Origin of the sequence: Methanosphaera sp. WGK6, assembly GCF_001729965.1 — an archaeon.
Lineage (GTDB): Archaea > Methanobacteriota > Methanobacteria > Methanobacteriales > Methanobacteriaceae > Methanosphaera.
The window spans coordinates 57672-113813 of record NZ_JRWK01000006.1 but is presented as its reverse complement, the minus strand read 5'-3'; the positions used below and the strand labels follow the sequence as shown (position 1 = coordinate 113813).

Annotated in this window: 50 protein-coding genes, 1 tRNA gene, 1 other RNA gene and 2 pseudogenes (1 of these 54 cut by a window edge); 33 read left to right on the top strand and 21 right to left on the bottom strand. The window is 26.3% G+C overall.

Going from position 1 to position 56142, the window contains the following annotated elements; all coding sequences use genetic code 11:
* The 4 genes from NL43_RS04665 to NL43_RS04650 all read left to right on the top strand — a co-directional run.
* On the top strand, nucleotides 1-1405 hold a 1405-nt coding region (locus NL43_RS04665; RefSeq protein ID WP_371325643.1), incomplete at its 5' end, for an MATE family efflux transporter.
* Nucleotides 1406-1470: 65 nt separating this feature from the next.
* The gene (locus NL43_RS04660; protein ID WP_069592880.1) at nucleotides 1471-1938 is read left to right on the top strand and encodes a MarR family winged helix-turn-helix transcriptional regulator; all 468 of its coding nucleotides are present in this window, start codon (nucleotides 1471-1473) and stop codon (nucleotides 1936-1938) included.
* Between the two features lie 132 nt (nucleotides 1939-2070).
* Nucleotides 2071-3630: a radical SAM protein gene (locus tag NL43_RS04655; RefSeq protein WP_069592879.1), complete on the top strand. Its 1560-nt coding sequence runs from the start codon at nucleotides 2071-2073 to the stop codon at nucleotides 3628-3630.
* A 24-nt stretch (nucleotides 3631-3654) separates the two neighbouring features.
* Nucleotides 3655-4767, top strand: coding sequence for a pyridoxal phosphate-dependent aminotransferase (locus NL43_RS04650; RefSeq protein WP_069592878.1), 1113 nt, complete (start codon nucleotides 3655-3657; stop codon nucleotides 4765-4767).
* A 29-nt stretch (nucleotides 4768-4796) separates the two neighbouring features.
* Here NL43_RS04650 and NL43_RS04645 read toward each other — a convergent pair whose 3' ends face one another.
* From NL43_RS04645 to ffs, 3 genes are all read right to left on the bottom strand, one after another.
* Nucleotides 4797-5315, bottom strand: a complete 519-nt coding sequence (locus tag NL43_RS04645; protein WP_069592877.1) for a hypothetical protein — start codon at nucleotides 5313-5315, stop codon at nucleotides 4797-4799.
* 142 nt (nucleotides 5316-5457) lie between these two features.
* Nucleotides 5458-5541: transfer RNA gene (locus NL43_RS04640), tRNA-Ser, on the bottom strand.
* A 68-nt stretch (nucleotides 5542-5609) separates the two neighbouring features.
* Nucleotides 5610-5924: signal recognition particle sRNA (gene ffs / locus NL43_RS04635), an RNA gene on the bottom strand.
* Nucleotides 5925-6150: 226 nt separating this feature from the next.
* Here ffs and NL43_RS04630 point away from each other — a divergent pair.
* From NL43_RS04630 to NL43_RS04620, 3 genes are all read left to right on the top strand, one after another.
* Nucleotides 6151-6474, top strand: a complete 324-nt coding sequence (locus NL43_RS04630) for a hypothetical protein (RefSeq protein ID WP_069592876.1) — start codon at nucleotides 6151-6153, stop codon at nucleotides 6472-6474.
* Between the two features lie 18 nt (nucleotides 6475-6492).
* Nucleotides 6493-7035, top strand: coding sequence for a hypothetical protein (locus tag NL43_RS04625; protein WP_069592875.1), 543 nt, complete (start codon nucleotides 6493-6495; stop codon nucleotides 7033-7035).
* Between the two features lie 211 nt (nucleotides 7036-7246).
* Entirely contained in the window at nucleotides 7247-9574 is a 2328-nt protein-coding gene (locus NL43_RS04620) for a glycosyltransferase family 2 protein (protein WP_069592874.1), read from the top strand.
* A gap of 22 nt (nucleotides 9575-9596) precedes the next feature.
* Here the strand turns inward: NL43_RS04620 and NL43_RS08230 are convergent, their stop codons facing one another.
* The 4 genes from NL43_RS08230 to NL43_RS04600 all read right to left on the bottom strand — a co-directional run bounded on the left by NL43_RS08230 (nucleotide 9597) and on the right by NL43_RS04600 (nucleotide 11944).
* Complete coding sequence (locus tag NL43_RS08230; protein WP_143741319.1) at nucleotides 9597-10043, bottom strand: hypothetical protein; 447 nt, start codon at nucleotides 10041-10043, stop codon at nucleotides 9597-9599.
* Between the two features lie 67 nt (nucleotides 10044-10110).
* Entirely contained in the window at nucleotides 10111-10707 is a 597-nt protein-coding gene (locus NL43_RS08225; RefSeq protein ID WP_069592872.1) for a glycosyltransferase family 2 protein, read from the bottom strand.
* 6 nt (nucleotides 10708-10713) lie between these two features.
* The gene (locus NL43_RS04605; protein ID WP_069592871.1) at nucleotides 10714-11277 is read right to left on the bottom strand and encodes a hypothetical protein; all 564 of its coding nucleotides are present in this window, start codon (nucleotides 11275-11277) and stop codon (nucleotides 10714-10716) included.
* Nucleotides 11252-11944, bottom strand: coding sequence for a glycosyltransferase family 2 protein (locus NL43_RS04600; protein ID WP_069592870.1), 693 nt, complete (start codon nucleotides 11942-11944; stop codon nucleotides 11252-11254). Before NL43_RS04600 ends, NL43_RS04605 begins: the two co-directional genes overlap by 26 nt.
* A 259-nt stretch (nucleotides 11945-12203) precedes the next feature.
* Here NL43_RS04600 and NL43_RS04595 point away from each other — a divergent pair, with 259 nt between their 5' ends.
* On the top strand, nucleotides 12204-12701 hold the full coding sequence (locus NL43_RS04595; protein ID WP_069592869.1) for a hypothetical protein: 498 nt from the start codon (nucleotides 12204-12206) through the stop codon (nucleotides 12699-12701).
* Between the two features lie 57 nt (nucleotides 12702-12758).
* Nucleotides 12759-14666 (top strand): DHH family phosphoesterase, encoded by a 1908-nt coding sequence (locus NL43_RS04590; protein ID WP_069592868.1) that lies wholly within the window; start codon nucleotides 12759-12761, stop codon nucleotides 14664-14666.
* Nucleotides 14667-14936: 270 nt separating this feature from the next.
* Here the strand turns inward: NL43_RS04590 and NL43_RS04585 are convergent, their stop codons facing one another.
* The 5 genes from NL43_RS04585 to NL43_RS04565 form a co-directional block, all read right to left on the bottom strand.
* Nucleotides 14937-15434, bottom strand: a complete 498-nt coding sequence (locus NL43_RS04585; protein WP_158005554.1) for a transglutaminase domain-containing protein — start codon at nucleotides 15432-15434, stop codon at nucleotides 14937-14939.
* Nucleotides 15373-15612: a peptidoglycan-binding protein gene (locus tag NL43_RS04580; protein ID WP_069592866.1), complete on the bottom strand. Its 240-nt coding sequence runs from the start codon at nucleotides 15610-15612 to the stop codon at nucleotides 15373-15375. The genes NL43_RS04585 and NL43_RS04580 overlap by 62 nt, the downstream gene beginning before the upstream one ends.
* A gap of 281 nt (nucleotides 15613-15893) precedes the next feature.
* Complete coding sequence (nth, locus tag NL43_RS04575) at nucleotides 15894-16553, bottom strand: endonuclease III (protein ID WP_069592865.1); 660 nt, start codon at nucleotides 16551-16553, stop codon at nucleotides 15894-15896.
* 8 nt (nucleotides 16554-16561) lie between these two features.
* Entirely contained in the window at nucleotides 16562-17839 is a 1278-nt protein-coding gene (aroA, locus tag NL43_RS04570) for a 3-phosphoshikimate 1-carboxyvinyltransferase (protein WP_069592864.1), read from the bottom strand.
* A gap of 62 nt (nucleotides 17840-17901) precedes the next feature.
* The gene (locus tag NL43_RS04565) at nucleotides 17902-20538 is read right to left on the bottom strand and encodes a valine--tRNA ligase (protein WP_069592863.1); all 2637 of its coding nucleotides are present in this window, start codon (nucleotides 20536-20538) and stop codon (nucleotides 17902-17904) included.
* Between the two features lie 520 nt (nucleotides 20539-21058).
* Here NL43_RS04565 and NL43_RS04560 point away from each other — a divergent pair.
* A complete protein-coding gene (locus NL43_RS04560) occupies nucleotides 21059-22993 on the top strand; it encodes a glycosyltransferase family 2 protein (protein ID WP_069592862.1) in 1935 nt (644 codons plus the stop codon).
* A gap of 60 nt (nucleotides 22994-23053) precedes the next feature.
* On the opposite strand, the gene NL43_RS04555 is transcribed toward NL43_RS04560, so the two are convergent.
* The 3 genes from NL43_RS04555 to NL43_RS04545 all read right to left on the bottom strand — a co-directional run bounded on the left by NL43_RS04555 (nucleotide 23054) and on the right by NL43_RS04545 (nucleotide 26830).
* Nucleotides 23054-23539, bottom strand: coding sequence for a hypothetical protein (locus NL43_RS04555; RefSeq protein ID WP_069592861.1), 486 nt, complete (start codon nucleotides 23537-23539; stop codon nucleotides 23054-23056).
* Between the two features lie 29 nt (nucleotides 23540-23568).
* Entirely contained in the window at nucleotides 23569-25104 is a 1536-nt protein-coding gene (locus tag NL43_RS04550; RefSeq protein ID WP_069592860.1) for a glycosyltransferase family 2 protein, read from the bottom strand.
* Nucleotides 25105-25321: 217 nt separating this feature from the next.
* Nucleotides 25322-26830, bottom strand: coding sequence for a glycosyltransferase family 2 protein (locus NL43_RS04545; RefSeq protein ID WP_069592859.1), 1509 nt, complete (start codon nucleotides 26828-26830; stop codon nucleotides 25322-25324).
* A 165-nt stretch (nucleotides 26831-26995) separates the two neighbouring features.
* On the opposite strand from NL43_RS04545, the gene glf reads away from it, so the two are divergent.
* From glf to NL43_RS04520, 5 genes and pseudogenes are all read left to right on the top strand, one after another.
* Entirely contained in the window at nucleotides 26996-28099 is a 1104-nt protein-coding gene (gene glf, locus NL43_RS04540) for a UDP-galactopyranose mutase (RefSeq protein ID WP_069592858.1), read from the top strand.
* 31 nt (nucleotides 28100-28130) lie between these two features.
* Nucleotides 28131-30521, top strand: coding sequence for a glycosyltransferase family 2 protein (locus tag NL43_RS04535; RefSeq protein WP_069592857.1), 2391 nt, complete (start codon nucleotides 28131-28133; stop codon nucleotides 30519-30521).
* A 113-nt stretch (nucleotides 30522-30634) separates the two neighbouring features.
* Nucleotides 30635-32616, top strand: a pseudogene (gene tgtA, locus NL43_RS04530) (tRNA guanosine(15) transglycosylase TgtA).
* Nucleotides 32617-32625: 9 nt separating this feature from the next.
* A complete protein-coding gene (gene pyrI, locus NL43_RS04525) occupies nucleotides 32626-33087 on the top strand; it encodes an aspartate carbamoyltransferase regulatory subunit (protein ID WP_069592856.1) in 462 nt (153 codons plus the stop codon).
* Between the two features lie 15 nt (nucleotides 33088-33102).
* Nucleotides 33103-33513, top strand: coding sequence for a secondary thiamine-phosphate synthase enzyme YjbQ (locus tag NL43_RS04520; protein ID WP_069592855.1), 411 nt, complete (start codon nucleotides 33103-33105; stop codon nucleotides 33511-33513).
* A 39-nt stretch (nucleotides 33514-33552) separates the two neighbouring features.
* Here the strand turns inward: NL43_RS04520 and NL43_RS04515 are convergent, their stop codons facing one another.
* The 4 genes from NL43_RS04515 to NL43_RS04500 form a co-directional block, all read right to left on the bottom strand.
* The gene (locus NL43_RS04515; protein WP_084790408.1) at nucleotides 33553-33816 is read right to left on the bottom strand and encodes a hypothetical protein; all 264 of its coding nucleotides are present in this window, start codon (nucleotides 33814-33816) and stop codon (nucleotides 33553-33555) included.
* A 2-nt stretch (nucleotides 33817-33818) separates the two neighbouring features.
* Nucleotides 33819-34961 (bottom strand): aldo/keto reductase, encoded by a 1143-nt coding sequence (locus NL43_RS04510; RefSeq protein WP_158005553.1) that lies wholly within the window; start codon nucleotides 34959-34961, stop codon nucleotides 33819-33821.
* Between the two features lie 129 nt (nucleotides 34962-35090).
* Complete coding sequence (gene pheT, locus NL43_RS04505) at nucleotides 35091-36770, bottom strand: phenylalanine--tRNA ligase subunit beta (protein WP_069592852.1); 1680 nt, start codon at nucleotides 36768-36770, stop codon at nucleotides 35091-35093.
* Between the two features lie 70 nt (nucleotides 36771-36840).
* Nucleotides 36841-37194: a hypothetical protein gene (locus NL43_RS04500; protein ID WP_069592851.1), complete on the bottom strand. Its 354-nt coding sequence runs from the start codon at nucleotides 37192-37194 to the stop codon at nucleotides 36841-36843.
* A gap of 334 nt (nucleotides 37195-37528) precedes the next feature.
* Here NL43_RS04500 and NL43_RS04495 point away from each other — a divergent pair, with 334 nt between their 5' ends.
* Nucleotides 37529-37924 carry a transcriptional regulator gene (locus NL43_RS04495; protein WP_069592850.1) on the top strand — a complete coding sequence of 132 codons (396 nt, stop codon included), beginning with the start codon at nucleotides 37529-37531 and terminating at the stop codon, nucleotides 37922-37924.
* A 24-nt stretch (nucleotides 37925-37948) separates the two neighbouring features.
* On the opposite strand, the pseudogene NL43_RS08440 reads toward NL43_RS04495, so the two are convergent.
* Nucleotides 37949-38886, bottom strand: a pseudogene (locus NL43_RS08440) (DUF1848 domain-containing protein).
* Nucleotides 38887-39287: 401 nt separating this feature from the next.
* On the opposite strand from NL43_RS08440, the gene NL43_RS04485 reads away from it, so the two are divergent.
* The 3 genes from NL43_RS04485 (at nucleotide 39288) to NL43_RS04475 (ending at nucleotide 42855) form a co-directional block, all read left to right on the top strand.
* On the top strand, nucleotides 39288-40502 hold the full coding sequence (locus NL43_RS04485; protein WP_084790407.1) for a glycosyltransferase family 4 protein: 1215 nt from the start codon (nucleotides 39288-39290) through the stop codon (nucleotides 40500-40502).
* Nucleotides 40503-40809: 307 nt separating this feature from the next.
* On the top strand, nucleotides 40810-42225 hold the full coding sequence (gene gshAB, locus NL43_RS04480) for a bifunctional glutamate--cysteine ligase GshA/glutathione synthetase GshB (protein WP_069592849.1): 1416 nt from the start codon (nucleotides 40810-40812) through the stop codon (nucleotides 42223-42225).
* 144 nt (nucleotides 42226-42369) lie between these two features.
* Nucleotides 42370-42855 (top strand): flavin reductase family protein, encoded by a 486-nt coding sequence (locus NL43_RS04475; protein WP_069592848.1) that lies wholly within the window; start codon nucleotides 42370-42372, stop codon nucleotides 42853-42855.
* A 109-nt stretch (nucleotides 42856-42964) separates the two neighbouring features.
* Here the strand turns inward: NL43_RS04475 and rfbC are convergent, their stop codons facing one another.
* On the bottom strand, nucleotides 42965-43522 hold the full coding sequence (gene rfbC, locus NL43_RS04470; protein ID WP_069592847.1) for a dTDP-4-dehydrorhamnose 3,5-epimerase: 558 nt from the start codon (nucleotides 43520-43522) through the stop codon (nucleotides 42965-42967).
* A gap of 662 nt (nucleotides 43523-44184) precedes the next feature.
* Here rfbC and NL43_RS04465 point away from each other — a divergent pair.
* From NL43_RS04465 to NL43_RS04400, 14 genes are all read left to right on the top strand, one after another.
* Complete coding sequence (locus NL43_RS04465) at nucleotides 44185-45333, top strand: glycosyltransferase family 4 protein (RefSeq protein ID WP_069592846.1); 1149 nt, start codon at nucleotides 44185-44187, stop codon at nucleotides 45331-45333.
* A gap of 15 nt (nucleotides 45334-45348) precedes the next feature.
* Nucleotides 45349-45918 (top strand): flavodoxin family protein, encoded by a 570-nt coding sequence (locus tag NL43_RS04460; RefSeq protein ID WP_069592845.1) that lies wholly within the window; start codon nucleotides 45349-45351, stop codon nucleotides 45916-45918.
* 301 nt (nucleotides 45919-46219) lie between these two features.
* Nucleotides 46220-46927 (top strand): glycosyltransferase family 2 protein, encoded by a 708-nt coding sequence (locus NL43_RS04455; RefSeq protein ID WP_069592844.1) that lies wholly within the window; start codon nucleotides 46220-46222, stop codon nucleotides 46925-46927.
* A 15-nt stretch (nucleotides 46928-46942) separates the two neighbouring features.
* Nucleotides 46943-47281, top strand: a complete 339-nt coding sequence (locus NL43_RS04450) for a DUF2304 domain-containing protein (protein ID WP_069592843.1) — start codon at nucleotides 46943-46945, stop codon at nucleotides 47279-47281.
* A 215-nt stretch (nucleotides 47282-47496) separates the two neighbouring features.
* The gene (locus tag NL43_RS04445) at nucleotides 47497-47865 is read left to right on the top strand and encodes a nascent polypeptide-associated complex protein (protein WP_069592842.1); all 369 of its coding nucleotides are present in this window, start codon (nucleotides 47497-47499) and stop codon (nucleotides 47863-47865) included.
* A complete protein-coding gene (locus NL43_RS04440; RefSeq protein ID WP_069592841.1) occupies nucleotides 47866-48597 on the top strand; it encodes a metallophosphoesterase in 732 nt (243 codons plus the stop codon).
* 127 nt (nucleotides 48598-48724) lie between these two features.
* On the top strand, nucleotides 48725-49765 hold the full coding sequence (locus NL43_RS04435; protein WP_069592840.1) for a Zc3h12a-like ribonuclease: 1041 nt from the start codon (nucleotides 48725-48727) through the stop codon (nucleotides 49763-49765).
* On the top strand, nucleotides 49766-50983 hold the full coding sequence (locus tag NL43_RS04430; protein ID WP_069592839.1) for a hypothetical protein: 1218 nt from the start codon (nucleotides 49766-49768) through the stop codon (nucleotides 50981-50983).
* Nucleotides 50984-51020: 37 nt separating this feature from the next.
* Nucleotides 51021-51326, top strand: coding sequence for a hypothetical protein (locus tag NL43_RS04425; RefSeq protein WP_069592838.1), 306 nt, complete (start codon nucleotides 51021-51023; stop codon nucleotides 51324-51326).
* Between the two features lie 126 nt (nucleotides 51327-51452).
* Nucleotides 51453-52649, top strand: coding sequence for a bifunctional ornithine acetyltransferase/N-acetylglutamate synthase (gene argJ / locus NL43_RS04420; protein ID WP_069592837.1), 1197 nt, complete (start codon nucleotides 51453-51455; stop codon nucleotides 52647-52649).
* Between the two features lie 33 nt (nucleotides 52650-52682).
* Nucleotides 52683-53579, top strand: coding sequence for an acetylglutamate kinase (gene argB / locus NL43_RS04415; protein ID WP_069592836.1), 897 nt, complete (start codon nucleotides 52683-52685; stop codon nucleotides 53577-53579).
* A gap of 73 nt (nucleotides 53580-53652) precedes the next feature.
* Nucleotides 53653-54540, top strand: coding sequence for a ribonuclease HIII (locus NL43_RS04410; RefSeq protein ID WP_069592835.1), 888 nt, complete (start codon nucleotides 53653-53655; stop codon nucleotides 54538-54540).
* 297 nt (nucleotides 54541-54837) lie between these two features.
* Nucleotides 54838-55866 carry an N-acetyl-gamma-glutamyl-phosphate reductase gene (gene argC, locus NL43_RS04405; protein ID WP_069592834.1) on the top strand — a complete coding sequence of 343 codons (1029 nt, stop codon included), beginning with the start codon at nucleotides 54838-54840 and terminating at the stop codon, nucleotides 55864-55866.
* A gap of 53 nt (nucleotides 55867-55919) precedes the next feature.
* Nucleotides 55920-56142: the 5' end (the start) of a flavodoxin gene (locus tag NL43_RS04400; RefSeq protein ID WP_069592833.1), read on the top strand. 239 nt of this gene lie beyond the right edge of the window; the window shows 223 of its 462 coding nt (coding positions 1-223); the start codon lies at nucleotides 55920-55922; its stop codon lies off the right edge, out of view.

Genomic DNA, 56142 nt, shown 5'->3' with positions numbered 1-56142 from the left:
AATAGGTGACAAATTGAATCAAGAACGAGAATTAAAAGATGAAGCCCATACGAATGAAAAAATAGATTTAATTAGAGGCGATCCAAAAGTAGCTATTCGGGCAATAGCTTGGCCAATGATTTTAACACTAGTATTAAATATGATTTACAATATGGTTGATCGTATTTGGGTTGCAGGATTAGGTTCAGATCCATTAGCAGCTCTTGGATTTGTAACACCTCTTTTTATAATTATTGGTGGATTAGCAAATGGATTTGGTGCAGGAGCTAACTCATTAATTTCAAGATATATTGGAGCAAAAAATACTCCTGAAGCTAGTAATAGTGCATTACATGGTGTATTAATAGCATTAGTGCTGTCCATACTTATTCCTATCATATTATTACCAAGTCTTAATGGATTACTAAATATTATGGGTGCAAGCAGTGTATTAAGTTATGCTAAACCATATGCAACAATTATTATCATAGGTTCATTTACAATAATATTCAATGGTATATTATCTAGTGAATTAAGAGCAGAAGGTGATGTTAAAAGAGCAACCATTGCTTTAGCTTTCACAGGTATATTAAATATGATTATAGATCCAATATTTATATATACATTAGGATTAGGAGTAAATGGGGCTGCAATAGCAACAATCATATCTGCATTTGTAGCAACCGCACTTATGATTTATTGGATGTTTATTAAAAAAGACACATATGTTACTTTAACCAAACAAGCATTTACATATAGTAACAAAATTATGAAACAATTAATCGCAGTAGCATTACCTGCAAGTCTTGAACAATTAATCATATCATTAATATCAATAATATTAAATGCATTAATTGCAATGGTTGCAAGTACTGTAATAGTAGCTGGATTTACAGCAGCATTCAGTATTGTACAAGTAGGAATGATGACTTCTGTAGGTATTGGTACAGCTGCAATTACAGTTGCAGGAGTAGCTTATGGTGCACGTGACTTTGATAAAGTTAAAACAGCATGTCACTATTCAATAAAACTATCCATGATTGTAGCTATACTAATTGTAATAATAATGGAAATATTTGCTCCACAGCTTGCATTACTCTTTAGTTATTCATCAACAAGTGCAAATCTGGGACCAATAATTTCAGAAATATTAAGAATTGTTGCGTTATTCTTAGTAGCTATACCTATAGGTTTATGTTGTGCAAATGTATTCCAAGGAATAGGAAAAGGAACAATTTCATTAGTATTAACATTATTTAGAGAATTAATATTAGTCATAGTATTTGCAGTATTATTCATCTTTGTATTAGGTATGGGCCATTATGGTGTATATTGGGGTATGGTTCTTGGTTCAGCAATTGGATCTATCCTAGGAATAATAGTATTTGAAAGTTATTTAAAAAGAATAATTAAATTAAATAATTAATTTATTTATTAACTATTCTTTTTTTTGAATAAAAATTAATAATAACATTCAATAAATGTGGTACTATGCGTCTTCCAACTGATTTTACAATGGAAAATATTGATAATTTTCCTGTGAGTTTTATATTTTCAACAATAAGTAGACAACATTCAATATATTTAAAACATGAATTAGAACCATATACAATCGCTGTAGGAGAATATCCTATTATAATGAGTTTATATCATGAAGATAAGAAAACACAAAAAGAACTTGCAGATGCATTTCATATAACAGAAGGAACTATTGCTAGAACAGTTCGACATTTAGAAGATAAAAAATTAATTGAAAGAGAAATCAATGATAGAAATAGACGTCAAAACTTTGTTTATCTTACAGAAAAAGGTACTCTTATAGCACAGCACATTGAAAATATGGAGAATGAATGGCAAGAGAAATTATGTGATTTCTTAAATAATGAAGAAATCATGAAATTTAAGCAAATACTTTATCAACTTACAATAAATTCTATTGAAATTAATGAAAAATATTAGAATTATTCTTAATCCTCTTTTTATTTTTATAAAAACAAGCACTACTTCTTATTTTTGAATTATTATAAAAAAATAATATAACTTAAAAAAAACAAATCATATAATTAATAATGGATAAAAAGGAATAGTTCTATGATTGAAGAATATAATACAGTTATAAAGAATCCAAGAAAAGTTATTACTCGTTTTGCATCATGTTATCCTAATATATATCGTGTGGCTATGTCTTCAATGGGTTATCATATAATCTATGATTATCTTAATGCTCGTGAAGATATATACTGTGAAAGAGTAATTTATCCTCAAACGAAAAGTATAGAAACAAGATCAGACTTATCTGATTTTGATATTGTTAGTTTTACTCTTCAATTTGAACAAGATTTCTTTAACATGATAGATATGTTAAAACGTAGTAATATTCCATTAGAAAGTAAAAATAGAAAAGGTAGTGATCCATTAGTTATAGCTGGAGGACCTTGTGCTTCATCTAATCCATTACCAATATCCAAATTTATAGATTTGTTTATTATTGGAGATGCAGAAGTTATTTTAGATCAAGTTATTGATGTTAGAAGTGATACAAATAATCCTCGTGAAGACATATATGATTTTTTAGATATTCCAGGGGTTTACAGACCTGGTGAACCAGTTAAAATGCAACAAGTAAAGAGTATGAAAGATGCATGGAGACCTATTTATCAAATAGTTACAAAAACAGATGATAAAAAATTTGAACCTGCCTTTGGTAGTGATGCATTTCTTTTAGAAGTTTCTCGTGGTTGTACTAGAGGTTGTAGATTCTGTATGAGTGGATGTATGTATAGACCTCGTAGAGAAGTACCTTTAAATACTTTAATAGAAACTGCTATTAAAACAAGACAAGTTACAGGTCATAACAAAGTTGCTCTTTTAGGTGAAGCTGTTAGTGATTATAGTAAAATTGAAGAATTATGTTGGGAACTTACACAAGAAGGTTTTCAAATAGCAACACCATCTCTTAGAGTTGAATCTATTTCAGATGAACTTCTTGAAATACTTAAAAGTAGTGGTCTTAAAACAATAACTATTGCACCAGAAACTATAGAAAAACAACGCTGGAAACTAAATAAACCTATGACTGATTCACAAGTATTAAATACAATTGATAGGGCTATATCACTTAAACTAAAAGTTAAAATGTATCTTCTTTTAGGAACTCCTGGTGAAACTACTGAAGATGTAATGAATTTAATAAACTTTATTCGTAATATCACATCTAAAGGAGTGCGATACAATACACTAACAACAAGTGTAAATCCACTTATACCCAAACCACACACGCCTCTACAATACATGAACTTTGACTATGATGATTTACATCAAAAATTCAAGAAATACAGTCCTAGATTAAAATACAGACACAAACAAGAAAACCTTAAAAAAGCAACAATACAATATGTTCTAACAAATAGTGGAGCAGAATTAAATAATCTACTAAAAATAGGAAATAAAATAGCTTTTAAAGATTGGTATAAATTAGCAGGCCAACTAAATAAAATAAAACAAAAAGAAAATTATACACTACCCTGGCATGAAATTGATGTGGGAATTAAAAATTCATTCCTTAAAAAAGAATATGAAAAAGTAAACAACAGTGAAATAACACCATGGTGTGAAAGTGATGGATGTTATAATTGTGGCTCATGTAACTAGTAAAAAAATGGAGATGACAAAAAAATGCAATATGGAGCAAATAGAGTAAAAGATATTAACTTATCCCAAGTACGTAAAATGTTTGAACAAGCTAGTCCAACAGCAATTAATTTAGCTCTTGGAGAACCTGATTTTGATACACCAAAACATATTATAGATTCACTTAAAGATGCATTAGATACAAAATATACTCATTACTCTCAAAATAAAGGAGAACCTGAATTAAGAGAAGCAATATCTAAAAAATTAGCTAAAGATAATGATATTAATGTATCTGATGATGATATAATAGTTACAGTTGGTGCAAGTGAAGCATTGTACACAAGTATTCAAGCACTGATAAATCCAAATGATGATGTACTCATACCTGATCCTGGTTTTTTATCCTACAAAGAATGTGTTACATTATCTGGAGCAAATAGTATTCCTGTAAAATCAAGTGCAGAAAATGGATTTAAAACAACTATAGAAGATGTTGAAAATAGTTTAACTGAAAATACAAAGGCAATTATTATTAATTCACCATGTAATCCAACAGGTGCTGTAATGGATAAAGAAAATATTAAAGCAATATCTGATCTTGCTAGTGATAAAGAATTTATCATATTTTCTGATGAAATATATGAAAAAATAATTTATGGTAAAAAACATTATAGTTTCCAAAAATACACAGATAATGCTGTTACAATAAATGGTTTTTCAAAATCTTATGCTATGACAGGCCTACGTATTGGTTATTGTGCAAGTAATCATGAAATAATTGATGAAATACTTAAAGTACATCAATATAATGTAGCATGTATTGATACACCTACACAAAGAGCATGTATCACGGCATTAAATAGTTCACAACAATGTGTAACAGATATGACTAATGAATTTAGAAAAAGACGTGACTTAGTTGTTGAATCATTGAATAATATGGGATTAGATTGTATTATGCCTGATGGTGCATTTTATGTATTTTTCAAACATGACACACCTGAAGCATTTGTAAAAAAAGCTGTTAAAGAAGATGTTATTCTTGTTCCAGGTGCTGCATTTGGTAGTATGGGTGAAAAATATATTAGATTATCTTATGCTCAAAGTTATGAAAACTTAGAAGAAGCTATGAGAAGATTAGAAAAAATAGTATAATTATACTATTTTTTAAAAAATATTTTTCTTTAATTCCAATCACTGAGTTTATTAGCTATTTTTCTTAATTTTTCTATTATATTATGAGTCATTTCCTGATTTTCTTTATATAAATCAATTTTTTCTTGATATATTGTAACTAAAGGTAAACATTCCTCGAAAAAATCACTATCTAAGTATTGTGATCTATAGAATTTAAGTGAACGTTTATTAGTTCCAATATTTCTTTTACAATTATCAATATATTTTTTTAGAGTTTCTTCTTCTTCAAAAGCATCTTGTTTTATTTGAACATAGTTTTGATATACTTCGTTGATATTACTTTTAAAATATTTTGGAAGGTTTTCTTCTGTTACTGAGAAATCTTGCATACTATCTGTGATAAAATGTTCTAATTCATGATAAAATGCATCATAACCATTAGAAGCTCTTATTAATTCTTCATGTTCTTCTCTTATTTTTTCAATTTCTTTTGTTTCTGTTTTAATTTTTCCTTCGATTTCTTTTTTAATTTTGGATAAAAATGCTTTTTTTGCTTCTTCAGACATGATAATCACTCATTAATTAAAGTCATGTGAAAATAGATTTTTCTAATTACTTATTTATGTATATGAATTAAATATTAAAAAAAATTTATCAAAAAAAATAATTATTAAAATTAGTTTAAAATTGAATTAAAAGTTTATAAAGCGCCGAGGCCGGGATTCGAACCCGGGTGGGCATCTGCCCAGTGGCTTAGCAGGCCACCGCCGTACCAGGCTGGGCCACCTCGACATACATAACAAGTTATTTTATAGTTTATATTTCATTACATTTATAATTAACTGTTAATATTTTTTTAATAACGGCATGTGATTGGATGGACATACCTCATAAAAATAGGTTATCTAAATCCATAACTCCACCCCGCTAATCCATAAACATCAGTTGTCTAAAACAGAGCTGCTTCTTTCCAGACCTGACCCATTCAAATAGTTAAGATAGTTTAATTTAACCCTACAGTTAAACTTCTACCACCGCTAATCCTACGGGACGAGACTTCTACATTACAGAAATAGGCCTATTAGTATTTAATATGCCTCTCCAAAAACTTCGGTTGCTCCATATAGAGGATTTGAGCTTACAAGAGACCACTAGCCTCCCAACCTAGCCTAACATTAATTATATATGTTAAACTTAATAAAGTTTTTCATAATTATGAATGATTAATCAAAAAAAATTGTAGGGAGAAATACCTAAACAATACAATATACTAAATAATAAATAGTTTATTAGACTGCTATAAGATAATAGTATTAAATTAATGTATTATGAATATCTATAGAAAATAGTAATAATCTTAAATGTAATATAATATATTAATGAAAAATGGATGTTTATAATATGAGAAATATAACTTTGATTTGTATAACTGTAGTTATTCTAGTTATAATGATTTGTGGAACAATAGTAATTATATCAAATAATACATCCAATAACACAACACAGGACAAATTAACTACTAATAATACATCAAGTATGTATACTAATTCTAGTTCTAATTCTAAACAACAAGTTAATAATAAAATTGTAGGTAATACTATTCATAATGGTCCTAAAAACTATACTCATCTTGGTTGTGGAGGTCATATAATTTATAATGGTGAAGATGGTGTTTGTTCTAAGTGTAGAGCAGAATTTGAAGGAGATTATGTGGTTTCCTATTAAAAGAAATAAAGTGATTAAATGAAAAATAAGAGTTTAATAATTATATGTATTACAGTTATTTTATGTGCAGCAATTATATCTATAACAGCAATAATGATAACTGATAATAATCAAAATAATGTAAATACTAGTACTGAAAAACAAGTTTCATCTAATTCTACTAATTCTGAAGGTAGTGTTGGATCTTCAGAGAGTAGTATTTCATCAGAATCCACATCAACAAGTCAAACAACTGCTGCTTTTAGAATAAAATCTGCAAAATTTTATTCAGATGGTAATCCAAATACTGGGGAAAAAGCAACAATTAATGTTGGCTCAGAACATGCTGGGGAAACAATTGATGTGATGACTTACTATTATAGGGGAAATTCACGATTAAATTATCCTACGAGTTACACAACATTAGTAGTAAATTCTAATGGAGAAGTTTCACTTACAGATACAACACCCATGCCAAAATACCCTAGTAAATGTCATATTGATATAATGTATCGTGGCTCAACATATACTGCAGATGCTTCTATTGGAACATATAAAGGAACTCAAACAATTACTTTTTAAATAAATGATTGAAAAATCATTTTTACTTTTAAACTTTTTAAAAAAGAGATATACTTTTTAATACGGCTTATTTTGAAAAATAAATTAATTTTTATGAATTATTTTAAAGATTGAATATAATTAATTAACTAAATTTTATATGTTAAGATAAATAAATATTATTGTAATACAGTTATAAAAGAATATTATAAAAAAAATGAGGAAAATAATAATGAATCATGCACAGTTTAAAAAAGAAAAGGATTTAACATATAATAAAGTACCAGTACATGAATTAATTAATTTTAATAAAAATCCTGAAAACTCTGTTAAAGTTTCTGTTGTAGTTCCTGTATGTAATACTGAAACATACTTAAGACAATGTCTTGATAGTGCTATTAATCAGACCATGAAAGAAATTGAAATTATATGTGTTAATGATGGATCAACAGATAATTCATTAAATATTCTCAAAGAATATGCTCAGAAAGATAGTCGTGTGAAAATAATTGATAAAGATAATGCTGGTTATGGTCATGTAATGAATATTGGAATGGATATGGCTAGTGGTGACTACTTAGCAATTCTTGAAAGTGATGATTATATATTACCTGAAATGTTTGAAAGATTATATGAAGTATCTGTTAAACATGATTTAGATTTTGTTAAAAGTGATTTTTATCGTTTTTATGGTAAGAATGATTCTATTGTAACAGAATATGAAAAAATAGCTCGTGATGATAAGAATTATAATGTTATTATAAATCCTTCTGAAAATCAGGATGTTTTTAAGTTTATTATGAATACATGGTGTGGAATTTATAAAACTAGTTTTATTCGAGAAAATTTAATTAGACATAATGAAACACCCGGTGCATCATTTCAGGATAATGGTTTCTGGTTTAAAGCAAATGTGTTTGGAAAAAGAACAATGTATCTACCTGAAACATTTTATATGAATCGTAGAGATAATCCTAACTCTTCTGTGCATAATCCTGAAAAAGTATACTGTGGAAATACTGAATATAATTTAATTTATGATTTTCTTGTTTCAGAAAATAAAAAAGATGAGTTTTTAGAAGTATATAATTACAAAAAATATCACACTTACCTAAATTTCACATTAAAAAGAATTGCTCCTGAATACAAAAAAGAATATATAAATAATATTTCAAAAGAATTTAAAGAATTTAATAAAAGAAATGAATTAAAATTTAAATTCTTATCACCTATTGAAATAAATAATGTTAAATGGATTATGAGAGATCCTGATGAATTTTATTATGAATTTGTGAAAAAAAGCATAGCAGTTTCTGTTATTCTACCTGTATATAATGTAGAAAAATATTTAGAGAAATGTTTAGATTCATTAATAAATCAAACATTGAAAAATATTGAAATTATATGTATAAATGATGGATCAACAGATAATTCATTAGAAATACTAGAAAAATATCAAGCAATAGATCATCGTATAAAAATATTTAATCAAGAAAATAAAGGAGCAGGTGTTGCTCGAAACTTAGGTATTATGTTAGCTCAAGGAGAATATTTATCATTTTTAGATTCAGATGACTTCTTTGATAAAGATATGTTACGACTAGCTTATAATCAAGCAAAAAATTACAATACAGATATATGTATTTATGAATCATTTTTATATGATAATCTCTCTAAAAAAGAAGAAAAATGTACATATTCTATTAAAAAGAATCAACTCCCTAAAAAACATGTTTTTAATAGAAGAGATATTAATACAAATATCTTTAAAAATATTATGGGATGGCCTTGGGATAAATTATATAAAACAAGTTTTATTTTAAATAATAATCTTAAATTCCAAGAACAAAGAACAACTAATGATATGTACTTTGTATATGCATCATTACTTAAAGCAGGACGTATATCCATACTTAAAAAACCATTATATTATCATAGAAAAAATGATAATAACTCTTTATCAAATACTAGGGAAAAATCATGGGATTGTTTCTATTATGCATTGATGAAGTTAAAACAAGAATTAAAAGATATGAATTTATATGAAGAATATTATCAATTTTTCATAAACTATGCATTACATAGTTGTTTATGGAATATTAATACATTAGATGAAACTATTGGTGAAAAATTATTTTATAAACTACGTGACGAATGGTTTGATTCATTAGAGATTAATGGGCATGATGAAGATTTCTTTGAAAATAAGTATGAATATAATCAGTATTTAGAAATTATTTCATCACCTGTAAATATAAGTGAAGATTATTCAGCATATCTTTTATATCACTGGAAAAAAAAGTATAGTTCAATACATTTAGATAACATTGATGAAATACTTATTGAACTTAATGATAAAGAAACTTTAACAATTAAAGAACTTAAAGAGGAATTAAAATCAAATAAAAAGAATGTTGTAACTCCTAAAGAGTTAAAAAATGTTAAAAATCTAGAACATTCTCAAGAAGTATTATATGAAATTAGAGATTCAAAATCATATAAACTAGCTAGGGCTATGTCCCTGATTCCTAGAAAAATAAGAGAAAGGATAAGAAAATAATTCTTCTTACATACTAATTTTTTTACCTCAAAAATTTAGTTAATTTCCAACTATTGGATGTTAATATATCTTGTCTAATTTTTGTTGAATGTATTTTTTCTGAGTTTAACTTTTTAAGATTATTTTTTAAATTAATATTTTCTCGTTTTAATTCCATGTAATCAAATTCTTCATGTGTTTCAGAAATTAATACCTCTAAAAATATTTGTTTAAATGGATTTTTTATATTATTTATGAAATCATGATATAATTGAGTATTATTAAATATTTTCATAAAGTCCTTTTTCATTTCATTGAAAAATAATTCTTTGTATTCTTTTTTTATATTATTATATCTAAATAGATATATACTCATCTTTTTTTTATATAATATTTTTTTATATTTTTCAAATAAATTAAATTCTTTAAATACATCCCATACAAGATTATATATTTTAATAGAATTTAAATATCTTTCATCTCCATTCATTGTCGATGAATTAGAATACCATCTTCTTTTGAATAAGAATTCATTATGGAAATAGATTTTTTTTGAATTAAATAAGACTTTCCAAAAAAAATACATTATCATCAAATATTAATCCTTCAGGAAATTTTATGTCATATTTATTAATTAATTCTCGTTTATATAATTTATTCCATGGAGTAACAGGTATTGTGAATATTAAATCATCAATATCATTATAGTTGAATATATTATCTTTAACTTTTTGATGTAATTCCAACATATTATAATTTTTTGATTCATAATATATTCCTTTTTCATCATCATAGTTTATTGCTTTAAATAAAACAAAATCAACATTCTTTTCTTCAGCTAAATTATATGTATCTTCAAGAGCATTTAATTCTAACATATCATCAGAATCCATTAAGAACAAGTATTTCCCATTTGCCATGGAAATTCCTTTATTGGTTGCTACAGCATGTCCCTGATTTTCTTGAGATATGACTTGTATACGTTTATCATTTTTACTGAAGTCATTTAAAATATTTAATGAATTATCTGTTGATCCATCATTTATACATATAATTTCAATATCTTTAAATGTTTGATTAATAATTGTATTTAAACAGGATTCTAAGTACATTTCAACATTGTATACTGGAATAATTACTGAAATTTCAACCATGATATTTCACCTTTGTAATTTTTTTAGTTTTCTTAGAGGTTTTGTAATTTTCCAACTAATAGATGACATTAATTCATCATTTTCTTCTTTTAAATTAGATACTTCTCTTGTTAATTTATCTATTTTATTGGATAATTGATTATTTTCATTAGTTAAATTTTTAATTTTTTTAGTAAAATCTTCATTTTTTGAATCAAAATTATTTTCTGAAATTATTTGGAAATATTGTTTTAAAATATTATAATTAATATTATTTTTCTCAGTATTACTAGCTAATATTTCTTCTTTTATTTTATGTTTATTTTTTGAAAATATTGTTGTATCATTTAAATTAATTAATTTTAATCTTAAAAATAATATTTCTTCATCAATTGTATTAAAAAGACTTATATTATAATTAAAAACGTTTCTTATTATTTCTAAAAAATCAGAATCATTTTTTTTATCAAGTTCTTTGATAAATGCGTATAATTTTTCTTTATAATTATCAGAAATTACATTAAATTGATTATTTTCAAGTATAGTGAATGTTTCTTTGAAATGTTTAAAATAATCTACTTTTTTTTTCATAGGAGTTTATTTTTGCATTAGCTCCTCCATTATTTGAATAATTATAACCATATAAATCTATTGGAACTGTATAAATTTTACTTATTTTAGTTAAAATTTCTGCTAGAAAAACAGGATCTTGGCCTCGTTTTAAATCTGGAAATAATATTTTATTTTCATATAATAATTCTTTTTTAAAAATATTTTTATAAAATGCCCATGGAATTCCATAATCTTCAGGTAAAATAAATCCATATTTATCAAAATAGGTGTAATTTTTATGTTTATAATTAAAATTATCTTCAAGAGTACCATCATCAGCAACTCTTTTAAGATTACCTCCAACCATATCTGCATTATTTTCAGTACCATATTTATACATTAATTCTAATGCATTTTCATCTACAAATATATCATCAGCATCCAAAAATGCAATATATTCACCAGTTGCCTCTTTAATTCCATTATTTCGAGCTTTACCGGAACCTTGGTTTTCTTGATTAAATATTTTTATAAAATCATACTTTTTAGATAATTCATGTAATTTATCTAAAGTATTATCTGTTGATCCATCATTAACACAAATTAATTCAATATCATTTAGTGTTTGATTATATAAACTTTGGCATGATGTATCTAGAAAGTTTACTCCATTGAAAACGGGCATTATAACTGAAACTTTAACCATGACTTTTTTTTCTCCAATAATTTTTTAATATATGTATAGTATTTATAATTATTCTGATAAAAAAAACTTTTTAAAAAAAAATAGGATAAAATTTTAAAAAAATAATCTATTTATAATTAATTTATTATTTGAATATTACTTAAAGCAATAATAAAAAATCAAACAATTCATTTAAAAATAAGACTAGTATGGAATATTATTTTAATTAAAAAAAACAAAAATATTAAATGTTTTAACTAATAGTTATGGATATAATAATATGAATAGAAAAATCATATTTAGTTGTTTAATTTTGATAATATTGGTTATAATAGGATTATTCTATATTAGTAATAATTATAAAGCAAGTAGTGATATTCCAAGTATAAATTCAAATTTACAAAAGGGAAATGAACATTATAATACAATAGTTAATAGTATAAACGAACAAAAATATTCTGAAGCTAAAAAAGAGAGTGATACAACTTTAGAATATTATAGTAAAGCTAAAAATAATACTCAAAAAGCGCTGAATAAGGCAATGAAACAAAACAATTCAATTCAAATTAAATACTTAAATTACACACTTGATGAAATAAATATGAAAATAAATGCTACTTATGAAATAAGAAGTGGAATTAACTTAATTAATCCAGATAATCTCTCAATATCTGAAAATCATTTTCAGACATCAAACCAATTAATGCAAAATGCAACACAATATACTGATAAACGTAACCAGTTAGAAAAACAATATCCTGATAAATTCATAGATTGAACTTATCAAACAAGAATAAAAATTATATTTTTTATTCAAAAAGTAGGAGAACCATATATGAAAAATAATAAAAATGCATCTACTAGTGGAAAACCAATAGTACATGTATTAAATCCTTCATGCCAAATAGAAGATTTAGAAATTGGAAATGACTATGAAGGAGTTATTACCAGAGTTGAAAAATATGGGTTCTTTGTAAGTCTAAGTAAAAGTGTTTATGGACTTTTAAGAACACGTAATCCTAAAGAAAAAGTAGGAGACAAAGTAGTAGTAAAAATTGCAGAAATTAAACCACATAAAGGTAAAATGGATGTTGATTTAAGCTATTCTAAAATAAAATATGGTAATGATTACGAAATAATAACAGTAAAACGTAATGTAAAAAGAACAAAAATTGCAGACTTATCTGAAGATAACATAGGTCGTAATGTAGCAATTCAAGGAGAAATTATTCAAATCCAACAAACAAGTGGACCTACAATATTCACAATACGTGATGAAACTAATATCACATGGGTAGCAGCTTTCAGCGAACCAGGAGTAAGAATGTATCCTGAATTAGATGTAGAAGATATTGTAGAAATACTTGGTGAAGTATCAGTCCACAGTGGAAAAATTCAAATTGAATCAGAAACCATAGAGAAACTCGATGAAGAAGAAGAAAATAAGCTTAAAGAATTAATCGAAGAAGCTATGGATAAAAAAGCAGCACCTGATGATACATCTGTAATGATAGAAGAAAGTGAAATTCTTCAAAAACTACGTCCAAAACTCGCAGAAGCTGCAAAAGCAATTAGAAGAGCAATACTTGATGGAAGATCAATACTTGTACGTCATCATGCAGATGCGGATGGTATTTGTGCTGGAATTGCAGTAGAACAAGCAGTACTTCCAATACTTAGAGAAGAAAGTAATGATGCTGATGCAGAATGGCATTTCTTTAAAAGATCACCAAGTAAAGCCCCATTCTATGAATTAGAAGATGTAGTTAAAGACTTATCCTTTGCATTAGAAGATATGGAACGTCATGGACAAAAACTCCCATTATTAGTATTACTAGATAATGGATCTACAGAAGAAGATGTAGCTGCACTAAGACATTCAAGAGTTTATGGAATTGAATCTATTGTAGTTGACCATCACTATCCAGGAGAAGTTGAAAATGGTCGTTCATTAATTGATGATTATGTAGATATACATGTAAATCCATATCTTGTAGGTGGAGACTCACAACTTACAGCAGGAGCACTAGCAGTAGAATTAGCAGGAATGATAAACCCTGATGTACGTAATCAAATAAGACACTTCCCAGGAATTGCTGCAGTAGGAGATCATGCAGAATGTATGGAAGTAGATAAATATCTTGAAATTGCAGAAGAAGAAGGATATTCACGGGAAGATCTTGATAAAGTAGCAACATGTATTGATTTTGAAGCATACTTCTTAAGGTTTATGAATGGACGAGGAGTAATGAACACCATCCTTGGATTAGAAGATAAAGAACGTCAAGAAGAATTACTAGATGTGTTAATAAGTGAATCTGATAAAAGAGTGGAAACACAACTTAAAGCAGCAATGCCTAATGTTGAAACAGTGTACTTTGAAAATGGTATACAATTTAATAGATTAGATGTTGAAAAATATGCACATAAATTCACATATCCAGCACCTGGTAAAACAACAGGATATGTTCATGATAAACTTGTACAAGAAAAAGGTGAAGATCAACCAATAATGACCTTGGCAAATGGTCCTGACTTTGCAGTATTACGAGCAACTGAAGTTATTAAAAATGATTTTAACTTTAATTTAAACTCTGTAATTACAAAAATACAAGAAGAACTTCCTCAAGCTGGAGCTGATGGTGGAGGTCATGAAGTTGCAGGATCATTGAAATTTGTAGAAGGATTACAAGAAGAAGTTTTAAACTTATTCATAGAAGAGGTTAAAAATCTTAAACTATAATAAATAACCTTCTAATTAAATTTCTCTTTTTAAAAGAGAATTAATTACTCTTTTTTTATAATAGTATTAAATAACTATTTTTGAATTTAAATTACATGTCTTATCTTTTTAAAATAAATAAAAACCTATAATTTTAGTAATTTACAATTAATAAAATAGTGAAACTTATTAGTTTTGATAATTATTTTTAAATTTCAATTACAATTATCTTTTAAAAAAAATAAAAATAAAAAAACTTTTTTAAGTTCTTTTTGATTGGTATTAGTTATTTCATGTTTTTCCATCATCAGAAAGTGCCCAATTTGGATTAATATTTGTTATTGTATATCCATTTGTACATATTAATGTACCATATGAATAACCATGAGCAGCTGCAGCAGATGGGTCAACATTAATCCATTTACCATCATCTTTTACTCTACACCATACATGCCCAAATGTTTTTCCACTTTTACATGTTACTGTTCCTCGAACAATTTGTATTTCATTAGTAAATCCCATTTCTTTATAAGCAGTGTAATAAAGTTGTGCTAAGTCTGTGCAATTCAATCCTTGATTATTTGCTATTCTTTTAAGTTCAGTTGATAATGGATATATGTCATTATAGTAATAATCATATTTGAATTTCTTAAAGTTATTATATAAGGATACAGGTCCTGTTACGGTTATGCCACCATATTTTTCAATTGTTTTTATTACTTCATCTTTACTTGTTGAAGTGTTTTCTTGATTCATTTTTTTTGCATGTTTTTGGTCCAAACCATCCATCAGGACTATTTCCCTGATTTTCTTGTAATTCTTTAACTGCTTGTTCTGTATATTCCCCATAATCACCATCCACTTCTCGTTTGTAGTATCCCTTGTATTTGAGAATTTCTTGTAGCTCTTTTACTTCACTACCCTTACTACCTAATTTGAGATCTATTGTTTCACAATTTAAAGTCATTGTTTTCAACTCCTTTATTTATTTTTTATTCATCCTATTTATTAATATTTTAGTAGATTATATTTATTTTTAAAAAAGGAATAATTAATCTAATTTTTTAATTAGTAATATTTCAATATAATATTCATTATATTAATCATTGCTCTTTTCTTCAGAGTTTTATAATTTTAAAATTTTATATAATTCTTTTTTTGAAAAATAGTGTTTCGATTAAGTTTATAATAATAAAGTTATTTTTGGAGGATAATTATTAATTTTTAAAAAGAAATAAAGAAAATTTGTTAAATACTTTCTTCAGAATTATATAATTCACAAATATTAGTAAATGGACATTCCATGTGTTGAGGATTAATTGGTTTGCATATATTTTGACCAAATTGTACCATTAAATCATTAAGAGGCAGCCAATATTCTTTAGGTAGTATTTCTCTAAGAACTTCTTCTGTTTCTTCAGGTTCTTTAGTATGAACTAAGCCTAATCTATTTGAAATTCTATGAACATGAACATCTACAGGTATAGCATCTTCTTGAAAACCAAATACTAAAACACAGTTTGCTGTTTTTCTTCCAACTCCAGGTAATTTAATTAATTCTTCAATAGTATCTGGTACAATACCATCATATTCATCTAATAATATATTAGATACTTCTTTTATTCTACCTGCTTTTACATTGTAAAAACCTGCCTGTTTAACTAGTTCTGCAATTTTTTCTACAGGAGCTTCAGCAACTTCGTCCATGGTTTTATAAACACTGAAAAGTTTTTCTGTTGCTTTATCTGTATTTTCATCACGTGTACGTTGTGAGAGAATTGTTCTAATAAGTACTTCGTATGGTGTTTGATCTTCAAAGGTTCTTCTTACAAATATTTTTTCAAGTTCATCTATAATAAACTTCATTTCTTCTTCTGTAAAATTACCTTTCATACTTTCTTTAACCATATCATCACCTATTCTGTGATTTTATTCATTACTTCTAAGAAATTAGGGAAAGAAATATCGTAACATGCAGCATCTTTTATAGTTATATGTCCTATTTTAAGTCCAAGTACATAAAATGCCATTACCATTCTATGATCCATGTGAGAATCCACATGTCCTCCAGTTGGATTTCCTTTAATGATTAATCCATCACGTAATTCTTCAACATCAACCCCAACATTTTTTAATTCAATTGCACAGTTATGTACACGGTCTGTTTCCTTAAAACGTGCATGTTCCACACCTGTTATTTTAGATGTTCCTTCTGCTTGTGCCATGAGAACTGCTACTGTTGGTAATAAATCTGGAGCATTTTCTAGATTTATATCAAAAGATTTTAAGTTACCATCACTTTCAATATGAACTTCACCCTCATCAATTTCTACTTTTGCACCCATTTTTTGGATAATATCCACAATTATTTTATCACCCTGCATAGATTCCTTGTATAAGTTTTTAATTGTTATGTTGGATGGTATCATTGCTGCTGCTGCAAGTATGTATGAAGCAGAAGAATAATCCCCTTCAATAGTGTAGTCTACACATTCATATGTTTGTGGTTCAATATAATATGAGGAGTATTCTGGTATATTAGTTGTATCATATTCAAATTCTATTCCAAATTTACTCATTACATCTAATGTCATGTTTACATAAGGTTTAGATACAAATGTTCCTTTAACATTTAATGTTACTGGACGTTTAGAATAAGGTGATGCCATTAGTATTGATGAAATAAATTGACTACTTACATTTCCTTTAATATCTGTTTCTCCACCATCAAATCCTCCCTTTACTATTATTGGAGGTGTTCCATTACTTTGTGATGAGTGTATTTCTACACCTAAGTTTTTAAGAGCATCCATTAAATCTTGCATTGGTCTTTTTCTTAGAGATTCATCACCTGTGAATATTGTATAATTTGCTCTTGGTGCTATTGCTGCTACACTACTTAATACACGTACACTTGTACCTGAATTTTTTACATCAATTATGTTTTCAGGTGTTCTTATATACCCAGCAGTACCTTGTACTATGCATTTATCAGGATATCTTTGAAATAATGCACCTAATTGTTCACAGGCTTCAAGTGTTGCAAGAGTATCTTCAGAATATAATGGATCTCTTAATATTGATTGACCTTCTGCTAATGCTGCTGCTATGAATGCACGATGCGAATAACTTTTTGATGCTGGAGCTTTGATACTTCCAGAAATTTTATCTATTTTTTCAACTTGTAAATCCATATTTATTATGCTCCTTTTTAAAAATATAAAAAAGATATGAAAAGTTTTATAAATATTTTTTTTTATTGCTGAACTTCAAGAAGTATGTCTTGTTTTTCAGTTCTTAAAATATCTACAACTTTTCCTGTTTTACTTACTAATTCAGATTCAGTAGTTACATGTTCTGATGTAAATGATACATCACCAACTTTTACTTCACCCTCTTTAGCTAGTATTTGAGCTATTTCTTCAGGATTATTATTTGTTATATAATCAATAATTTTTTTAGCATTTTGTTTGAATTCTGGTCCTACTTTACTCATAACAGGTTCCATTGCAATAACTTTTTCATGTAAATCAGGTTTTCCACTTTGAACTGTGATATTTTCTACTTTATTTGTGTTTTTAATATCTTCAATCGTGAATTCAACTTTTTCAACATCATCTGTGTATATATTAACTGTTGATAGTAATTGATTTAATGGTATTCCATGAGATGATTTGTATCGTCTTAATTCATCAATTATATCAATTGCATAGCTTCCTATAAGTTCAATATCATCACTAATTGCTGTTTCATCAATTTCAGGCCATCCTCCTTGATGTAATTCAAGTGATGATTTTCCTAAATATTGACTAACATTATCTGAGAAGAATGGAGTTATTGGAGCCATTAATGCTAATACTGTTTCAATTACTTTTTTAAGTGTGTATTTAGCATCATCTGTAGATTCTATATCTTCATATAATCTGTATTTTACAGCTTCAATATATTCATCACAGAAATCATGCCATACAAAGTCATATATTGCTTGTTCAGCATTTGCAAAGTTATATTCTTCAAAAGATTCTGTCACTGTTTTATTTAATCTGTTTAGTTTTGATAAAATCCATTTATCAATTATATTATCTCCACTTAGTTGTGTTGGAACATTATCATCTAAGTGCATACTAATAAATCTAAATGCATTCCAGAATTTACGTAGGAATTTATATGCATGTTTAATATCTTTCCAACCAAATGGAACATCTGCTCCAGGTACACTGTTAGCAGACCATAATCTTAGTGCATCTGCACCATATTCATCAATAACTTCTTCTGGAGCTATCACATTTCCTAAGGATTTACTCATTTTATGTCCATCTTCACCAAATACCATACCATTTATTACTAATTCATCAAATGGTTTTTCACCTGTTAGTGCATAACATCTAAGTATTGTGTAGAATGCCCATGTTCTGATGATATCATGTCCTTGTGATCTTAGTGTTGATGGATATACTTTTTCCCATCCAGGATTTGGCCAGTTAGCTATTGTTAATGGAGTAATTGAACTATCCATCCATGTATCTAAAACATCTTCTTCTGCTGTAAAGTGTGTACATCCACAGTCACATGCATGGTCTGGTTGGTCTATTGTTGGATCTACTGGTAATTGTTCTTCACTTGGAAGTACTACATTATGACAGTCATCACAGTACCATACAGGTATTGGTGTTGCAAATATTCTTTGTCTTGAAATACACCAGTCCCAATCCATACTATTTGCCCAGTTTTCTAATCTTTGATACATATGGTCAGGTATCCATCTCATACTACTTGCTTGTTCAATGATATCATCAGTCATTTTTTTAACTGCTACAAACCATTGTTTTTTAGTCATTATTTCAATAGGAGTTTTACATCTCCAACATAAACCTACATTTTGGTCTACATCTTCTTGTTTGATAAGGAACCCTTCATCTTTTAAATCAGTAATTATTGCATTACGACATTCTTTAATAGACATACCCGCATATTTACCCGCTACTTCAAGCATGTCTCCTTTTTCATCAATTGCATCAATTATATCAAGATTGTATGTTGTTACCCATTCAACATCAGTTTTATCCCCAAATGTACAAATCATTACTACTCCAGTACCATACTCAGGTTCAACTTTTTTATCAGTGATAACATTAACTTCCCTATCATATAATGGAAGTTTAATTGTTTTACCATGAAGTTGGGTGTATCTTTCATCGTCAGGATGTACTACAATAGCAACACATGCACATAATAATTCAGGTCTTGTTGTTGCAATAGTTGCATTACCAGACCCATCTGCTGCAGGGAAATTAACATAATTTAATTTTGTAGTATTATCTTTATATTCAACTTCTGCAAATGCTATTGCTGTTTCACAACGAGGACACCAATTAATTGGATGAATATCTTGATAAATCATATCCTGGTCATATAATTTAAGGAATGATAATTGTGTTCTTTTCTTATTTTCTGGAAGCATTGTTATATATTCATGATCCCAGTCTTGTGAATAACCCATTTTACGCATTTGAATTCTCATTTTTTCAATATTTTCATGAGTTAAATCAATACAATAGTCACGGAATGTTTCTCTAGAAACATCATTCTTCTTAATATCATGTATTTCTTCTACTTTTACCTCAGTAGGTAATCCATGACAATCCCATCCTTGAGGGAATAAAACATCAAAATTATTCATACGTTTATAACGAGCTATAATATCCATGTAAACCCAGTTTAAAACGTGCCCCATATGAAGTTTTCCTGTTGGATATGGTGGTGGTGTATCAATAATATATGTAGGTCTTGTACCATCACCTATAAAACGGTAAGTATTGTCATTTTGCCATAAATCTTGTAATTTTTCCTCACTAGTGTGATCATAATCCTTTGGAATATCATTATTACTCATTTAATATGTATCTCCTAAATTATGTTAATAAAAATAAAAAAATATCAATTATGATAAGAAATTTATGAAAAAATCAAATCAAATGATAAATCTGCATTATATAATATACTATATGTTAAAAATAGAATATAATTTTATTTATCTAACAATAATAAAATAAGCAAATAAGTACTAAAAATATAACAAAATTACTAAAATTATTTTTTTAAAAAATATCCTAAATATACATATATTCAAAATAATAAATATTGTATTAAAACTTTTAAAATTAAAGGTAATATTTATATTATATTTTAAAATAAAATTTATAGTTTATCTCTAAACTTTTATACCATTTATTTGAGATAGTTTCTAAGTTATTTTTTTGATATGGATGATTTATTTCTATCTAGTTTACTTTGTTGTGTGGCTAGTCATTATCTTAAATTATAATTCATATGGTTTAAATTTTTCGAAAAGAACTATATTTTCATTATCTATCCACAATATTTAGAAACCAAGTATATTTAAGGGAGATTTCATGACATTATTATCAATTATAATACCTGTATACAATGATAAAGACCATATAGATTACTGTCTTAAATCCGTTTTGAATCAGAGTATAACTGATTATGAAGTAATTTGTGTTGATGACTGTTCTAGCGACATTAGTTATGATAAGGTTAGATGGTATGCTCTAAATGATTCACGAGTAAAACCATATCAGATGAAGAAAAATTCAGGATCTGGTGCTTGTAGAAATTTAGGTCTTGATGTTGCACAAGGAGAATATATTGCATTTTTAGACTCTGATGATTATTTTCCCGATGATAAGTCTCTTGAAAAACTATTAGACATAGCTCAGGAATATAATGCTTCACTAGTAAGAGGAAATATTCAATTTGAAGAATATATTGAAGATGAAAAAAACTATAAAATTCACTATGGAAATGGACGTTTTCCACAAACAGATGAATTAAAAATATATAAATCAGATGCATATGGAATGCCCTGGTACTTTTATAGAAATATATTTAAAAAAGAATTATTCACTGACAAAAATATTAGATTTCCTAATTTAAAAAGAGGTCAAGATACGGCATTTTTAGCAAATATTCTTAATAATATAGACTACTTTGTACATGTCCCAGTAACTAGTTATGCATACAGAATACCCTTAGAAAATAAATTAACAACATTTGACAAATTCTTAGCATATTCTAAATCATTTTATGAAACATTAATTTATTTAAAAGAAGATCAATTTGATAAATTAATTGATGATGTTATAAATGAATTTATTAAATTAGAAAAAAGAGAAATTCCTATAGAAATTAACAATGAAGAACAATTAAATAAATTTAATGAAATGCTAAATGAATTAGATGAATATTGTAAAAATACATATTCTGAAAAAAGATATAATAAAATAAAAAATTCAATAGATAACCTAAGTAAAAAAGCTTATGAAACTCATAAATATGCTGTGTCCGTTATTATTCCTGTATATAATGTTGAAAGATATTTAACTTTATGTTTAAATAGTATAATAAATCAAACACTAGATAGAATTGAAATAATTTGTGTAGAAGATTGTTCACCCGATTCATCTAAAGAGATTATTAAATATTTTGTTGAAAAAGATGAACGTGTAAAACTCATAGAAAATAAAGAAAATAAAGGACTTGGTGCTTCACGTAATGTGGGTTTAGCCCATGCTACTGGAGAATATGTCATATTTATTGATTCAGATGACTGGTTAGACAAAAATACTCTTAAAACATTGTATGACTACTCCAAGGAAAATAAATTGGATGTTTTAATGTATAAATTAATTAATTATGATGATTTAGAAAATAAATATTATACTCAGGAGTATTATGATTTAAATCAACTGGATAAATTTAAAAATAAAATATTTACATATAAAGATGTTCCAGCTGCAGATATATTTAAATTAGCTGTGTGTGCAGTGAATAAATTATATTCAAGAAACTTCTTAGAAAATATAAATGCTAAATTTCCAGAAAATATAATTCATGAAGATAATCCATTCTTCTATCATGTTTTCTTTGAAGCAAAACGTATGGGTATTGTTGATAATCATTTCTATAATAGACTTAGACGTCAAGGATCTATAACAACTAATGATGGTCCATTTGTTCTAGGTTCTGTTGATATAAGTTATCAGATATTAGAAGTATTCTTAAATAATGGATTTTATCCAGAATATAAATCATCTGTTTTAAATTATATTGTGAATTTCTTTAGATATAGATATGATGTTATTAATGAAAAATATAGACATACCTATTATAAAAAAGAAAAAGAATTTTTCTACAAATTAATTAATGAACATGAATTAGAAAAAGATTTAGAAGATAACTTAAATAAAATTAATAAACAATATATGAAAAACATACTTATAACTGAAAATCATGATGAATTTCTTAAAATAATTAATAATAAGTAGGAAAATAAGAATAATAGGAAATAATATTTTTAAATTAAAAAGTAATATTTAAAATAATTTTCAAATTTTTTCTAAATCTGATTGTATTTTATTAGTAAGTAATTCTATATTTTTATAATTATTTGAAGATATAACATTATCATATTCAATTTTTTTATTTAACTCATTATTTTTTTCATTAAAATTATTAAAATTATCTTTTAATGTTTCATTAATTTTAATCAATTCTTTTAATATTTGACTTTGTCTTTCATCAACTTTAAATTGTTTTCTATTTTCTTTAATTAGAAGTTTATTTTCATTATATAATACTGCATTTTCTTTTTCTAAACCACTGATTTGCTGGGTTAAATCTTGATTTATTTTTTTAATTTCATTTAATTCAGATTTTATCATTTTATAATTATTATTTTCTTGAATTAAATTATGCATTATCTTTTTATTTTCATCTAACTCTAATTTAAGTATATTATAATTTGTTTTATAAAAATTATAACTATTACTCTTACTTATTAATTTTTCTTTAATTTTATCAATAAATGACATGAATTACACCTCATATTATAATAAAATAGTTATTTTCGTAACTTTAAATATTCATGATATGCAGAATCATATTGTTCATTTGCTACATGATTATAAAAATTATACAATGAATCATATTTTACTGTTTTATCACAAGCTAAGAATAATTTAAATAAACGATTTGCACTTACCACAACGTCCTTAAAATCATCATAATTTAAATTAGATAGACGTATTCTTTTAGTGATTAAGTAATTTACTGCATTTAATGGTACATACCTATTTTCAGGATAAAATTCTGAAAATAAATCATATGATTTAGTATGAACTTTCATTAAATCAACCAATATTTCCTTAGTATTAAATACTGACAAAGATTTGGATGTTCCATCACCTTTCCTTATTTCATATTCTACAATTACTTCATCAATAAATATAATTCCATTTGCATGAAATAATGCTTCTTGACTAAAAATTAAATCTTGTCCTGATTTATATCCTAAAAATTCAATATTATTTTCTTTGAGGAATGATTTTCTATATATTTTAGTCCAGATTGAAGGAGATAGTTTTAATAAATCTATATTTTCAAGTACTGAGTTAACTTTAGTTTTATATTCTAAACCTAAATTAGTCCATTGAATTTTTTCACCATTGCGTTGAGTAATATTAATATAATTTCCACTAACTACATCCACATTATCATTTATTATATTATTATATAGTATTTCACATGCATTTTTTGTATAATAATCATCATGGTCTAAAAAGGTTATGTAATCTGTTGATGCATTTTCTATTCCTTTATTACGAGCATTTCCAGGACCCATGTTTTCTTCAAGTAATATTACTTTAATATTAGGATATATATTGGCTTTATTTATTATAAAATCAATAGTTTCTTGTTTAGTAGAAGCATCATCTACAAGTATTAATTCAATATTATTAAATCCAATGGTTTGATTCATCACAGAACCTATTGATCGTTCTAGATGCTCAATTTCAGCATTGAATATTGGCATAATCACAGATAATTTACAATTTTCACAAATTCTTCTAGAATATTCATTATTAATTTCAGATATTTTCTTTGTTTGTTTGAGTAATTCTTCATTTTCATGATATAATTTTAATTTCTCATTTTCTAAACTTAAATTCAAATTAATTAGATTAGAATTATCTTCTTTTAATGAATGAATAATTTTAACATTATCATCACTAGTTTCTCTTAATAATTGAATAAGTTCAGCATATTTATCACTATCATATTCTAAAGAAGTGATATTATTACTTAATTCACTATTTTTTGTTTCAAGTTCCTTGATAAGTTTATTATTATTTTCCTGTTTTTTTTCTAACGAATTAATTTTATCCAAATCTTTTTTATTCTGCTTTTCTAACGAATTAATTTTAGATTTATTCTTATTAGTTTCATTGATAAGTAATTTATTATTATTTTGAAGACTAATAATTTGTTTATTTTTATTATCTATATCCTTAATAAACACATTATAATTATTTTTATAAAATTTGTAACTATTACTTTTATTAACTATTGAATTTTTAAGTTTATCTGTGAATGACATAAGTATACCTGAAATTTAGTATGATTAAAAATTAAAATTTTTTAATTAATTAATAAAATATTTATCATTATTTAGTAATAAATTAATTGTTTTTTAATAGATAAAACATTGGAAAAAAATAGGTGAGAAGTTGGATTTATCTAAAATAAATTAAAATTAAAGTATAATTCACTAAAAAAATTATATAAATAAAAAACATTAAAACAAATGAATGAATTTATACTTTTAATTTCTGATATTCATAATAGGCTTGTTTATATTCATTAGTTACCACACAATTATAGAAATTTATTAATTTTTCATATTTTAATGTGTTATTATTATCTAAGAATAGTTTAAATAAATATCTTGCATTTACTATTAAATCCTTAAATTCATCATAATATAAATTAGAATTACTTAATTCATCCATAATCCAATTATTTAATAAGTTTAATACCAAATAATCATTTTCAGGACAAAATTTAGAAAATAAATTATATAAGTAGATATATACATCCAATAATGATTTTAATAAATCTATTGTATTTTGTAATTTCATTTGATTACTTTTAGAATCCATTTGAGATTCATATTCAAGAACTATTTCATCAATGAGTATAATTCCTCTAGCATAAAATAATGTTTCTTGATTGAAAATTAAATCAGAACATGTTTTATAATTATAAAATATAATATTATTTTCTTTTAGAAATGATTTTTTATATATTTTAGTTAGTATAGAACCTATTTCAAGTAGTTTCATATTTTCAAGTACTGATTTGAATTCTGTTTCATAACTTAAATCATTATTTTTAAAATTACAAGTCTTATTTTCTGTAATGTTAAAATAGTTTCCACACACAATATCTACTTTATGGGAGATTATTTTATTATACAATATTTCACATGCCTTTTTTGTATAATAATGATTTGAATCTAGAAACATTATATAATCAGTTGAGGTATTGGTTATTCCTTTATTATATATATTTTCATTATCATTAAATTCCATTATCCTAATATTAGGATATTTTCTAGAATATTCTGTTAAAGTTTTCTGAATGTCCTGATTTTTAGAATTATCTACTAGAATTATTAACTCAATATTATTAAAACCTATTGTTTGATTTAAAATAGAATTAATTGATTTTTCTATTAGTTCTTGTTCATTATTAGAAACCAGTAAAAGTATAGATAATTTACAATTTTCACAAAATTTATTATATTCTTGATTAATTTTAGTTTTTTCAGCTAAATTTCTTTGTAGAACATCATTTTCTTTTGACAATATAGATACTTCTTTTTTAAAAATAGAATTTAGATTGATTAATTGTGAATTATATTCTTCAAGAGAATCAATAGAATCTACTTGATTATTAGTATTATTTTTTAATATCTCTGTAATTTCTTTTTTTTCTTTAATATCCTGTTTTAATAAGTTACATGTATTATTAATCTCTGATGATTTTAGTTTTAATTCTTTGATTTCATTATTTGTAGTTTTAATTTTATCATTTAAAGAGTTTCTATATTTATTGCTACTTTTATTTTCAGATAATTTTTTTATATATTTTTCATCAGACTTTATTTCATTTCTCATTTTATTAGAATTAAATTGTATGTCTGAAATTATTGTATTTTGTCTGTCCATTTCATTTTTAAGTCGGATATTTTGTTGCTGATAATACTGATAACTATTACTCATATCAAGTATAATTTCTTTGATTTTATCCACGAAAAACATATTATTCCCTAGTTATTATCTAATTTAATGAAATCATTAATTTATTACTTATAATATATATTATTATATAATAATAAACTAAAGGGTTATTTATATAGCATTTGTATTTTAGAATTAAAATTATAAATAACATCAAAGTATTTAAGAAGTATATGGAGTTTTATCATGAAATATGATTATTTAATAGTAGGATCAGGTTTATTTGGATCAGTTTTTGCACATGAAATGAATAAAATAGGTAAAAAATGTTTAATTATTGAAAAACGAAATACTATAGGTGGAAATATCTATACTGAGAAAATAGAAGGAATTAATGTTCATAAATATGGTGCTCATATATTCCACACAAGTAATGAAGAAGTATGGGATTATGTAAACCAGTTTATAAAATTCAATAGATTTACTAATTCACCAATTGCTAATTATAAAGGTAAATTATATAATCTTCCATTCAATATGAATACATTTTATGGTTTATGGGGAGTAAAAACTCCTGATGAAGCTAAAAAAGTTATAGAAGATGAAAAATCTGAATATGAAACTAAAAACCCATCTAATCTTGAAGAACAAGCAATAAATTTAGTTGGACCTACAATATATGAAATTCTTATAAAAGGCTATACTGAGAAACAATGGGGTAAACCATGCACACAACTACCAGCATTTATTATTAAACGATTACCTGTACGATTTACATTTGATAATAATTATTTTAATGATTTATACCAGGGAATTCCTATAGGTGGTTATACACAACTTATAGAGAAATTACTTGAAGGTATTGAAGTTAAAACCAATGTAGATTACTTTGAAGACAAAGAAAAATGGAATAATGTGGCCAATAAAATCTTGTTTACTGGAATGATTGATCAATTCTTCGACTATTGTTATGGTGAATTAGAATATAGGGGCCTAGACTTTGAAACAGAAGTTAAAAATACTTCAAATTATCAAGGAAATGCTGTTATAAATTACACTGAAGCTGAAATTCCATATACACGTATCATTGAACATAAACATTTTGAAAATAGTGATTCTGAAAAAACAATAATTACTCGAGAATACTCTAAAACTTGGAAAAAAGGTGATGAAGCATATTATCCTGTGAATGATGATAAAAATTCAGAAATATATTCTAAATATGAAAAATTATCTAAAAAATATCATAATATCTTATTTGGTGGAAGATTAGGTATGTATAGGTATATGAATATGGATGAAATTATTAAAGAAGCACTTCAATTAGTAGAACATGAAAAAATAAATTAAAAAATAGTATTCCTCCAAGAAGGTTAGTTTTATGTCATTGTTAGATAAATTTAGAACCAAAAAACAAATAAAAGTATCCGTAATCATACCTATTTATAATACAGAACAATACTTAGAACAGTGCTTAAAATCAATTGAACAACAAACATTAACAGATATTGAAATTATATGTATTGATGATTGTTCAACTGATTCATCACTAAATATACTTAAAAATCATGCCCAAAAAGATAAACGTATAATTATACTACAAAATAAAGAAAATGATGGTGCTGGTTACTCACGTAATATAGGACTTGATAATGCAAAAGGAAAATATATTATGTTTGTAGATTCTGATGATTATTTAGACCTTGAAACATTAGAATATTGTTTTAATAAATCTGAAGAACAAAATTTAGATTTACTCATGTTTAAAGCTAGACGCTATGATATTGAAAAGAAAGAATATGTTGAAGATAATGGATTATCTCTAAAAGTATTAGATGATTATAATCATATAATCTTTAATCATGAAGATATTGATAGTGATATTTTATTTAAAATATCAGTTACTCCCCATACTAAATTATTCAAAAAATCATTCTTGAATTTCAGATTCCAAGAAGGTATTATTTTTGAAGACAATCCATTTTTTATTAAAACTTTTCTAACAGCAAAACGTGTTTCTGTAATTAATAAATACTTCTATCATAGAATGATACGATCGGGTTCCGTTATGAAACAACAAGATTTATCCATTCTTAATATCATAGATTCATTAGAAGAGACTTTAACATATTTAAAAAATAATCCTAAATTTTATGATAAATTTCACAAATCATTTTATGAGTATATGATACATACTCTTAGAAATAAAACACAAGTTATAAAATCCGAATATTTAAATGAGTTTTTTAATTATATTAAATCTTTTATTTTGAAATGTATTGTTGAATATGATCTGTATTATGATATTCAAGAAAGTCTAAGTAAACCTTTTTTATATTTTTATAACTTGATAATTTTATCTATGAATTCAGATATTGAAAAAATACAGCAAATCCAACGAGATTTAACATTAGATATACCATTATCTATTATAATATTCTGTGAGGACAAAACACTTACTCAGATAAATAATATTGTCTATACATTTATTTGTCAGAGTATGGGATTTTCCTACATGAAATTAATATTCATAACAGATACATCTATTTCTAATAAAACAAGTCAATTAATCCATGAATATGAAAAAACATTTTATAATATTAATGTAGTTAAGTTAGATTGTATTGATAAACTTAATAGTTATAATTCAATTATGAATTATATAACCAGCCAGTATGTTCTATTTTATGATGAAAATATAAATTATGATGATGCATTTATTAAAAATATTTTCAGAAAATCACGTATAGCTCAAGCAAATATAGAACAATATATGGAATATGAACAAGAACATGATATTAATCAATTGACAATTGGATCTAAGTTATTTAAAAGAAAATTTTTATCAAATGCAGATAATTTGTTTATAGAACAAAGTAATCCTATAATTAATCCATATATGTTTTATAAAGGAAATAAACCACATTACACCAAAATAATTGAAATACTAAGTGAATTTGTTGAAAAAAAAGGATGTATTCAAAAATATAATAATACTCTAATGGATACACTTAGAGTTAGTTTTTATGATACTGAAGCCCGTATTAAAAATGAATATTTTAGACAAATAAAAAAATTTATTCATCAAAAGATTATAGAACAGGATTTAGACGCAGTATTTAGAGAAAATATGAGTAAAACAAATAAAATGTTTTATGATTTAATTATTTTATCTATCACTATTGATGATGAAAAAACAAGAAAACTTCAGGAAAATATCAATAGAGACAATCCTATTTCAATTATATGTTATTGTAAAGATAATTCTAAACTTGAATTAGACAGAACTATAAATAGTATTGTCCAACAAAATATTGGATTTATAATATTAGATGTGATTTTAGTTGATGATAATTCATCTAATAATGAAACTAGAAATACAATAGAAGAATATACTTCAACCTACACAAATATAAGAAGTATTTACTTAGATAGTAATTATGGAGAAATTAAATCATATTTTGAAGGTCTAAATATAGCTGATACTAGATATGTCATGTTTTTGAATAATAATTACAGTTACTTACAGGGTAGTATTAAGAATATATTTAAAGCTGTTAGATTAGTAAATTTCCCTGCAGCTAGTGGTAAAGTTGATAAATTACTAAATGAAGAAAATAATTTTGTTTGGACAAAGATATTTCAAAAACAAAGTCTACTTGATTTAAATATTGAATTTAGAGAAGAAAATGAATGTATTATAATTGATTTAGATAAATATCCTCAATTAAAAACTACCTTTGAAGATATTTATATAATAAAAAAAATATGATGAAAAATTAATAAATTATTTCATTTAAAAAAAACATAAATAAATAAAAGAAAAAAATTTATTAAAATAATGGATGTATAATAGTGGATTTTGAAATTAAATATAAAGATGCTATGGCTAGAGTAGGAAAGTTTGAAACACCACATGGTACTGTTACAACACCTGCATTAATGCCTGTAGTTCATCCAGGTAAACAAACACTTGATGTTAAAAAACTTGGAGCTGAAATTGTAATAACAAATTCTTATATTATATATAAGAATGAGAAACTTAAGAAGAAAGCTTTAGAAGAAGGAGTGCATAGTTTAATAGACTTCCCAGGAACTATTGAGACTGATTCAGGATCATTCCAATTATCAGTATATGGTGATATTGACATTACTAATGAAGAAGTAATTAAATTCCAGGAAGCTATTGGAACCGATATTGGTACATCTCTCGATATACCAACAGCACCTTATGTTAAACGTGAAGAAGCTGAAAATGACCTTGAAGTAACAATAGAACGAGCAGAAGAAGCATCAAAAGTACGTACCAATTTACTATTAAATAGTGTAGTTCAAGGTTCAACATTTCCTGATCTTAGAGAATATTGTGCAAAAGAAATATCTAAATTTGATGCAGACATATATCCTATAGGTGCAGTTGTCCCATTAATGGAAATGTATAGATATGCTGATTTAGTTGATGCTGTTATTTATTCAATGAGAGGTTTACCAGAAAATAAACCAAGACATCTTATGGGTGCAGGTCATCCAATGTTATTTGCTCTTGCAACGGCAATGGGATGTGATTTATTTGACAGTGCTGCATATATATTATATGCAAATAAAGGTCGTTTTATGATGCCTGATGGTACTCTTAGATTAGATGATTTAGTAGAAATGCCATGTAGTTGTAGAGTATGTACTGAACATACTGTTGATGAATTAAAACATATGGAACCTGAAAAACGTGCAAAACTCATAGCAGAACATAACCTTCATATAAGCTTTGCTGAAATAAGAAGAATAAGACAAGCAATAGTTGATGGAGAATTAATGAAGTTAGTAGAATTAAGATGTAGAGCACATCCATTCCTATTAGATGGTCTTAGAAGATTACAAGAATATCAAGAAGACATGGAAAAACTAAATCCAAGCAGTAAAAAAACAGCATTTTTCTACACAGGATATGAATCATTAGCTAGATCAGAAGTATCAAGACATATCAAACATTTAGCAAACATAAAACCAAAAAACAAAAATCTAGTAATTCTACCACATACAAGAAAACCATATACTAAATATGTTAATAGAGAATATATTAAGAAATACACATCAAAAATACCATCCTATTATTCAAATAATACTATGAACACAAATTATACTAATAGTGATGTTGTTATTGCTGATGTACCCTTTGGAATAATTCCATTAGGCCTTGATGAATTCTATCCATTGGCACAAAATGAGTCACCATCAATACATGATGAGAATTCTAAGAAATTCATTAGAGAATTAATTGTTAAATATGCTGATAAATATGAAAATGTATTAATACACAGAAAAGTTATTGATAAATTTAATTTAACAGGATATACTCTAATCGAAGATGAACTAGAATTACCAGAGGCTAAAATTGATGATTTTGACAGATTAAAAGATATTGCTGATTACCAGTTTGGTACTGGTGCAGGTAATGCATTATTTGGTGATAATCCAGATAAAATTACTATTGAAAAAAGTAAAAAACTAAAAAAATTAGACATGTCTTTGAAGGTGATGAAAACATTGTTAATATGAGAGCAAATGACGGTTTCTTAATATTATCTGATTTAGGTGCTGTTAGATTACATGAATTCTTAGATGCTCCAAATATGAGGGTTGTTGTATCTGAAGATTCAGAACCATTTGCACGTAAAGGAAAATCTGTGTTTAACAAGTTTGTAGTAGACTGTGATGAGAATATTAGACGAAATGATGAAGTATTAATTGTTAATAAAAAAGATGAATTATTAGCATGTGGTAAATCATTACTATCCAGCTATGAAATAAATGATTTCATGACAGGACAAGCAATAAAAACACGAAAAATAAAGAAATTAGATGAATAAGTGATTACAATGGTTAAAGCTGAATTAAAAGTAAAACGTATAAAAAATGGTACTGTTATTGATCATATAAAAGCAAATCGTGCAATGAATATTCTTAGTATGTTAAATTTACCTGATGATGAAACTGCAATCATGGTTGCAATTAATGTAACATCATCAGATATGGGTAAAAAAGATATTATAAAAATAGAAGGTCGAGAATTATCACAAGAAGAAGTAGATAAATTAGTTCTTCTAGCACCACAAGCAACACTTAATATTATACGAGATTATGAAAATATTAAAAAATCACATCTTGAGCTTAATGATGAAATTACTGATGTTGTTAAATGTAGTAATCCTAATTGTATAACTCATTCTAATGAGCCAATAGAAGATAGATTCTATGTGCAAAGTAAAGAACCTGTTGTTTTAAGATGCTACTATTGTGAAAGAACTATGGATTATGATGACATTGACTCACAATTCTAATAATTCGTGATTTAAATGCTAATAAAACATGATGAAATACATATCAATTCACATGAAAATATTGAAATAATTAATATTACAAACAAAATATTAAAAATTATACAAAAACAGGGACTAGAAGAAGGATTAATTAATATATCCACTAAACACACCACATCCAGCATAATGATAAATGAAGATGAAGATGGCTTAAAAAAAGATTATATTAATTTTCTAGAAAAAATAGTTCCAAATGACAATTATTATCATGATAAAATAGATGATAATGCAAAAAGTCATTTAAAATCTATGCTAACAACACCTACACAAACATTACCTGTGATAAATAGAAAAATTAGTTTAGGTACTTGGCAAAGTATATTTTTTGTAGAATTTGATGGACCACGAAGAAATAGAACTATACATATCACACTAATAGGTGATTAACCTATTAATACTCTTTTTTTAATAAAAAAATAGAAAAAATTAAGAATCAAATAAATTTTTAGACAAAGATAAAAGTTCTTTATCAGAATCCAAAAGATTTTTCTCAGTTATTATTTTTTTAGAAACTCTTTTTTGATAGGAATACTCCTGTGCAAAGGAAATACTCATAAATTCAATTCCTATAAAATCAAGTATTACTTCATTATCATTTAATTTATTAATTTCACGAAATAATTCTTCTGCTGCTACATCAGCAGATAATATTCGTGGAATAATATCAGTTACTTTAATTTCTACTGTCATTATCATGCACCAAAATGTTTTTTTACAATTTCAAGTTGCTTTGGAATATCTATGTTTTGAGGACAGGATTCTATACATTTTTTACAATTAACACAATTATGTGCTTGGCGATCTTCATGCATGTGAAACTTGTATTGAACAGAATTAAGTGATTGATCACCAATAACATCCATATTATATTCTCTGAAACATTTAGGTATATTAACACCAAATGGACAAGGCATACAATAATTACATTCAGTACATGGAATATTAATTAGATTATCATATTCTTTTTTAACATCATATAGAACTTGTTTATCTTCATCATCTAACATACCAATATTTGCATTTTCAACTAAGGCTATGTTTTCTTTTACTTGTTCTAAATTATTCATCCCACTAAGCACACAGTTTACCTCCGATTTATCCCATAAATAATTAAATGCCCATTCTATTGGTTTATATTTTTTAGTTGAATTTTCAAATATTTTTTGTACTTGTACTGGTTGATTTTGTGCTAATTTTCCACCACGTAATGGTTCCATAATCATTGTTCCTAACCCTAGCTTATTTAGTTTTTTAAGTCCATTTAATCCAGGATTATCCATTTCATCAAGATAATTTAATTGTGTTAATACACACTCCCATTTATCATAATCATCAAGTATTTGATTTAATAATTCATAGGAACCATGTGTTGAAAAACAAATATGTTTAATTCGTCCATCAGACAATGCTTTGTCTACAAATTCATACAACCCTTTTTCTTTAATATCTGCATAAAATGAATCTTTTATTGAATGTATGAAAAATAAGTCTATTTGATCTGTTTTTAATCGTTCTAATTGTTTATCTAATGTTGAATCAAAATACTCCCATGATTTAATTTCCCATGAAGGCATTTTTGTGGATATATGTATTTTATCATGAAATCCACTACTTAATATATCTCCTAGAATAGTTTCACTTACTCCAGGTTTACTTCTATCTGTTGTATGATAAACCCATGCTGTATCAAACATATTAATTCCATTGTTTACTGCATATTCAATCATTGCTTCTGTTTGTTTAATATCTACATGTTCTGGGTTTTCATCAAGAAGAGGTAATCTCATTGCTCCAAAACCTAGAATTGAAGCAGATATACCTGTTTTTCCAAGCATTCTATATTTCATATTATTATATATGTTGTATTAACTATATACCAACTAATATTATTTTTAAAATATTATATAAATAATAGTAGAAATAATTAAAAAAAAGAGATGGTGAGAGTAAATTATTTTTATAATTTATTCTTTTTGGTCAAATTCTACTTCAAAAGCTATTACTGGATATTCTAGTTCAAAATTAGTTAGTACTTCTGGATGAATTTCTCCAAAGTATCCTTTAAATGTGAATGGTGTATTGTCATTTAATGCTTTTGTTGTGAATTCTGCACATCTACCCTGGATAAAAGATGGATTTTTAGAGTCTTTTAATTCCATTGTAAATCCCATATTAGCTACAAATGATTCTACTATGGATTTTATTGTTGTGAAGTTTGCTACTGAAGATATTTGTGCTGCTGCTAATTTTTTAACTGTTTTCATTTGAGTTTCTTTTGTTGTATCAATGTATGCTACATCACCTATTTCAAAGATTTTTTGTGGTAATTCTTCGTGTTTATTATCTTCTAAGAATTCTAGTAAACTATTAATTAGTGATTTTCGTATCATTGTCCTATCTTGTGTGATTGGTTGTGCTACGGTTACTCTGTCTTCTTCTATTTCTTTTCTTAGTTTTGTGTAGTGTTGGTTTTCACTTGTTAACATTAAACTTTTTACTTCTATGAATGATAATCCTATCATTACTTGTTCTATTATTTTATCAAATTCTCTTTTTGGATCAGGGTTTGCTATTGTTGAGAAGTTTGGTAGTTCTGCTGGTAATTCATTGAATCCATATCCTAGTGCTATATTTTCTATGATGTCTACTTCATGAAGTATATCTATTCTGTATCGTGGTACTTCTACTTTTACTGTGTTTTCATCTATTTTTTCTGCATTGAATCTTGTTTTTTCTAGTGTTTCTACTATTTTATCTGCTGTTAAATCAATACCTATGTATTCTTCTGCTTTATCTTTATGTACATTAATTATTTTTGGTTCAAATTGAGGATAGATTATATTTTCCCTGTAAGGATAGTTTACTTCAAGTGTTTCAATTGTTGCCCCATTTTCTGCTAGATTAGATGCTATTATATTCAAAGAGTTTGTTACTGCATTGATATCTGTTCCTGTAACATCAAGGAATAAGTTTGTTGTTTTTGTTGTTAATCTTGTTAAGTCACTGTTGATTATTGGTGGCATAGACATTATATTATTATTGTTATCTACTATTAATGGGTATTTATCAAAGTCTTTTATGAGTTTTGCATATTTTTCTCCTTTATCATGTTGTTCTAGAATTTCATTTAGGGTTAGTTCTTCTGTTGTTTCTAGTGGTATGAATTTATCCTCATCAGGATTTCCTGCTTTGTAATAAAATGGTCCTTCTACTTTATCAAGGTCATGTATTCCTATTGCTACTTTTTTTCTGTCTCTTCCTATTACCCAGTGTAAATGTTCTTGGAATTCCATTATATTTCGTAATTGTTGGTCATTAATTTTCACATTTCTTATTATGCATGATGCTACATATGGTCTTATTTCTTCAAGTTCTTTATCTACTGTGATTGTATTGTCTGTTTCTTTTATTGTGTATTCAGGAATTCCTTTTTCTAAATCAAGATATCCTTTTAGTGATCGTACTATTCCTTCTACACTATAGTAGTCCGGTCTATTAGGGAAGAATTCTGCTTTTACTTCTGTATCATCGTAGGATTCTACATCACTTGAAATCATTGGAAGTATATTTATTAGTTCATCTTTTGGTAATTCTTTTCCTAATTGTTCAAATAATTCATCATATGTAAAGTTTATTACAGGCATTTTATTATCAGTCCTTTTATTTTTTTATTTATTGAAAAAAAGTTTATTATGAAAAAAGAGCATTTTTTCATTATAGTGTGAGTACTACCATTAAGAATATTGATTCAATTGTAAAGTGTAGTGCTCTATGTTGAAGTCCAGTCATGTCTAAATCAAAGAAATTATGGAATAAATCTATGATTAAATGTATTGTTCCGGCTAGAATTCCTATTGTTGGTGATTGGAATACTATTGTTAATATTATTACATGAAATATTGCTTCTATAACTTCATGAATAATCCATGCTACGAAGGATGATTTTACTATATTATATATTATTTCTCCAAATATTATATAAAAATCAGAGAAAGTATGCCATATAACTCCATGAAGTATGTCAGAACAAGCAAGTACTATTGCTATATAAAACCATAACAGATTCATAGTTTCACCAATATTGGTTGATTAATGTTTATTTTATTAAATTTTATCTATGTATTATGTTTATATTTATTAGTATATTATGTTATCTAAATACAAATTAGAAAGTATTAGAACTCAATATAATACATTTAATTTAAATTAATATAATATACATTAAATCAAGATATTCATCAGAATTAAATTTGAGAATTAATTTTTTAACAATGTGAATTTATATATATACCCTTTTTATATAATTAGTAAATGTAATAAAAATAAGAAAAAATAAAATATATTATATTTAACACTAAATTTTAAAAAAAGATATGAAAAAAGAAATAGGAGGAATTTACTCATGAAACCACCATGTGAAATAGTTGTATGGTATGTTATACCTTCAATACGATCAAAATTAGCAAAAGAATTATTAAATCTAGGTATGAAACAGAAAGAGATTTCAGAACTACTAGATATAACACAACCAGCAGTATCTCAATATATTAGTGATAAAAGAGGACATGAATTAGATTTTAATCCTATTGTTGAACAATATATTAAAGACATGGCAAAAGATATGAAATCTAAAGAATTAAAACCTATTGATTTAATTCCAAGATTCTGCCATATATGTAAAACAATAAAAACACAAGAAGTTTTATGTCAATTACATAAAGAAAAAGTAAATATTCCCGACCACTGTAATGTATGTATGGGAAGTTTATCTGAAACTGTAAATGAATTAAGAGAATAATTATATATTCTCCACATTAACTTTTTAAAAGAGAGTTGTTTGTTTCTTATCCCTTATAAGTAAACTTTTTTGTTTGGAAATACTTACTTTATCAACACTACTTATTTTTCCAAATAAAATTGGTGAATTTACATCATGTTTTTTATAGTTTTTTAGAGCAATTCGTCTATTTTTATTTGCATAACAATATTTACAAGCATTTGGACAAGTATTATATGCACCAAAATCATGCCATTTTAGACATTTACATCCCTGACGCATACCTGAATGTTTTATATTCTTAAATTTTATGTTATTTGCTTTTTCAAGTATACTTGTTGTTATACATCCTGAACTTTTTATACCATATTTTTCATAATTATCATTTACAATGCAACTTTGTATATCTAATTTATATTTTTTAGAGATTTTGGCCTGTGCTTTATTAATTCTTGAAGATTTCTTTGAGTAAATGGTATAATTTCAGGCATGTTTACTTTTAATTTATTGTACATGTCAACAAAACTAAATGTTACAAAACTAGTATAATCTGCTATTTGTGAAGCAATATAATCAAAACAATCCATGTGTTTATCTACTGTGTACTTTGATGTTAAAAGAATAGGGTCAAAACGCCATGCAATTTTATTTTTTCCAATTATTTCTGATAATTCTATAAATGTATCTATTGATTTTCTTATACTTGGAACATTTTCTTCAACATCATATCCATAACTTGTTATTGTATAATATGAAAAAGTATTATAATTCTTATTTATATCATCAAATTCATCTAATAAGGGCTTATAGTTTTTAGAACAGAAAATTAAAGCATCTACATCATCAGGTTTTAAACTATATTTAGTTATTTGATGCATATTATATGGATTTCTAGAATAAACATAACCTTCATTCATCCTATTTAATAACCATCTTGAATAATAATTTACAATATCTGTTCGTCCACTTATATTAAATATCATATACATACACTTATTAACATTTAATGAATATTTAAGATGAATTTATTTATATATTAACTAGTTATTTAAGAACCCAACTAATACTTTTTTCCTTGAATTTTTACTATACTTCATCTTTTTAATAAAGTTTATCCATCTTACATATTCTAATAGTTTAAATGATAACTCAAATAGATTATAACCATTTTATTTCTTTTTATAAACTTTTTTAGAGATTTTCTTACAATTTTATCTGTTTATTAATAGTCATGTTTATATTTTTTTAATAGCTAATATATTATCAAGAAAAGTTTATTTTTTTTAAAGCACATAGTAACATATCCTGTTATCTATTTTTTAAAAGTAATAAATTCAAGTAATTTAACTCCTTTTCTATAAAAAAAGGAAAAAATTGTGATAAAATGAACAGTGAAAATCAAACTAATAATAACTTTAATTCTAAAAATTACTCTAGTGAAGAGATCTTACAAAAATCAGGTAAAACTATGAAATTTTGTATGGTACTAGAATTCTTCATGCCTTACTTCTATGGGGGGGGAGAAATTCGTTACCACGAGTTAATAAAACGTCTAGTTAAACAAGGTCATAAAGTAGATATATTAACAATGAATGTGGAAGGTGCTCCACATCATGAAATTTATGATGGTATTAACATATATCATATTGGACCAACAATTAAAACTCCACCCTATAGATCAAAAGGAAAAATACTCCAGTACATGTATGCAGTTTTCAAATGGTTAAATAGTCATGACTATGATATTATTGATACACAAGCATACTCACCACTATTTCCATCAGTATTATACTCAAAAAAATCACATATCCCTTTGATTGCTACGATACATGATGTTAGTAATGGAAATCAAGACCAATACAGTCAACAAGCTACAATAGCATATCTTGGTGAAAAATTCTTTGTTAAATTACCATTTACTAAAATATTAACAGTTAGTGAAAATACTAAAACATCACTTATAAAAGATTTTAATATCAAGCCATCTAAAATTGAATTAATATATAATGGTGTGGATTTAGAAGCTATTGATAGTGTAAAATGTGATAAAAAAGATAATAATCGTGTATTATTTGTAGGAAGACTTGTTCCACATAAACATGCAGATCATTTATTAAGTATAATTAATAATATTAAAGAAAAATATCCTGATATTCACTTAGTAATAATAGGTAAAGGAACGGAAAAAGAAAGTTTACTTAAATATGTTAAGGATAATAATTTAGAAGATTATGTTGAATTCATGCAAGAATTAAGTAATGAAGAATTAACGTATCAAATGAAACTAGCCAATGTATTAGTATTACCATCCACACGAGAAGGGTTTGGAAGAGTATTAACAGAGGCAAATGCTTGTCATACACCTACAATTGCCTATGCTTCAGGAGGAGTTGTAGAAGCAATTGATGATACAAGAACAGGATATCTAGTAAAACCTGGAGACATAACTACACTTCAAGAAAAAATTGAATATATACTAGATAATAAAGATGTGGAAGAAAAACTAGGACTTCAAGGAAGAAAAAATGTTGAAGAAAAATTTAACTGGGATAAATTAGTTTCACAATACATACAAATGGCTCAAAAACTCATAAATTAAGATGATTAAAAACAAAACACAAATTTTATTTGAAAATATGTTTTTAAAGATAGAACTTGTTTAATTAAAAAAAAATACTTATTATTGTTAGTTGAATTTCCACTAAAACTAATTTTTTTTGAATTTCTTGTATACTCCATATAGTATATTCAATTGTTTAGTTTAACTTATTTGCATTATAAAGCAAATTTATATTATAAAGAATTATATTTTAGAATAATATATGTTTTTGTTAGACATCCAAAGTAACTAAAAAAATAACAATTGTTAAAAAGTTTAAATATTACTGATAACCTAATAAATATATATGCAAGATTATTTTACAATAGATACAATAAAAAAGATACTCCGTCCAGAAGAGATACTATCAGGTAACTTCGGACTAGAAAAAGAAGGACTTAGAATAACATCTGATGGAAAACTAGCTCTAACACCACATCCAGAAATATTTGGAAAAAAACTAGAAAATCCATACATAACCACAGATTTCTCAGAAAGCCAAGTAGAAATAGTTACACCAACATTCCACTCAATAGATGAAGCATATCACTATCTTTCTTTTATTGTTGACATTGTAAATACAAATATTTCAGATGATGAATACATATGGAACTCATCTATTCCATGTATAATACCTTCATCAGACAAAATACCCCTAGCTAAATACTCAGATAATATAGATGGAGAAAAAGCTAGAACATATAGAAAAAACCTAGCAGCAAAATATGGAACAAAAAAACAATTAATTTCAGGAATACATTATAATTTCTCATTCACAGAAGAAACCATTAAGAAATTACATGAAAAATATCCTAAAAACATTGATTATAAAGAATTTAAAAACCAACTATACCTAAAAATAGTGCGAAACTACCTACGATATAAATGGCTAATCATATATTTAACAGGAGCATCAGTAGGAGCTCATGAAACATTCACAACAGAATGCACAACTCTTATGAATAAAAAAGATGAAAAAAATAGTTTTTACAGTACCGAAGGACCGTCATTTAGAAATGCATCCTGTGGTTATAAAAATCTCATTCAACTATATCCAAGATATGATTCATTAAACAATTATATTAGTGATGTTAATAGTTTTATTGATAAAGGCTTATTATCAGAAGCAAAAGAATTATACACACAAATAAGATTAAAACCAAAAGATAGAGATAATGTTTTAAAATCATTAAAACAAGATGGAATATTATACATAGAAATAAGAACCGTTGACATTAACCCATTCGATAAATGTGGTATTACCAAACTAGACATGAAATTCATACACTTATTTATCATATATTTACTCATAACAAAAGAAACAAAATATGAAAAATGGCAAGAAGATAGTGTTATTAATGAAGAACTAACTGCCCAACTAGGCTATAAAACAGATACAAAGTTAATTAAAGATGGAAAAGAAATAACTATCAAAGAATGGGCAACAGAAATTTTAGATAATATGAAAAAAATGAATAATGATTTACAACTAAATTCAGAAGATATACTAAATAAAATTCAAGAAAAAATAGAAAATCCATCAAAAACATATGGTAAAGAACTAGCTAAAATTATTAAATACAACGGATTCATAGATAGTCAAATATCCATAGCTAAACATAATAAAGAAACAAGCTTTAATATTATAGATTTTGATTATATAAAAAATGATGAGAAACTTTATGAATTCTACACTAAATCTCTACCCAACAAAAAAATATAAACTATTTACTTTTTATTTTTAAATGAAAATAATTGTATAATATTTTAATTATCCATGTATTTAACATAAATAAACAAAAAAAACATTATAAAAAATATAAAAAATAATGTCAAATTATAAAAAACTTAGGAGAATATTAGAAAAATGAAATCTGAAGCTGAAATAAACAAATCACGAATTGAACCAAAACCCAATACAATTATATCCTGTCGTAAAGATGGAAAAGATAATGCATTAGCAGTAGGATTAGCAGCAAATGCAAGTTTAGAACCAGCAATGGTTATAATTGGAATTGTACCAAGTAGATATTCTTATCCTATGATAAAAGAAACTGGACAATTTGTAGTAAATATACCTGCTAAAAATTATGCTGATGAGTTTATGTATCTCGGAACTGTGTCAGGAACAGATGAAGATAAATTAGCAAATCTAAATACATGTGATGCAGATATTATTGATGCACCAATACTTATAGATTGTCCTGTTAACTTTGAATGTACAGTGATTGATTCAATAACTCCTGAAAATGGTACTCATGAATTATTTATTGGAAAAATAGAAAAAGTACATTGTGATAAAGAATACTTAGAAGATGGATTAATCCAATGGGATAAAATAGACTTATTATAATAATACTAATATATTGAGTTAAATTTAATTAATTTAATTTAGTATATATTTTTTTGTAAAAAGAAAAAAAATTAAAAAGAAATTAGACTAAAAAAAGGTTTAATCTAATTTAAAAGTCGATTTCTGTTTCTGATAAGGGTTTCCATTTTTGATCTTTTTCAGATAGAATTATTTCATCAATATCATCTATTGGCCATTTTATTCCAATTTCAGGATCATCCCATTTAATTCCACCTTCATCATCAGCTTTATAGAAATCTGTGCATTTATATGTGAATTCTGCGATATCTGATAATACTACAAATCCATGAGCAAATCCTTCTGGAATGTAGAATTGTTTCTTATTTTCTTCAGAAAGAATAACTCCTTCCCATTTACCATAGGTTGGTGAATCTTTACGAAGATCTACTGCTACATCAAATACTTCACCTTTTATTACTCTAACTAGTTTTCCTTGAGGTTGAGTGTATTGGAAGTGCAGTCCTCTTAAAACACCTTTTTTAGATCGTGATTGGTTATCTTGTACAAAATTAAATTCAAGTCCTGCTTCATCAAAGACATCTTTCTGGTATGTTTCCATGAAATATCCTCTTTCATCACCAAATACTTGTGTTTCTATTATATAAACTCCTTCTATGGATGTTTTATTAAATGTAAATTTTGCCATAATATCTAATCCTAATATTCTTTTTATTAATTATTATATTTCTAAAATAGTTTTAATAAAATTTTCAAAAATTAAGTGATATTTAAGAATAAGTAATGGATAGATTAATATTATTTGCATTATAAAAGAGTATTTCTTTAAAGTATGTGAAAACATTATTAAAATAATATTTTATCATACTATGACTTGTATAATACCATATTATCTCCCTATTAATAATGTTAGTTAAAAACTCAAAAGGTGTTTTTATTTCATGTATAAAACTTATGTATTAAAATTATTATTTGTTATTGAATAACAAATATGTAATAATTACTCTTTTTTAGTATATATATGTTGAACCTATTTAGTTTATGAAAAATAATTTTCTTAAAACTTTTAAAAATAATATATTGTAAATAATCTTATTATCAAGTATTGAAATTATAATTTTAAAAAAGAAAATTAGTTTAAATTATTATAGAGAATATTTAATTATATGAAATTAAAAATAGAATAATTTCTACTTATATTATAACAGAATATAACTATAATTTACTGAAGTAATATTAATATTATGTTTAAAATATATATGATATTACAATAATATTAATGATTAATTATATTTTTTTAAAGTATATTGGAAAAATAGCTTAATAATCAAAAAAAGGATGAGTAATGAAATGAAATTTTGCATGATACTTGAATTTTTTGTACCTTATTATAATGGTGGCGGTGAAAGACGTTACTATGAATTAACTAAACGTTTAGTTGAAAAAGGTCATGAAGTTGATATTTTAACAATGAAAATTAAAAATACTGAAGAACATGAAGTTCAAGAAGGTATTAATATTTATCATATCGGTCCTACTATTGAAAATCCCCCACAAAGGTCAAAACAGGATTTTATTGTCTATGGACGTGCTGTTCTTAAATGGTTACATAGTCATAACTATGATATTATTGATGCACAATCATATTCACCATTACTTCCAGCAACAATGTATTCTAAAAGAGTAAATATTCCAGTAATTGGTACAATATATGATACTAGTACAAATAATCAAGACCAATGGATTCAATCATCATCACTTGCATATAAAGCTGAAAAATTCCTTGTTAAAAGACCATTTACTAAAATATTAACAGTTAGTAGAGCTACTGAAAAATCACTTGTAAATGATTTTAATGTTGATGCAAATAAAATTGAAGTTAATTACATTGGTGTTGATCTTGAAAGTATTGATAGTGTAAAGTGTAATAAAAAAGATAATAATCGTGTATTATTTGTAGGAAGACTCGTTCCTCATAAACATGTGGATCATTTATTAAAAATAATTAATAATCTTAAAGAAAAAATACCAGGTATTCATCTAGTTATTGTTGGTAAAGGAATTGAAAAAGATAATTTACTTCATTATATATCCGAAAATAGTTTAGAAGATTATGTTGAATTCATGCAAGATTTAAGTAATGAAGAATTAATTTATCAAATGAAACTAGCTAATATTTTAGCATTACCATCTACTAGAGAAGGATTTGGAATGGTATTATCTGAGGCAAATGCTTGTCACACACCTACAATTGCCTATGCTTCAGGAGGAGTTGTAGAAGTAGTTGATGATACAAAAACAGGATATCTAGTAGAACCAGAAGATATTGATACATTTCAAGAAAAAATTGAATATATACTAAATAATAAGAATGTGGAAGAAAAACTAGGACTCCAAGGAAGAAAAAATGTTGAAGAAAAATTTAACTGGGATAATATTGTTTTAGAATATATTAATTTAGCATCCAAACTTATTAATTGTAAAAATATGAAAAAATAAAATACAGATGATTGAATGAAAGTTATAGGAATTGTAGGAAGTCCAAGAAGTAATGGTAATACAGAAATTCTTGTTAAAGCTGCACTTAAAGAAATTGATGAAGAAAATATTGATGTTGAACTCATAACATTACATGATAAAAATATTCAATTTTGCATTGGATGTGATAACTGTAAAAAAGATAATAAATGCATGATTAATGATGATATGTCTGAAATTACAGAAAAAATAAGATATGCTGATGGTATTATTATGAGTAGTCCTGTTTATTTTGGAGATATGACTGGTCTTGCTAAAACATTTATTGATAGACTTCGACCATTACGTAATATTCATGCCTTTAAAAATACTGTTTGTGGAGCTATAAGTACTGGAGGATTCCGTAATGGCGGACAAGAAAGTACTATTGCATCTATTCATGATTTTTTCCTCATTCAAGGTGGAATTATTGTAGGTGATGATAGACCTACTGCCCATTATGGAGGAACAGGTGCTGGAAATACAAGTGAAGATGAAATTGGTATTACAACATCCATAAATTTAGCTAAAAGAATGATTTATTTAATTAAATTAATTAACAAATAAATCAACAATCCTTCTTTATTTTAAAAATAAATCTATTTAAATAAATTAAATATTAAATCCCAAAATACTCTATTTTTCAAGTTAATTTTAAAAAATATAAAAATAACCTAATATATAAATAATATTAGTTAAAGAGAGTATTAGTCAAAAATCCAAAAATCATTTAATAAAAGAAAGATAATTTACTTCATCAAATGAATTTTAGTGTAAACAAATAATATAATTACTTCATACATTTACTCAAAGAAAATATCTTTGACTAATACTATTTTAAAAAAAACAATTATAGGACAAAAATAATATGACAAAAACAGATATTCCACCAATAACATCAGATATATACATAATACTTTCCTGTTACAATGAAGAAGAAACACTAGAAGACGTTGTTACAAATCTAGTGACAAGAGGATTCAAAGTTCTAATAATTGATGATGGATCTAAAGATAATAGTCCTAAAATAGCAAGAAAATTAGTTAAAAAATATTCACCTATGGTTTATCATTATAGACATGCAATAAATATAGGACTAGGAGGAGCTATTCAGACAGGAATTAAAGCAGCACTTAGTAAAAATGCTGATATAATGATTACATTTGATGCTGATGGTCAACATAACCCTGATGACTTATATAATATGTATCCACCATTACAAAATGGTGAAGCTGATATAGTTATAGCAGCTAGAGATTTTAATGATATGCCAACAGGAAGAAGATTTGGTAATACTGTGATGAATCAAATAACATATATTTTCCAAGGAAAAATGGTGAAAGATTCTCAGTCCGGATTAAGAGCTTTTACGGCAGATACTGCAAGAAAATTACAACTTAAATCACCACAGTATGGTGTTTCATCAGAAATTATTGGTGAAATTAAACGACGAAAACTTAAACTAAAAGAAGTTCCCATGACCACAATCTATGATCAAAGAACCATAGAAAAAGGAACTAACACACTAGTAGGTATAAAAATTATCTTGGAATTTCTTAATGAAACAATTAAATAATAAGGATTGAATATAATGTTTACATATCAACTATTAATTATAATTGCCATTATAATTGCAACCATATTCGTATCTAAACGTTTTTATAATGATGTACTTAGTATAGGATTATATAGTACATGGATAATTCTTGGAATACTAGTTATAATTGCCGCACTATTTCCTGAAATAAGTATACATATTGCCGCAATAACGGGATTAGGTAGAGGTCTTGATGCATTATATATAATTGCAACACTATTATTATTCTATATTTCATTTAAATTATTTAATAGAATAGAAGATCAGAAAAAACGTATAAATGAACTTGTTAGTGAACTAGCACTACAACAACAAAAAGATGATGAAAAATAATATATCATCACCTACAAACTCTTTTTCTAAAAAAAATACTTATTAATTTGATAAATATCATCACATCAAACTAATAAAAAAGACTAATTTTAATATAATATTAAGCATATATAAATATAAATAGGTATAATATTTTTTATAAAAAAATAAATTATAAATATAAAGGACTTGTTAAATACAAGAAAAACTAATTTTATCATAGGAGGAATTATAATATGTTTCCAGGCGGAAGAATGAATCCAAAACAATTAAAACAAATGGAAAGACAAATGAAACAAATGGGTATGAACATGAAAGACCTTAAAGGAGTAGAAGAAGTTGTTATTGTACTCAAAGATAAAGAAATTGTAATTAAAAATGCTGAAGTAAGTATTATGAAAGCAATGGGTCAAGAAACATACCAAGTTGTAGGTGATGCTGAAGAAAGAATTAAAGGCAGCGAGTCCATAGAAACACCAACTGAAATATCAGATGATGATATTGAACTGGTAGCATCCCAAACAGGAAAAACAAAAAGTGAAGCAGAAGAAGCACTTAAAGAAACAAAAGGAGATTTAGCAGAAGCAATAATGAGGTTATCCTAAATGACAAAACTTGTCCATATATCAGATTTACATACAGGTTATTCACATTTTAGGAAAGATATCTTACTAAAAACTATTAAAGAAATAAATGAAATGAAACCAGCTGCTGTAATCATAACAGGTGATTTAACAGATAATGGTTTCTATAATGAATTTATCCAAGCAAAGAAATATATAGATATGATAAAACCCAAAAAAATAATAGTTCCAGGAAATCATGATGCTAGAAACATAGGTTATGAAATCTTTGAAGAACTATTTGGTGAAAGTCATAGTGTTCTTGAACTTAAAAATGAAGCAATAAAAATAATTGGACTTGACAGTAGTGAACCTGACATAGGACATGGAAAAATAGGAAGAATTCAAAGAAGATTTATGGAAAAAGAACTTGCTGATGCAAATGAAAGAGGACTATTTACAATAATTGCCCTCCACCACCATATTATTCCAATACCACATACGGGTCGTGAAAGAAATATCCTAAGTGATGCAGGAGATATCCTATTAACAGTACTTCAAAATAATGTTAATATAGTATTATCTGGCCATAAACACGTCCCTCATATATGGAAAATGAATAATACATTATTTACAACTGCAGGAACTGTTTCATCAATGAAATTAAGAGGAAATATCCCTCCCTCATACAATGTAATTGATATAAATAATCCACACATTGAAATAACATTACATAATTCCGATGAAACAATAAAACATTTAACACCACCATAAGTTTTAAGAATAAAAAAAAATATTCTTTCACAAAAAAAATTAATATAATAAAAAGATTAATATAATATAAATATACTATATAAAGGAACAGAACTTTTAAAATAAAAACAAAATAATAGGTGATCTTTTGAAAATAATTGTTGATGGGTCAAATGTAGCATATTATGGACAAGAAGCAAATGAAGAAACAGGAAAAGTTACACCCAGCTTAAAAACATTAAAAGTTGCAATAAGTACCCTTGAAAAGTTAGGACATGAACCTATAGTTCTATCTGATGCACCATTACGACATGAAATTGATGATAAAGATGGCTTTAATGAAATGATCCAAAATGAAGAAGTATTCCCAGTACCTGCTGGAACAATAGCAGATCATTACATATTAAACCTAGCATATGAAGAAGATGCAAAAATATTATCAAATGATTTGTTTAGAGACTATAGAGACGAATTTCAAGATATTGATAGTAAAAGACTACCATACAGGGTTAAAAATGGACGTTTCCAAATAGGAAAACCAGCACCTCCTAAAAAAGTAAAAAACATACTTCAAAAAATCTGTTCCAAATCATTAAATGAATTTGAAAAAAGAGGATTTGATGTATACAAATCTAAAAAAAATAGAAAATTCTCAGGATTAGCTGTAGCCCAAGAAGCTATAAACAGAGTAAGTGATGAAGACGAAAATGAAATTGATTCAAAACTAGAAAACTTATTCCTTAAAATACCAATATTAAATAAAATGGTATCCTTTGTAGATGAAGGTATGGAAGAATCAGATTTTCTAATATTTGTACTTGTAAATCCTAAAGATTATAAAGAAGCAGTACGTAATGCTGGAACAATAGCAGTAACAGTACGTAACAAATTAAATCTAGATCATTCACCACTAGTAGCTGTGAGAAATGATTTATTTACAAGACCAGGAACATTCGAATTAAACATAATATACTCTGATGAAATACTAGAAGAATCACCATACAACTTAGATATAATAATAAACGATGCAGACTACTCATTTATAAAACATAACTCTAGAAACATAGCAAGTACACTAGCAGCAAGACTTGGAACTTGGAAATTCCCTGTAGTATCTGTAAAACCAAGTATGCTTATGGAAAAACAAGGACAATATGAAATCTCTATAGAACGTGGAGGTAAAAGATAAATGGCTTTTAACGGATTATTAAAAAGCCTTTTCAGTCGTCTTCTAAACAAAAGAGTGGTTAGTATAGGTACAAATTACTTTGCAACTACTGATTTAGAAACAGAATATGTTTCACTAATAAACCTAACCAAAACAATGCTTATAGAAATAGAACCTGCAAATATAAACAGCAGAAGTATATTTCAAAACCTTGAACGAGAAATAGACCAACGAGACTTACCCCTAAACAGGAAATTTGTTGAAATAAAACCAGCAGATGATGATGTTAATGAATATGCACTACTAAGTAATATCATCATGGGAAATGACCGTTACCTATACATAGAACTCCTAGAGCGAGCCCCACTCATAAATACATTTGCAAAAATGATAGAAGTAGTAGATGGAGAAATTATTGAAAAAGGTAGAACGGAAATTGTTGCACTCATGCCTTCTAAAAAAGAAGGAATAAGAATAGCAATTAAAATAATAGCCCTTGGAATGCAACAAGGTATAAATGTAAGAGCAGCAGTAGGAATGACAGGAGCTGCATCAATAGAACGTGCAATAGAAATGAATGCAGCAATAGGACCAATATCAGGAGTAGGATTCACTAAATTAGGTGGAGAATATGGTGTAATCTTTGAAGAAGTTCCTACTGTAGAAAGAGTAGAATTAACACCACTTCCTGTAGATAACTTCATGTACATAGATGCAAAAGACTCAACAGGATTCATTTCAGAATATGGAAAAGATAAACTCATCGAAATAATGAATGATATTAATACATATATTGAAAATGAAAGCCAAGGCAAAATAGAAGGCTACCGTGTAGGTGGAGATGACCTTATCATCAACTACCCGAACAAATCCATAGCCATAAAAACAGGATTGGATTGTGCATGGTATGCTCTAAATAATGGATTAAACTTAAGAATAGGAATAGGAAATAGTAGAAGAGAAGCAGGAGAAAATGCTCATCTAACTGATGATTTACAAATAAGACATGATACACCATCAGTAGTATTTGACTTAGCAAATGGAAAATATGCATACTATATTCCAACAGAATTCACAAGATCATCCATAGACTACATATCAAATAAATCAGGAACACTCATCGCAGTATTTATATTCATATTCATTATGACAATACTTGGATGGAACACTGGAAATGCATGGCTCGGACTAATTGCAATGATAATATCACTTATTGCAGTAGTAGCCACAGGAGACTAGAGGAGGTAATATTATTAGTTCAAGTACAAACTCAAAAATGTTCCTCATAATAATAGTAGGAATACTAGCTATGATCTGTGGAACAGTAGGTGCAACAGTCATCCATTTTGAAACACCTGATTTAAGTGACATGTTCAATAGTGATGATAACAACACGACAAATACAACACTAAACAATACAACAAACACTACAAATAATACAACATACACAACTACTAAGAAAACTACAACTACTAAGAAAAATAGTAATTCAAATAATTATAGTAGTAATTCCAAAAATAGAACTAATAGTAGTTCTAATAATGGTTTAAATAGTAATAACACTCATAAAAACAACACATAGTTTTTATCTATGAAAAATTAATTCTTATTTTTATTTTTTTAAAAAGAAGAGATATTTCAAATTTATTTTTTTTATGAAAATCATAAGATTTTTTCCCTAAGTTAATATTTTAAAGTGTGATTAATTATGAAAATTTTAGAAGATGGTATATGTTCCATTAGTAGTATTAAAGCTAGTGGATATAGAGAAGGTAAATATGGTGTTACCATATTGTATCATGAAAATTCAACTGCTGCTGCAGTATTTACAACAAATAAAGTTTATGCAGCTCCAATTGATATTACAAGAAAACATTTAGAAGATGGTAATATTTCTGCTGTTATTGTTAACAGTGGTAATGCTAATTGTTATACAAAAGAAGATGGTATTAAAAAGGGTTTAGAATTAGCTCAACTTGTTGCTGATGACTTAAGTATTCCATTAGAAGATGTTGCTGTTGCTTCTACTGGTGTTATTGGTAGACAAATGCCTATGGATATTATTAAACCTGTTGCTATTGAATCTCTAGGTAGACTTGGTAATAGTAGACAACATGCTAGTGATGCGGCTAATGCTATTCTTACAACAGATACTGTTACTAAGGAATGTGCTGTTGAAGCTTCATTAAATGATGGTACAGTTTTTCGTGTAGCTGGTATGTGTAAGGGTTCTGGTATGATTGCACCTAATATGGGTACTATGCTTGGATTTATTACTACTAATCTTAAAATTAATAAGAATACATTACAAGAAGCCCTTCGTGAAAGTGTTAAAAAGTCATTTAACATGGTTGTTGTTGATGGTGATGAAAGTACTAATGACACAGTTCTAGTTATGAGTACTAATGAAATTGAAGCAGAAATTGATGAAAACTTCCAAGAAGCACTTGATTATGTTTGTATTAGTCTTGCTAAGCAGATTGCTAAGGATGGTGAAGGTGCTAAGAAGTTTATGGAAGTTGTCTGTGAAGGTGCTAAATCATTAGATGATGCTATACTAGTATCTAAAAGTGTAGTATCTTCAAGTTTAGTTAAAACTGCTCTTGCTGGTGCTGATCCTAATTGGGGTCGTATTATTAGTGCTATGGGTTATTCTGGTGTAGATTTTGACCCTGATAATGTATCTATTAGTATAGGTTCTGGTAATGAAACTGTTGTTATTGTTGATAAAGGTGATGTTAAAACATATAGTAATCCAGAACAACTTGAAAAAGCAGAAGAGTTAATGGGTAAAAAAGATATTGTAATTACTGTTAATTTACATGATGGTGATGCAAGTACTACAGCATATGGTTGTGATTTAACATATGATTATGTTAGAATTAATGCTGAGTATACTACATAAGTGAGTTTAGTAAATAAAGGATTTGTGAGAATAATGGTTGAACAAGAACAATTAGATATTAGTAATGTTTTAATTGAAGCATTACCTTATATTAAGAAATTTCATGATAAGAAGATTATGATTAAGTATGGTGGCCATGCTATGATTGATGAAAATGCTATGAGTTCTACTGCAAGAGATACAGTATTACTTAAGTATGTAGGTATGCAACCTATCGTTGTTCATGGTGGTGGACCAGAAATATCAAGATCTATGGATAAAATGGGTAAAGAAGCCAAATTTATTGGTGGTCTTAGAGTTACTGATGAAGAAACTATGGAAATTGTTAAAATGGTTTTAGTTGGTAAAATTAATACTGAAATTGTTTCAAAGATTGGTTTACATGGTGGTAAAAGTTTAGGTATTTCAGGAAAAGATGATTTTTTACTTGAATCTTCTAAAAAAGCACCTACTAAAATTAGACATGAAAATGGTGAAATTCTTGAAGTAGATTTAGGTTATGTTGGTAAAATTGACCGTGTTAACAGTGGAATTATTGATGATTTAACAACAAAGAATTACATTCCTGTTATTTCACCTATTGGTATTGATCAAAATGGAAATACACTTAACTTAAATGCAGATACTGTTGCAGGATCTATTGCTTCAGAAGTTGATGCTGAGAAATTAATTGTTTTAACTGATGTTCCTGGTATATTAACAGACCCTAATGACCCTGAAAGTATTATTAGACGTATTCGTGTGGATGAATTAAAAGAATTAGTTAAAGAAGGTATTATTACAGGTGGTATGATTCCTAAAGTTGAAACTTGTATTAATGCTGTGGAAAATGGAGTTAAAACGGCCCATATTTTAGATGGTAGAATTAATCATTCTATTCTTCTTGAAATTTTCACAAAGCATGGTATTGGTACTATGATTAGAGAATAGATACATCCTTATTTAACCACCATATTTACTTTTTTTTATAATTATTTTACATTAAAAAATTGAGTTTGTTATTATGAAATCCGTTAAATTAACAGATAATGAAATTAAACGTTTTAACAATATTACACGTAGTTTACATCATGAAAAACCTCACCAGTATGAAAGTGTTCGTATAAAAGATGGTCGGATTATTTTTATTTTATATAATTCTAAAAAGCTAGTTTATAATGAAAATAGTCAGACATTAACTTTATTATCTAAAATTTTAGAACAAAAAGAATATATATCACATGCCACACACACCAATTATCAAAATAACTATAATAATTCGAGTATTTCATTCAATAACTATGAGTTTACCATAGGTTCTGATGAAACTGGTAAGGGCGAATGGTATGGTCCTTTAGTTGTTAGTGCTGTAGCTACCTCATATGATGAAAATTTAGAGTTAAAGCAAATTGGTGTTAAGGATAGTAAAAAACTATCTAGAAATGAAATAAAAAGATTATACTCTGAAATTAAAAATTTGAACATAATACATGAAACTATTGTTCTTAAACCTTTTAGCTACAATAAACTATATCATAAATTTACTAGTGAAGGTAAAAACCTTAATCATTTACTAGCTTATCTTCATTCTAAGGTAATAACTAGTTTACTTGCCCAAATTCAAACAAGTGATGTACTTGTAATTATTGATAAATTTGATTATAAAAAGATGAACCAATACTTAGATATTAATAAAAATATTGATGTTATTCAGGAAAGTAATGGTGAGCGATATATTCCAGTTGCAGCAAGTAGTATTATAGCTAAGTATCATTATGAAAAGACATTAATGGAACTTGAAGAAAGATATCATGTGAATTTATCTAAGAAAACTAAGCCTAAAAACATTGATCGAAATATTCTAAGTAATGTTGCAAAGACCCATTTTAAAAATATTAAACCATACATCTAAAGAAAGTAGTTATGATAAAAAAATTAATATTTGAATAATTAAAAAATCATACAATAAAAAGAGTAATTTATCATTTAAGTATTATTAAAATAGAATGTAAAATAAATATTTCTTATTGAATTATTTAAATACTGAAATTAATAGTAATTCATATAGATTTCATGAAAAATAAATAAGTTTTTTTTACAAAATATCCCATATATAAAAAAGATTAACTTATACTATTTAAAAATATAATAAATACTAATAAATTTCTTCTTAAACTAAAATATAAATAAATAAAGAGGAGTATGAAATATGAGTAAAATAGATGTAGCAATTATTGGTGCTAGTGGATACACTGGTGGAGAATTAATGAGAATATTACTTAGACATCCAAAAGTAAACATAACTACTGTAACAAGTCGTAAAAATGAAGGAGAAAATGTATCAAATTTACATCCAAATTTAGAAGATGTAGATTTAGAATTTACAAACCCTGAAACTAGTGATGTAGATGCTGATGTTGTATTTAGTGCACTTCCACATGGTGCTTCAATGAAATTAGTACCAGACTACTTAAATAACGGTTCTAAAGTAATTGATTTAAGTGGTGATTTTAGATTTAGTGATGTTAATGTATATGAAAAATGGTATGGTATTAAACATTTACATCCTGAATTAAATGCTGTATTTGGTTTACCAGAAATTAATCGTGAACAAATAAAAGATGCTAATTTAATTGCAAATCCCGGTTGTTTCCCAACAGGTGCTATTCTTTCAAGTCTTCCTATTGTGGAGAATCAATTAGTTGATAGAATTATTCTTGACAGTAAAAGTGGAGTTAGTGGAGCTGGTGTTAAACCTAATGCAAATACACATTATCCTACTTGTTCTGATAATATTAAGCCATATTCTATAGCAAACCATAGACATACACCTGAAATTAGAGAACAACTTAGAAACTTTGGTGATAAAAAGGTTAAAGTATCATTTACACCTCATCTTGTACCAGTTATTAGAGGAATTATTACAACAAACCATAGTTTCCTATTAAAAAATGATGTTTCAGCTGACGATGTATATAACTTATACAAGGAATACTATAACGATGAACCATTTGTTAAAGTATTAAAAGATAATAAAATTCCTCTTCTTGCTAGTGTAAGAGGATCTAATTATTGTCAAATTGGTGGTATTTCTTTAGATGATGAGAATCAACTAGTTGTTATATCTGCTATTGATAATCTTGTTAAAGGTGCTTCTGGTCAAGCAATACAAAACATGAATATTATGTTTGGTTTTAATGAAACAGAAGGATTAAAAGAATTAGGATTATATCCATAAGTATAAAAAGAAAAGCAATCTAATAAGAAATATACATAATATAGGTGATTAATATGACAGATCTTGTAATTTACTATAGTAGAACAAATAATACAAAACTAGTTGCAGATACTATTGCTAATGAAAAAGATGCAAAATTAGTAGAAGTACACGACAAAAAAAATAGAAATGGTGCTCTTCAATACATGATAGGTGCTTTTGACGCAATGCGAGGTAAATCAACAACTATTGAATATGAAGCTATTGACCTTGCTAGTTATGATACAGTTTATATTG

Coding starts and splice junctions, on each gene's coding strand:
- NL43_RS04660 (WP_069592880.1), top strand. CDS start 1,471: ATGCGTCTTCCAACTGATTTTACAATGGAAAATATTGATAATTTTCCT.
- NL43_RS04655 (WP_069592879.1), top strand. CDS start 2,071: ATGATTGAAGAATATAATACAGTTATAAAGAATCCAAGAAAAGTTATT.
- NL43_RS04650 (WP_069592878.1), top strand. CDS start 3,655: ATGCAATATGGAGCAAATAGAGTAAAAGATATTAACTTATCCCAAGTA.
- NL43_RS04645 (WP_069592877.1), bottom strand. CDS start 5,315: ATGTCTGAAGAAGCAAAAAAAGCATTTTTATCCAAAATTAAAAAAGAA.
- NL43_RS04630 (WP_069592876.1), top strand. CDS start 6,151: ATGAGAAATATAACTTTGATTTGTATAACTGTAGTTATTCTAGTTATA.
- NL43_RS04625 (WP_069592875.1), top strand. CDS start 6,493: ATGAAAAATAAGAGTTTAATAATTATATGTATTACAGTTATTTTATGT.
- NL43_RS04620 (WP_069592874.1), top strand. CDS start 7,247: ATGAATCATGCACAGTTTAAAAAAGAAAAGGATTTAACATATAATAAA.
- NL43_RS08230 (WP_143741319.1), bottom strand. CDS start 10,043: ATGAATGGAGATGAAAGATATTTAAATTCTATTAAAATATATAATCTT.
- NL43_RS08225 (WP_069592872.1), bottom strand. CDS start 10,707: ATGGTTGAAATTTCAGTAATTATTCCAGTATACAATGTTGAAATGTAC.
- NL43_RS04605 (WP_069592871.1), bottom strand. CDS start 11,277: ATGAAAAAAAAAGTAGATTATTTTAAACATTTCAAAGAAACATTCACT.
- NL43_RS04600 (WP_069592870.1), bottom strand. CDS start 11,944: ATGGTTAAAGTTTCAGTTATAATGCCCGTTTTCAATGGAGTAAACTTT.
- NL43_RS04595 (WP_069592869.1), top strand. CDS start 12,204: ATGAATAGAAAAATCATATTTAGTTGTTTAATTTTGATAATATTGGTT.
- NL43_RS04590 (WP_069592868.1), top strand. CDS start 12,759: ATGAAAAATAATAAAAATGCATCTACTAGTGGAAAACCAATAGTACAT.
- NL43_RS04585 (WP_158005554.1), bottom strand. CDS start 15,434: ATGGATGGTTTGGACCAAAAACATGCAAAAAAAATGAATCAAGAAAAC.
- NL43_RS04580 (WP_069592866.1), bottom strand. CDS start 15,612: ATGACTTTAAATTGTGAAACAATAGATCTCAAATTAGGTAGTAAGGGT.
- nth (WP_069592865.1), bottom strand. CDS start 16,553: ATGGTTAAAGAAAGTATGAAAGGTAATTTTACAGAAGAAGAAATGAAG.
- aroA (WP_069592864.1), bottom strand. CDS start 17,839: ATGGATTTACAAGTTGAAAAAATAGATAAAATTTCTGGAAGTATCAAA.
- NL43_RS04565 (WP_069592863.1), bottom strand. CDS start 20,538: ATGAGTAATAATGATATTCCAAAGGATTATGATCACACTAGTGAGGAA.
- NL43_RS04560 (WP_069592862.1), top strand. CDS start 21,059: ATGACATTATTATCAATTATAATACCTGTATACAATGATAAAGACCAT.
- NL43_RS04555 (WP_069592861.1), bottom strand. CDS start 23,539: ATGTCATTTATTGATAAAATTAAAGAAAAATTAATAAGTAAGAGTAAT.
- NL43_RS04550 (WP_069592860.1), bottom strand. CDS start 25,104: ATGTCATTCACAGATAAACTTAAAAATTCAATAGTTAATAAAAGTAAT.
- NL43_RS04545 (WP_069592859.1), bottom strand. CDS start 26,830: ATGTTTTTCGTGGATAAAATCAAAGAAATTATACTTGATATGAGTAAT.
- glf (WP_069592858.1), top strand. CDS start 26,996: ATGAAATATGATTATTTAATAGTAGGATCAGGTTTATTTGGATCAGTT.
- NL43_RS04535 (WP_069592857.1), top strand. CDS start 28,131: ATGTCATTGTTAGATAAATTTAGAACCAAAAAACAAATAAAAGTATCC.
- pyrI (WP_069592856.1), top strand. CDS start 32,626: ATGGTTAAAGCTGAATTAAAAGTAAAACGTATAAAAAATGGTACTGTT.
- NL43_RS04520 (WP_069592855.1), top strand. CDS start 33,103: ATGCTAATAAAACATGATGAAATACATATCAATTCACATGAAAATATT.
- NL43_RS04515 (WP_084790408.1), bottom strand. CDS start 33,816: ATGACAGTAGAAATTAAAGTAACTGATATTATTCCACGAATATTATCT.
- NL43_RS04510 (WP_158005553.1), bottom strand. CDS start 34,961: ATGCTTGGAAAAACAGGTATATCTGCTTCAATTCTAGGTTTTGGAGCA.
- pheT (WP_069592852.1), bottom strand. CDS start 36,770: ATGCCTGTAATAAACTTTACATATGATGAATTATTTGAACAATTAGGA.
- NL43_RS04500 (WP_069592851.1), bottom strand. CDS start 37,194: ATGAATCTGTTATGGTTTTATATAGCAATAGTACTTGCTTGTTCTGAC.
- NL43_RS04495 (WP_069592850.1), top strand. CDS start 37,529: ATGAAACCACCATGTGAAATAGTTGTATGGTATGTTATACCTTCAATA.
- NL43_RS04485 (WP_084790407.1), top strand. CDS start 39,288: ATGAACAGTGAAAATCAAACTAATAATAACTTTAATTCTAAAAATTAC.
- gshAB (WP_069592849.1), top strand. CDS start 40,810: ATGCAAGATTATTTTACAATAGATACAATAAAAAAGATACTCCGTCCA.
- NL43_RS04475 (WP_069592848.1), top strand. CDS start 42,370: ATGAAATCTGAAGCTGAAATAAACAAATCACGAATTGAACCAAAACCC.
- rfbC (WP_069592847.1), bottom strand. CDS start 43,522: ATGGCAAAATTTACATTTAATAAAACATCCATAGAAGGAGTTTATATA.
- NL43_RS04465 (WP_069592846.1), top strand. CDS start 44,185: ATGAAATTTTGCATGATACTTGAATTTTTTGTACCTTATTATAATGGT.
- NL43_RS04460 (WP_069592845.1), top strand. CDS start 45,349: ATGAAAGTTATAGGAATTGTAGGAAGTCCAAGAAGTAATGGTAATACA.
- NL43_RS04455 (WP_069592844.1), top strand. CDS start 46,220: ATGACAAAAACAGATATTCCACCAATAACATCAGATATATACATAATA.
- NL43_RS04450 (WP_069592843.1), top strand. CDS start 46,943: ATGTTTACATATCAACTATTAATTATAATTGCCATTATAATTGCAACC.
- NL43_RS04445 (WP_069592842.1), top strand. CDS start 47,497: ATGTTTCCAGGCGGAAGAATGAATCCAAAACAATTAAAACAAATGGAA.
- NL43_RS04440 (WP_069592841.1), top strand. CDS start 47,866: ATGACAAAACTTGTCCATATATCAGATTTACATACAGGTTATTCACAT.
- NL43_RS04430 (WP_069592839.1), top strand. CDS start 49,766: ATGGCTTTTAACGGATTATTAAAAAGCCTTTTCAGTCGTCTTCTAAAC.
- NL43_RS04425 (WP_069592838.1), top strand. CDS start 51,021: ATGTTCCTCATAATAATAGTAGGAATACTAGCTATGATCTGTGGAACA.
- argJ (WP_069592837.1), top strand. CDS start 51,453: ATGAAAATTTTAGAAGATGGTATATGTTCCATTAGTAGTATTAAAGCT.
- argB (WP_069592836.1), top strand. CDS start 52,683: ATGGTTGAACAAGAACAATTAGATATTAGTAATGTTTTAATTGAAGCA.
- NL43_RS04410 (WP_069592835.1), top strand. CDS start 53,653: ATGAAATCCGTTAAATTAACAGATAATGAAATTAAACGTTTTAACAAT.
- argC (WP_069592834.1), top strand. CDS start 54,838: ATGAGTAAAATAGATGTAGCAATTATTGGTGCTAGTGGATACACTGGT.